The sequence below is a fragment of the Phenylobacterium sp. genome, from assembly GCF_030693405.1.
Classification (GTDB): Bacteria; Pseudomonadota; Alphaproteobacteria; order Caulobacterales; family Caulobacteraceae; genus Phenylobacterium.
Window position 1 is genome coordinate 1 of record NZ_JAUYAW010000011.1, and the last position, 56,784, is coordinate 56,784.

Consider the following 56,784-nt stretch of genomic DNA (forward strand, 5'->3'; position numbering starts at 1 on the left):
CCGGGGCGTTTTGCATTCAGTCCGACACGGTCAGGCGTCGCGCGTGGCGCCGACCCGCTGGGCCAGGGAGGCGCCCATGAATTCATCCAGATCACCATCCAGCACGCCCTGGGTGTCCGAGGTCTCCACGTTGGTCCGCAGGTCCTTGACCATCTGATAGGGCTGCAGGACGTAGGAGCGGATCTGGTGTCCCCAGCCGATGTCGGTCTTCTGGTCTTCCAGGGCCTGCTGCTCGGCTTCCCGGCGCTGAAGTTCACGCTCATAGAGCCTGGCGCGCAGCATCTTCCAGGCCTCTTCCCGGTTGGCGTGCTGCGAGCGGCCCGCCTGGCAGGCCACCACCACGCCGGTGGGAATGTGCGTCAGCCGCACGGCGGAATCGGTCTTGTTGATGTGCTGGCCGCCGGCGCCCGAGGCCCGGTAGGTGTCGGTCCGCACGTCGGCCGGATTGATCTCGATCTCGATCGTGTCGTCGACGACCGGGAACACCCAGACCGAGGCGAAGCTGGTATGGCGCTTGGCGTTCGAGTCGAAGGGTGAAATCCGCACCAGCCGGTGGACCCCGGCCTCGGTCTTCAGCCAGCCATAGGCGTTGGCGCCCTTGACCTGCAGGGTCGCCGACTTGATCCCGGCCTGCTCGCCCGACGTCTCTTCGATCAGCTCGACGCTCATGCCGTGCTGCTGGGCCCAGCGGCTGTACATGCGCAACAGCATGCCGGCCCAGTCGTTGGACTCCGTCCCGCCGGCCCCGGAATTGATTTCCACATAGGCGTCATTGCCGTCAGCCTCGCCAGACAGCAGAGCCTCCAGCTCCGCGCGGGCGGACCGGTCTTTGATCGCCTTCAGCTCATCGCGGGCCTCGTCAAGGCTGGCCTCATCGCCCTCCTCGTCGGCCATTTCGGCCAGGGCCAGGGCGTCCTCCAGGCCACGTTCAAGCGTGCGCACAGCGTCCACCTGCCCGGCCAGACGCTGGCGTTCGCGCATCAGGGCCTGGGCCTCAGCCGCATTGTCCCACAGGGTCGGATCCTCGACCCGGGCGTTCAGCTCATCGAGATGACGAAGGGCTGGTTCCCAGTCAAAGACGCCTCCTGAGCAGTCCGATGGACTGCTCGATGTCGGCCGCCATGGCCTCGACATCCGCTCTCATGGATCGCTCCTGGCAATCGGTGAACCCCCGCGACGCAAGGCTGCGGGGGCATCAGGGGGCCGCGGGGATAACGCGGCCGAGGGGCTAATACAATCCGCTCATCTCATCGGCCGGGGCCGCGGCCTCGCCAGCATTGCCAGCCCCGCTCACCCGTCCATCGGGCCAGACCTTGTTATAGGGCATGGGACCGCTCGACCCGGGGGTCACGCTCTGGGTCGGGGCCCGGGGCTCGGTCCCAGGGCGGAAGGCCTCGCGAATGCCCCGGACGGTGGCGTACTTGGCGTTCTCAGGCGCCTGGAAGTCCGTCTCCGGCACGCCCTTGACGGCCTCCTGCATGAAGGCGGTGAAGATCGGCGTCGCCGCCGTCGTTCCCGTCTCGCCAAAGCCCAGGGGCCGGTTGTCGTCGAAGCCGATGAACACGCCGGCCACGATCTGCGGCGTGAAGCCTACGAACCAGGCGCTGCGATACTCGTTGGTCGTGCCGGTCTTACCGCCCACCGGGCGCCCCAACACCGAGACCGAGGTCGCCGTACCGCGCTGGACGACGCCCTGCAGCATGGAGGTGATCTGATAGGCGGTGATCGGGTCCATCACCTGCTCGCCGGCCAGGGGCACGCGAGGGCTCTCATCGCCATTGAAACCCGCGGCGCAGCGCGGACAGTCGCGCCGGTCGGCCCGGTAGATCACCTTGCCCTCCCTGTCCTGCACCAGCTCGATCAGATGCGGCTCAATCCGGCGGCCGCCGTTCACGAATGCGGCATAGGCCGCGGTCAGCCGGAACGGGGTGGTTTCTCCGGCGCCCAGGGACATGGCCAGGACTGGGTCCATCTTGTCGACGACCCCCATTCGCACCGCCAGGTCGCTGATCTTGCGCATGCCCACGCCCTGGGCCAGGCGAACGGTCATGGCGTTGCGCGACAACTCAAGCCCGCGACGGAGGGTCAGGGCGCCATAGTACTGGCGATTGTAGTTCTCCGGGGTCCAGGTCTCTCCTTGCCGGCCTTGAAGGGTGATCATCGAATCCATGACCACGCTGGCCGGGGTGTAGTCGTCCTCAAGGGCGGCGGCGTAGACGATCGGCTTGAAGGCCGAGCCCGGCTGGCGCATGGCCTGGGTGGCTCGGTTGAAGTTCGACAGGGAGAAGGAATAGCCCCCGACCATGGCCAGGACCCGGCCAGAATGGGGTTCGATGGCCACCAACGCGCCGTTCACCTGGGGAACCTGGCGCAGCCGGAACGGTCCGCCGTCGCCCTCGGTGGGCTCAACAAAGACCAGATCGCCCACGGCGAGCCCCTTGCCGGCCCGGGCCCAGGACACGTCCTGACTGACCAGGGGCCCGGCGGCCCCGCTTTCGGCGACTTCAACCTGGATATCGCCGCCAGCCACGCGGGTGACGGCGGCGGCGCGCCAGCGGCGGCGCTCGGCCGGCGCGGCGGCATTGCGGGCGACCGCCTGCCAGCCGTCGTTCAGCTCGACCTTGCCCCACGCCCCCCGCCAGCCATGCCGGCGATCGTAGGCCTCCAGCCCGTCCATCAGCGCCACCCGGGCGGCCGTCTGCAGGGCCGGATCGAGGGTGGTGCGCATATAGTAGCCGCCCTCATTGAGGCGCGGCCCAAGGGTTTCGAGACCCCGACGGCGGACCTCCTCGACGAAATAATCGGCATCCCGGTACTTGGCCCGCGTCGGGGCGGCCTGGACCACCAGATCCTGAGCCTTCGCCTCGGCGGCCTGGGCCTCGGTGATCCATTCCAGGTCGGCCATCTCGCCAATCACCCAGTTGCGGCGCGCGATTGCGGCGGCCTTGCGACGCTGGGGATGGTAGTTCTGCGGCCCCTTGGGCAAGGCCGCCAGATAGGCCGCCTCGGCCACGGTCAGGTCGGTGATCGACTTGCCGAAATAGTTGTAGGCCGCGGCCCCCACGCCGTAGGAGCGGTAGCCGAGCCAGATCTCGTTCAGATAGAGCTCGAGAATCTGCTCCTTGCTGAGCGTCTTCTCCAGCCGCTGGGCGAGCACGGCTTCCTTGAACTTGCGACCGATGGTGGCGTCGCTGGTCAGCAGGACGTTCTTGGCCACCTGCTGGGTGATGGTCGAGCCGCCCTCGAGGCGCCGGCCCTGAACGGCGTTGAGGACGTTCTTCATCATCGCCCGGGTCAGGCCCATGGCGTCGACGCCGCCATGCTGGAAGAAGTTGCGATCCTCCGCGGCCATGAAGGCTTGCACCATGTGCGGCGGCATCTGGTCGTAGGGCACATAGATCCGGCGTTCCCGAGAGAACTCGCCGATCAGGGTGCCATCCCAGGCATAGGCGCGCGTTGAGGTGGGCGGACGATAGTCCACCAGATCCCCGGCGTCGGGCATGTCATGGAACAGCCAGGCGGCGTAGATCGCCACGGCGAAGCCCGCCACGGCGATCAGGCTCAGAACCGCAACGCCGGCGATCGCGACCCATCTCTCTGGGGGATGCAACTGTGCTGACCTCCGCAGGCGCCCTCGCCTGTCAGACCGTCATCTAACGCGCAACAGCCCGGGCGCCAACGGCCGCGACGCTGAGCGCCGTAGAGGTCCTGCCTCAGCGGGCCGCGAGCTGGCCTTGCTGTGCGAAATAGTCGTCGATGGCGTCGCCAATCGCATTCATGAAGCGGGTCCGCCGGGCGCCGTCCAGCAGATTGGCCTCGTCGTGCACATTGGTCATGAAGCCCATTTCGAGCAGGATGGCCGGGACGTCAGGCGCCAGCAGAACTACGAATCCCGCGTCCCGATGGCTGCGACGCAGCAGAGGCATGTGCGGGTCGGCCCGGGCCAGCACCAGCTCGGCGAAGGTCGCTGAGCGGTTCTTGGTCGCCCTCTGGGTGAGATCGAACAGGATGTCACGAACACCCTGATCACCGCCGCTGAGGCTGGTGTTCATGAACCAATCGTCCTTGGACACGAACTTGGCCGCCCGGCCCGAGGCCTGTTCCGACAGGGTGTAGACCGAAGTGCCGCGGGTGGTGGCGTCGGCGCCCGCGTCAGCGTGCAGAGAGATAAAAAGGTCAGCACCGGCCCGGCGCGCGATCTGCACCCGGCTTTCCAGGGGCACATAGACATCGCTACTGCGAGTCATGACGACCTTGTACTTGCCGCTGCGCACCAGTCTGTCCTGCAGGGCGAGGGCCGCGGCAAGGGTCACGTCCTTCTCGAAGCCCCGGGCGCCGCGGGCGCCAGGGTCACGTCCCCCATGGCCAGCGTCGATCACAACCACCTTCTTTAGCGGCAGCGGCTTGGCGGCCGTGGGTGTCGGGCGTCGGGCGGGGCGGGAAACGAAGGTCGCGGTGGGCGGACCGACCGCGGCGATGTCGATCACGTAGCGATAATGGCTGACGCCATCGGCGGGCGGCAGCAGGAAGCGCCGCTTGATGACACCAGCGCTTGTCAGGTCCACCTGCAGCCGGGCGGCGCCCTGCGAATTGTCGATCATCCACGCCTTGACCAAGCCCCGGCCAGAGCCCTGAAGGCTGGCCCCGGCCTCGACGCCCGGCAGGGAGAGAACCACACGACCGCCCTCGCCATCCTGGCTCACCTTGCCGGTGGCCCCGCGATCCAGGTCGATGACAAGACGGGTCTCGGCGCCGTCGCCGCCCAAGCGTACGCCCAGCACCCCAGCCCCCGGGGCCGCAGCGTGGGACACAGCGACAACCGCCAGGCCGCCCAGGGTCGCCACGGCGACACCGGCGCACAGCAGCCGCGCCTTCCGGAAGACCCTGCCCAGCCTTGCGAGCATACGCTTACACACCCACCAAACGTTTCTGCGACGTTGAACCTCTCTTAAAGCCCATCCCCGTGGAAAAAGGGTTAAGCGCCCCTGCGCCACGAGGACGGCTTTCCTTTTTTCCTTCGGTGTTGCAAAGTCGCCCCGCGCAAGGAGGGGCCTGACTCACATGCCCGCCATTCCGCGCGAACACCTGCGTCGGCCCGACCGAAGTTCGGCGACGACGCTCCACCGATCCCCGCCTTGCAGGCGTGACTAGGACACACCCATGGGCAGCGTCGCACGAGCCCCATTCCGGCGTCTGGCCGGCCTCGCGGCCGCCTCCGTCGCTGTGAACAGAGACCCTGCACGCGCCCTCATGATTAGCCGGCAGCGCCCGAACGCAAGTTTCGTGGCGCGCCGTGGAGACTCACTAAATGTCGAAGAAGATGCTTATCGATGCGGCCCACGCCGAAGAGACGCGTGTGGTTCTCATCGACGGAACGCGCGTTGAAGATTTTGATTTCGAGAGCAAGAACCGGAAACAGCTCAGAGGGAATATCTACCTCGCCAAGGTGACCCGTGTGGAGCCCAGTCTCCAGGCGGCCTTTATTGAGTACGGCGGCAACCGTCACGGGTTCCTCGCCTTCAATGAAATTCATCCGGACTACTATCAAATCCCGGTCGCCGACCGGGAAGCGCTGATGCGTGAAGAGGCCGAGGAGGACGACTCCTTCGAGCCCGCAAGCCGCAGCGCCGATCCGGATGATGAGGACGCTGAAGCCACCGTCGATGAAGACGATGTGATGGAAGAAGAGGTCGCCCGTCGTCGCCGGCGCCTCATGCGCAAGTACAAGATCCAGGAAGTGATCCGTCGCCGGCAGATCATGCTGGTTCAGGTCGTCAAGGAAGAGCGCGGCAACAAGGGCGCGGCGCTGACCACCTATCTGTCGCTGGCCGGTCGTTATGGCGTCCTGATGCCCAACACCGCCCGGGGCGGCGGCATCAGCCGCAAGATCACCACGGCCACTGACCGCAAGCGCCTGAAGAGCGTCGTCCAGGGCCTGGACGTGCCGCAGGGCATGGGCCTGATCGTCCGCACCGCTGGCGCCAAGCGCACCAAGGCCGAGATCAAGCGCGACTACGAGTACCTTCTGCGTCTGTGGGAGAATATTCGCGAGAACACTCTGCACTCCATCGCGCCCGCCCTCATCTATGAGGAAGAGGACTTGGTGAAGCGGGCGATCCGCGACCTCTATGACAAGGATATCGACGGCGTGTTCGTCGAGGGCGAGGCCGGCTTCAAGGAAGCGCGCGACTTCATGCGCATGCTGATGCCGTCCCAGGCCAAGAAGGTGCAGCTCTACCGCGACCCTGAGCCCCTCTTCGTCAAGTACAAGGTCGAGGACCACCTTTCGCAGATCTACAGCCCCGTCGTGCCCCTGCGGTCTGGCGGCTATCTGGTGATCAACCAAACCGAGGCCCTGGTGGCCGTCGATGTGAACTCCGGCAAGTCGACCCGTGAGCGCAACATTGAAGCCACCGCGCTCAAGACGAACCTGGAGGCCGCCGAAGAGACGGCACGGCAGCTCCGCCTGCGCGACCTCGCGGGCCTGATCGTCATCGACTTCATCGACATGGATGAGTCGAAGAACAATCGCGCCGTCGAGAAGAAGCTCAAGGACGCCCTGAAGGACGACCGCGCCCGCATCCAGATGGGCAAGATCAGCGGGTTCGGCCTGATGGAGATCAGCCGTCAGCGCCGCCGCACCGGCGTGCTGGAAGGCACGACCCATGTCTGCGAGCACTGCAATGGCACCGGCCGGGTCCGCTCCGTCGAGTCCAGCGCGCTGGCCACCCTCCGCGCCCTGGAGATCGAGGCCCTCAAGGGCGGCGGCGAGGCCACCCTGAAGGCGCCCCGCGCCGTGGCCCTCTACATCCTCAATGAGAAGCGCGCCCATCTGGCCCGCATCCACGAGACCTTTGGCCTGTTCGTCACCGTGGTGGTGGACGACGCCATGCCCCACGCCGATTACGAGATCGAGCGCACGGCCAGCGAGACCCGTCCCGACCACGCCATCCCGATCCCCTCGGCCAGGTCGCGCCTTGAGCCCCTTGAGGACGACGGCTTCGACGATTCCTTCGAGGATGAGGACGAAGACGAGGAAGACGAGGACGAGGACGAGGGCGAGGACGAAAGCCCGGCCCCCGCCCGCTCCGCTGTCGTCGCTGATGACGATGATGACGACGATGAGGGCGAGTCCCGCGAGGAAGCCTCCGGCGAGGATGACGCCGATGGCCGAACCCGTGGCCGGGGTCGCCGTCGCCGCCGCCGTGGCGGTCGTCGCGACGAGGAAGAACGGGCGCCCGCGCCAGAGGCCGACACCCGCCTAGAGGACGAGAATGGCGGCCGTCGCCGTCGCCGCGGTCGCCGCGGCGGCCGGCGCCTGCGCGAGGATCGTCCCGGCGAGGCTTTCGCCTGGGTCCGTCCCTGGGTCCCCTATGGCGAAGACCCCTTCGTTTGGTTCGACCTCTCGGAAGACCCCCGTATGGCGGTCCCCGAGGTCACGACCGGCGCCATCGCCGCCCAGGCCCCTGCCCCGGAGCCGTCCGCAACGGCCGAACAGTCTGAGGCGCCCATCACCCGCGCCCCGGTCCACGCCTCCGGCGAGGACGATGTCTGGGTCGAGCTCCCCGAGCCCGAGGACAAGCCCAAGCGGCGGCGCAGCCGCGGCAAGGCCAAGTCCCCGGCGGCCGAGGCCGTAGAGGCCGCGTCGCCGGAGGCCGCCATCGAGGCTCCCGAAGGTGTTGCGGAGGCTGAAGCCCCCGTCATCACCGCCGAGGAGACGCCCGCCGCCGAGCCGGCCAAGCCCAAGCGCACCCGGACTCGCCGCAAGGCCGAGCCCAAGGCCGAAGCCGATGCCGTGGCCGAAGTGATCGCCGAGGCGGCTGAGGAATCCGCCCCGGTCGCAGCGCAACCTGCACCGCAACTGGAGGCTCAACCGGAACCGCAGCCCGCGCCCGCGCCCGCACCCGTGGCTACGCCGGCCCCGCAGCCGGTGGAAACCGTCGCGGCCACCGAACCGGCCGGGCCCGATCCGGCTGAGATCACCGCTCCGCCCGCCAAGCCCCGCCGTGGCTGGTGGCGGCGCGGCTGACGGGTTAGTCTGCAGATGGGCAGGGGGGAAGCGAGCAAGAGAGTGTGCATGGCCTCCCCCCTGCCTATCCCGTTCCCAGGTGCGTTTCTTCGCCAACTGAAGCCGGTTCGGCGCCTCGCCGGACGGCTCGCCCTGGCCGCGACCCTGGCGCTCGCCCCCCTCGCCGCCCAGGCGCAGCAGGGGAAGGGCCTGTCCCTCATCCGGGACACCGAGATCGAGGCGATTCTCGAAGCCGATTCCCGCCCGATCCTAGAGGCCGCCGGCATCAATCCCGACAGCATCGAGATCCTGCTGATCGGCAGCCGCGAACTCAACGCCTTCGCCGCACCCGGCACCATGGGTTTCTTCACGGGCCTGATCCTCGAGTCGGAAAACCCCAATCAGCTTCAGGGCGTCATCGCCCACGAGGTCGGTCACCTGGCCGCGGGTCATAGCGCGCGTTCTGGAGAAATGCAGAGGGCCGGCATGCAGCCCTTCCTGCTGACCATGGGCCTCGGCGTCCTGGCCGCCTTCGCCGGCGCCGGCGACGCCGCCATCGCCCTTATGGGCAGCGCCAGCCAGTTCGGAACCCTGGCGGCCCTGGGCTACAGCCGCGAACAGGAAAGCCGCGCCGACCAGGCGGGCCTCAACATCCTCGACCGGGCCGGCCTCTCAGGCCGGGGCCTGGTCGAGTTCTTCGACAATTTCCGCTATCAGGAGGTCTTCCAGGAAGCCCGGCGCTACGCCTATTTCCGCAGCCACCCCCTGTCGTCTGAGCGGATCGACACCCTGCGCCGCAAGGCCGAAACCCTGCCCGACTGGGACAAGGTCGACAGCGATGAGGCCATGGAGCGGCACCGCATCATGCAGGCCAAGCTGCAGGGCTTCCTCAATCCGCAGCGGGCCATCGTCGACTATAGCGAAGCCGACAAGAGCTATCCGGCCCGCTACGCCCGGGCCATCGCCTACTACCAGATGAAGGAGCCGGACCAAGCCCTGCGGTTGATCGAAGCCCTGCTCACCGAGCAGCCGGAAAACGCCTATCTCTGGGAGCTGAAGGGCCAGATTCTGTTCGAGTTCGGACGCACCGCCGAGGCCGAGGCGCCTCAGCGCCGGTCAGTTGAGCTGATGCCCGAGGCCCCGCTGCTGCGGGTCAATCTCGGCCAGACCCTGATCGCCATGAACGACGACGCCAAGCTGGACGAGGGCATCAATGAACTGCGCAAGGCCCTGACCCAGGAGAACGACAACGCCGTGGCCTGGCGTCTGCTGGCCGAGGGCCATGATCGCCGGGGCGAGGACGGCGCGGCGCGACTGGCGACCGCGGAGTACAATTTCCATGTGGGCGATCGCCAGCAGGCTCGCGTCTTCGCCATGCGGGCCAGGGATCTGTTGACCCGCGACACCCCTGAATGGCGCCGCGCGACCGATATCGTCCTGACCTCGAACCCGTCCCGCGACGACCTGCGCGAGCTCGCCCAGGAAGGCGCGATCCGCTCTGGCTCCGTTCGCTAGCCGGCGACCTTGGCCAACAGGGTCGCAACCGGCGCCAAACATCCCTATCTGGTTTCCCGATGAGAAAATCCTTGCCTGTCCTCGCGGCGCTCTGCGCCTCCACCCTGGCGCTGGCCGCCTGTGACCGCACCGGCGACGACGCCTTTGGCGAAAAGGTTCGCGCCTATCTGATCGAAAACCCCGAGGTGATCGAAGAGGCGGTGCAGGCGCTCGGAAAGAAACGCGAGACCGAAGCGGCCCAGGCGGCCACCTCGGCGATCGAGACGCACCGGGCGGCGTTGGAACAGGATCCGCGGGACTTCGTGGCCAATCCCAACGGGACCATCACCGTCACCGAGTTCTTCGATTACCGCTGTGGCTACTGCAAGATCGCCGCGACCGAGATGGCCAGCATCATCGAGCAGAACCCGGACGTACGGGTGGTGTTCAAGGAGTTCCCGATCTTCGGTGAACAGTCCGACGAAACCGCCGCCATCATGCTCACTGACCTGGCCAAGCCCAAGACGCTGGAGCTGCACGAGCGGCTGATGGCTGAAAAGTCCCTGGACGATGCGGCGCTCGACCGCCACCTGCGCGCCGTCGGGATCGACCCGGCCGCCGCCCGCAAAGCCGCCCAGGCGCCGGCCATCCAGCAGCAGCTGGTGGACACCCATGAACTGGCCGCCAGCCTGGGGATCAACGGCACCCCGGCTTTCGTGATCGGGAACCGCCTGATCTCCGGCGCGGACATGGAGGCGGTCAAGGCCGCCATCACCTCCGCCCAGGCCGAGAAGATCGCGGGCTAGATCAGTCCGGCCAGGGGCGAAGACGGATCGGCGTACATCCGCTTAGGCATGCGCCCGGCCAGGTAGGCCTCGCGCCCAGCGATGACCGCATGGCGCATGGCGCTGGCCATCAGGATCGGATCGCGCGCCTCGGCGATGGCAGTGTTCATGAGCACCGCATCGCAGCCCAGCTCCATGGCCACGGCAGCGTCAGAGGCCGTGCCCACCCCGGCGTCCACCAGCACCGGCACCTTGGACTGCTCGATGATCAGGCCGAGGTTCAGCATGTTCTGGATGCCGCGGCCTGAACCGATGGGCGCGCCCAACGGCATGATGGCGGCGGCGCCTGCCTCCTCCAGCTTCAGCGCATAGACCGGATCATCGCTGCAATAGACCATCACCTCGAAGCCGTCGGCGATCAGCAGCTTCAGGGCCCGCAGGGTCTCCTCCATGTCGGGCAGCAGGTGTTTTGTGTTGGACAGCACCTCGAGCTTGACCAGGTTCCAGCCGCCGGCCTCCCGGGCCAGGCGCAGGGTGCGGACCGCATCCTCGCCGGTGAAGCAGCCGGCGGTGTTGGGCAGGAAGGTGAAGCGGTCAGGCTTCACATGGTCCACCAGCATCGGCTGGCTGGGGTCAGACAGGTTCACCCGGCGGATCGCCACCGTGACGATCTCGGCCCCGGCCGCCTCGGCGGCGGCGGCGTTGGTGGCGTAGTCCTTGTATTTGCCCGTTCCGACGATGAGCCGCGAGGTGAAGGTGCGGCCGGCGACGCTCCAGGTGTCTGCGGCGCTCAGGGTCGGGGTCCCGATGTCGTCCATGTCAGCCGCCTCCGATGAAGTGCACGATCTCGATCCGGTCGCCGTCGGCCACCGGGGTCTGCTCATAGGCCGAGCGCGGCACGATCTCCAGATTACGCTCGATCGCCACCTTTCGGGGATCAAGCCCCAGGGTCGTGACCAGCGCGGCCAGATGCGGCAGGGGCGCCATGGCGCGGGCTTCGCCGTTGATGGTCAGGTTCATGCTCAACTCTCGCCGCGCCTTGGGGCTTGCGGTGCTTGTGACCCCCGCCTGCGACCGTTACAAGACAGCGGAATCGCCGGCGGAGCCGAATGTCCAAACCGATCTATGTGCTGAGCGGCCCCAATCTCAACCTCCTGGGCGTCCGCGAGCCTCAGATTTATGGCAAAGAGACCCTGGACGACGTTCGCAAGGCCTGCGAGCGCCGGGCGCAGGCCCTTGGCCGGACGATCGAGTTCCGTCAGTCCAATCATGAGGGTGTGCTGATCGACTGGGTGCAGGAGGCGCGAACCGCCGCCAGCGCCCTGGTGATCAATCCTGCAGGCTACGGCCACACCTCCATCGCTCTGCTCGACGCACTGAAGACTCTCGAGGTCCCCATCGTCGAGTGCCACCTTTCGAACCCGGCGGCGCGCGAGACGTTCCGCCGCCATACCTATGTGTCCCTCGCTGCGACGGGAGTCGTGTCCGGCTTCGGCGTGGCGAGCTATGAACTGGCCGTCGAGGCCGCAGCGCGTCTCAGCGCCTGACGCCTCCCAGCAGCAAGGGTCCTATCCATGGCTAGCAGCCCCAAGGCTTCCGCCGATCCGCTTGACGCACGTCTGGTGCGCACACTGGCCGACATCCTCAACGAAACGGGACTGTCGGAGATCGAGGTCGAGCGCGACGGGCTGAAAGTCCGCGTCGCCCGCCAGGTGTCGGTCACCGCCACGGTCGCCGCCCCCGCCCCCGCGCCTGCCACCGCCGCCGCGGTTGAAGCCCCCGCCGCCCCTGCCGCGCCGGTGCGTGCGGCTGGTGACGCGGTGAATTCGCCGATGGTCGGCACCGTCTATCTTCAGCCCCAGCCGGGCTCCCCCAGCTTCGTCAAGGTCGGCGACACGGTCACCGCCGGCCAGACCCTGATGATCATCGAAGCCATGAAGACCATGAACCCGATCCCGGCGCCGCGCGCCGGCAAGGTGGTCGAGATCCTGGTTTCCGACGCCCAGCCCGTCGAGTTCGGCGAGCCGCTCGTCATCATCGAGTAGTTCGATGTTTGAAAAAATCCTGATCGCCAACCGGGGCGAGATCGCTCTGCGTATCCACCGGGCCTGCAAGGAGATGGGCATCTCCACGGTCGCGGTGCATTCCGAGGCCGATTCCGGCGCCATGTGGGTGCGGCTGGCCGACGAAAGCGTCTGCATCGGCCCGGCCTCGGCGGCCAAGAGCTATCTCAACATCCCGGCCATCATCGCCGCGGCCGAGATCACCGGCGCCCAGGCGATCCATCCGGGCTACGGCTTCCTGTCGGAGAACGCCCGGTTCGCCGACATCGTCGGCGCCCACGGCTTCACCTTCATCGGGCCCAAGCCCGAGCACATCCAGATGATGGGCGACAAGATCACGGCCAAGCAGGCGGTGATGCGGGCCGGCATTCCGGTCGTCCCCGGCTCGGCCGGCGCATTGACCACCGAGGAAGAGGCCATCGCCGCGGCCGACGAGATCGGCTTTCCCGTCCTGATCAAGGCCGCCGCTGGCGGCGGCGGGCGCGGCATGAAGGTGGCCCTCGACCGCGAGAGTCTGGCCGAGGCCGTGTCGACCGCCAGGTCAGAGGCCAAGGCGGCCTTTGGCGACGATGCGGTCTATATGGAGCGCTATCTCCAGAAGCCCCGCCATATCGAGATCCAGGTCATCGCCGACTCCTTCGGCAATGTCTGCCACCTGGGCGAGCGCGACTGCTCTCTGCAGCGTCGCCACCAGAAGGTGCTGGAGGAGGCCCCTTCCCCCGCCATCGACGCTGCGACCCGCAGCAAGATCGGCAAAGTGGTGGTCGATGCGATCAAGGCCATCGGCTATCTCGGCGTCGGCACCATCGAGTTCCTGTATGAGAACGGCGAGTTCTTCTTCATCGAGATGAACACCCGCCTGCAGGTGGAGCATCCGGTCACCGAGGCCATCACCGGCATCGACCTGGTGCGCGAACAGATCCGCATCGCCGCGGGTCTGCCGCTGTCCTTCACCCAGGAGCAGGTGGTCTTCGAAGGCCACGCCATCGAGTGTCGGATCAACGCGGAGAACGCGCGCACCTTCACCCCGTCGCCGGGCCGGATCACCGACTTCCACGCGCCTGGCGGCCTTGGGGTTCGCCTGGATTCGGCGGTCTATGCCGGCTACGTCATCCCGCCCTTCTATGACAGCCTGATCGGCAAGCTGATCGTGCACGGTCGCGATCGCGAGGAGTGTCTGGCCCGGGTGAACCGTTGCCTGGGCGAGATGGTCGTGGGCGGGGTCGATACGACCATTCCGCTCTTCCAGGACCTGATCCACCAGCCCGAGATCATCGCCGGGGACTACAACATCCATTGGCTGGAAAAGTGGATCAAGGCGCAGGCTGACGAAGCCTGAGGTCATGGAGACCTTCGGTCCGGCGCAACTGCTGGCCTGCTACGCCCGGGGTGTCTTTCCCATGGCTGACGCCCGGGAGGACGATCAGATCTTCCTGGTCGATCCGGATCGCCGAGGCGTTCTGCCTCTGGTCGGCTTCCACGTCCCCCGGCGGCTCGCCCGGACAGTGCGGGCCGAACCGTTCCATATCCGCTTCGACAGCGCCTTCGACCAGGTTGTGGCGCTGTGCGCCGAGGCGGCGCCCGACCGCCGCGAAACCTGGATCAACCCGATCATCCAGGACCTCTACGGCCAGTTGTTCGCCATGGGGCGCGCCCACAGCGTCGAGTGCTGGCGCGACGGTCGGCTGGTGGGCGGACTGTACGGGGTATCGCTTGGCGGGGCCTTCTTCGGGGAAAGCATGTTCTCCCGGGCCACGGACGCCTCAAAGGTCGCCCTGGTGCACCTTGTCGCCCGGCTGATCCTCGGCGGCTACCGCTTGCTGGACGCGCAGTTCATCACCGACCATCTCAGCCAGTTCGACGCTGAGGAGATACCGAGGGCCGCCTATCATCGCCGCTTGGCCGAAGCCCTGCAGACGACGGGGGACTTTGGCGATCAACCCGCCCTGGCCGGCGTCGCCGCCCTGCAGGTGATCAGCCAGGCGTCGTAGACCGGATGTTCCAACGGGTTCAGGCCAGGCGCTGCGGCATACATCCAGCCACGAAAGATCTGCCGGGCCGGCGGGGTCGGCCGCCCAGCGACCGCTCGGGGCTGTGAGTCGACGGTCATATAGGCCATGGCGTCAGGGGCGCGCTCGTCGGGCGCCGACAGTTCGCAGGCCCGCACCGTGAAAACGAGGCTCTTGTAGCGGATGGGCTGCCCCACCGGCGCCTCAAAGCGGATTGTCTCGGCGCTCACCTTGTCCAGGGCCTGAATGATCGCCACGTCATAGCGCGCGCGCTTGATCGGCGGCTTTGGCTCTGGCGGAGGTTCCGGCGCGCGTGGGGTCTTGGGTTCAGGCTCGGCGGCGATTTCCGGCGCAGGCTCCGGCGGGGGCACAGGCAACGGCGCGATCGCCTCCGGCGCCGGCGACGGAGCTGCGGGCGGGGCGGTTGCAGGAGGCTCGGGCGCGGTTTGCGCCACGACGGCGCCCGCCGCCACCAGGGCGGTCAGGCTGACGCCCAGGATCAGGGGCCGCAGGCGGCGCATGGGCCCTATTCCGGAGTCCAGGGAATATAGTCGCCCGTCGCCTTCTGACGCTCCCCGCCCCGGGCCAGGGAGCCCTGCGGACGATAGGCATGGACGGTGCCGGTCAGGTTCGGGCGATGGTCCTTCTCCCAGGCCTGCCGCAGCAGGGGCTGAACCGTCGGGGGCTCATCGAAGGTGTAGTGCAGCCAGCCGTGCCATTCGGCCGGCACCTTGGAGGCCTCGGCATAGCCGGAATAGATCACCCAGCGGCGTTTGCGGCCATCGTAGGAATCCGAGGCGTCCTTGGCCTCGTAATAGCGGCTGCCATAGTCGTCCTGCCCGACGAAAACGCCACGGCGGCCGATGTGGAAGCGGGCCCCGAGGGTCGCGCCGTTCCACCAGGTGAAGATCGCTTTGAACACGTTGGACTGACCCGGCTGGCAGGAATTTCGCGCGGACTATAGGTCTCCGCCCCCAAACCGTCCAGCACCCCGCGCAAGTCAACATCTTGGGGATGAACGCGTCTCCAGACCCAACATCTATTGCCGGGCGGGACTCACCTTCCTAGGCTCGCCGATGAGGGAGTCTGTCATGAGTCTGGAGAGCGGCAAGATGGAGCGTCGGACGCTCGAGCGCAGCAGCAATGTTGTCGAGGTCCTGGCCCCGGCCGCCTGGCCCAACGCTCAGGTCGAGGCCTGGCTCGACTGGGCCGGCGGCGAGCCGGATCTGCCCGCCGCCATCTTCCGCTTCGCCGAGGAGCTGGTTCAGGCCGGCCAGCGTCAGGGCCTGTTCGAGGGCGTCGGCGCCCGCGGCCGGTTCCGGCGGGAGCTGGGCGCAGCCCTGATGGCTGGGCGAATCGCGCTGCGTCCGGTGGCGAGTCCCGAGCCGATCGCCCTGACCGAAGACGATGACCTAGCGGAGCGACTGGGTCGACTGCGCGCCGAACACAGAGGTGCCGCCGCCGCCCGGGACGCCGTCCTGGCCATGGCCGCCTGCCGTCAGGGGGTGGTGGACGCCGTCCACCGGTGCCAGGGCGATCCCGACGCCTGCGCCGACCCGCATCGCAATCCCAGCCTCGCCCGGGCCGCTGAGGCCGCCCGCGCCACTGGCGCATCGGACGCCGCCATCCTTGACGCCATCGCCCTGGCCAGGGCCGGTGAAACCCGCCTCGCGGTCAGTCTGCCGGACCAGGCCGACACGCCCCAGGCCCTGGCCCTTGTCGGTCGGCAGGCTACGGCTCCGCTCCACCGCGCCCTGGGTCTCACCGCCTGGGAGACCGGCCGACTGACCGTGGCCTTCGACGCCTCCGTTGAAGGCGCGGCCGCGCACGGCGCCGTCACCCTCATGGCCTTCGGAACCGGTGAGGACTTCGACGACGACGCCTTCCACCGCACCATCGGCCTGCTGGCCACCGCTTTGGCGGCCATGACGGACGGCGCGCCTGCGGCCCTTGGCCTGGCAGGCCTCGCCGACTGGCTCGCGGCCCATGGCCACGCCTATGATTCGGAAGCCGGCCGGGGCGCCGCCCTGACCCTGTTCGAGGGCGCGGCCCGCACCGCGCGGCTGGCCTGTCCGCGCCTGACCGGCGGCCTGACCCTGTTCGACGACCCGGAACTCACCCTAATGCTCGGCGGGGCGAGCCCGGCCGGCGAACCCTGGGAGGGGCCGGTCACCTTCGCCGAAACCGCCGATGGCCAGGTGGTCCGCGTGATGAGCGAAGCCGCCCTTTGCGGCCTGCGGGCCGTCGGCGCTGACCTGGACGCCGCCCGCTGGCGATTGCTGGGCCATGGCACCCTGGAAGACGCGCCGGGCATCGATCACGCCGCCCTGACCGCCCGCGGCTTCACCGAGCATGAGATCGGCGCGGTCGAAGCCGCCCTGCCCTATTGCGCCACGCTCAGCGAAGCCTTCCGGCCCGAGGTGATCGGCGAGGGCTTCCTGGCCGACGTGCTGGGCGCGCCGGGCGAGGATCTGCACGATCCCCGCTTCGACGCCCTGCGGGTCATGGGCTTCACCGACGCCGATATCGATCAGGCTGAGGCCTACGCCCTGGGATCCAGCCAGCTGGATGGGCCCGAACTCGCGCCCGATCAGCGCAGCATCTTCCTCACGGCCGATGACCTGGGCCCTGCGCCCTATCTGACCATGCTGGCGCATCTGGGACCTGTGCTCGCCCGTCCGGCGCAGGCTGACTTTACCCTGCCCTGGGACGCCACGCCCCAGGATGTGGAGACCCTGCTGACCCAGGCCCGGGATGCCGGCGTTCCGCTGGTGCGGATCGCCCGGGCCGAGCCAGCCGCCTACCAGCGCCTCGACCTGCCGCCGCCCCGCGAGGCGGCCCGCAGCGAATCTGGTCCCCGCCCGCAGGCCGCCCCGGAACCTGTCGTCGAACGGGTTGTCGAGCGCGTGGTGGAGCGCGAGCGGGCGCGACGGAAGCTGCCGGACCGCCGCAAGGGGTACATCCAGAAGGCCTCGGTCGGCGGCCACAAGGTCTATCTGCATACCGGCGAATACGATGAAGGCGAGCTCGGCGAGATCTTCATCGACATGCATAAGGAAGGCGCCGCCTTCCGATCCTTGATGAACAATTTCGCCATCGCCGTCTCCATCGGCCTGCAATACGGCGTACCGCTGGACGAGTTCGTCGAGGCCTTCGTCTTCACCCGCTTCGAGCCTGCCGGACCCGTCACCGGAAACGACTCCGTGCGCTCGGCCACCTCGATCCTGGACTATGTGTTCCGCGAGCTGGGCGTCTCGTACCTGGGGCGCGACGACCTCGCCAACGCCGATCCCGATGAGCTGAACGCCGATGGTCTGGGTCGGGGCAAGGCCGATGAGAACAGCCTGTCGGCCGGCGAGCCGCAGCCGGCCTCGCGCTACATTTCCAAGGGCTTCTCCCGGGGTGCGGCGCCGGACAATCTTGTCGTCCTGTCCCTGGCCGATCACCGGGCCGCCCGGGCGGCCAGCGCTCAGGCGGCCGATGTCTGCCCCGCCTGCGGCGACATCGCCGTGGTCCGAAAAGGGGCCAGCATGATCTGCGAAACCTGCGGGGCGCGGGCTGGTCGATTCGACGACGCCACAGGTTGAGCGCTGTTTGGGCGAACACCTGGCCTTAAGCTTGCAAGGGCTAGGCCCTTAGCTCCGTATGATGCAAGGCGCCGCCATGAGACTGTCTGGACTTCCCGCCCTTCTCGTCGCCCTCGCCCTGGCTGCGCCTGCGGCGGCCCAGAACGCCGGACAGATTAGCCAGGTCCGGGCCGGCGCCAACTGCCCCAAGTGCAACCTCTTCCAGGCTGAGCTCAGCGGGCTGACCCTGAAGGGCAAGAACCTGGCCGGCGCCCGCCTGCGCCAGGCCGATCTCAGCCTGACCATCATGAACCGCACCAATTTCGCCGGCGCCGACCTGCGTGACGTAGAGGCCTATGGCGGCGTCTTCTCCAGCGCCAGTTTCGCCGGCGCCGACCTGACCAACGCCAGCTATGTAGGCACGCACCTGGACGGCGCCAATTTCCGCGGCGCGCGGCTGACCGGCGCCAACTTCTCTGGAGCGGAGATGGCCCGGGCCGTGGGACTTTCCCAGGCGCAGCTGAACCAGGCCTGCGGCGACGCCGCCACCCGCCTGCCGGGCGGGCTGCGCATCCCGCCGTGCTAAGGTCGCAAAATTACTAGGAATTAAGTGGTCTTTCCGGCCGCCCCGTCCCAGATGAAGCCTTGGACCAGGAGCACTCCGCCGCAATGACTCGGCTTTCTTGCCTGCTGACATTCCTCGCCGTGCTCACCGGCCTCGCGCCAGGCATGGCGAGCGCCATGACCAGCGACAGGTCCGTGGCCAAGATGGTGGCCTTCGGCGGCTCCTGCGCCAAATGCGAACTGTCGGGCCGCAAGCTGGCCGGCGCGCGATTCATGGGCGCCGATTTCACAGCTGCGGCCCTGGTGGGCTCGGACCTGCGCGGCGCCCTCTTCCAGGGCTCGGTGTTCGACAAGGCCGACCTGACCCGCGCCGACCTGTCCGAGAGCCAGATGATGGGGGCGAGCTTTGCAGCCGCCACCCTCACCGACGCAGACCTTCGCAACGCCGAACTGAACGGGGCCAATTTCAGCCGCGCCGATCTCAGCCGGGCAGACCTGCGGGATATTGAGGGGATGGGCGCGACGTTCGCCGCAGCCAATCTGCGAGGCGCCCGACTGGACAAGTCCGAGCTCAATGGGGCGGACTTCAACCGCGTCAACGCCCAGGGCGCCAACTTCGACGATGCTGAACTGACGGCGGCCAACCTTAGCGGCGGTCGGTTCGACGGCGCCTCGTTCCGGGAGGCAGACCTGGACATGGCCAACCTGCGGGGGGCGGTGTTCGCCGGCGCAGACCTGCGCAGGGCGAGCCTAGACCGCACCAACATCGGCGGGGTCGATCTCTCCAAGGCCCGCGGCCTGACCCAGTCGCAATTGAATGACGCCTGCGGCGACAGCGCCACCAAGCCGCCGCCGGGCCTTTTCGTCCGGGCCTGCGGCGGTCGGCGGATCACCGTCCAGATCGCCGCGCCCCCGGCGCCCCCGGCGCCGCCTGCGCCGCCTGCGCCGCGCCGGCTCGTGTCGGTGGACTGAACGCGGGCCCAGAGCATTTTCCGATAAGTGTGACGCCGTTATCGGATCAAAAACGCTCTAACTTTGTGATTTAGAGCCCCCTTTATCCGATCTGATTGAAGCCATCAGATCGGAAAGGGCTCTAGGCGGGCTTCAGCGGCAGGGCCAGGCGCAGGCTGAGTTCCTTCAACTGCTTCTCCTCGACCTCAGACGGCGCGCTCATCAGCAGATCCTGCCCCTGCTGGTTCAGCGGGAAGGCGATCACCTCGCGGATGGCGGTCTGGCCGGCAAGCAGCATGACGATACGGTCAATGCCCGGCGCCAGGCCCCCGTGCGGCGGCGCGCCATAGCGGAAGGCGTTCAGCATGCCGCCGAACTGGTCCTCGACCACCTGCTGGCTATAGCCGGCGATCTCGAAAGCCTTGAGCATCACATCGGCCCGGTGGTTCCGCACCGCGCCGGAGCACAGCTCATAGCCGTTGCAGACGATGTCATACTGGTAGGCCAGGATGTCGAGCGGGTCCTGGGTCTCCAGGGCCTCCATCTCGCCCTGGGGCATGGAGAAGGGGTTGTGCGAGAAGTCGACGTGGTTCGACTCTTCGTTCATCTCGAACATTGGGAAGTCGACGATCCAGACGAATTCGAAGCGGTCCTCGTCCACCAGTTTCAGGTCGGTCCCGACCTTCGTCCGCGCAGCGCCGGCGAACTTGTAGAAGACCTTCGGATCGCCCGCGACGAAGAAGGCCGCATCGCCCTGGCCAAGGCCCAGCGCGCCCATCAGAGCGTCGGTCTTCTCGGCCCCCAGGTTCTTGGCGATGGGGCCGCCCCAGCCGCCCTGGTCCTCGCTCCAGAAGATATAGCCCAGGCCCGGCTGCCCCTCGCCCTGCGCCCAGGAGTTCATCCGGTCGCAGAAGGCGCGGCTGCCGCCCTTGGGGGCGGGAATCGCCCACACGGCGTTCTTGGGGTCTTCCAGGATGCGGGCGAACAGACCAAAGCCGCCGCCGCGGAAGTGGTCCGAGACCGCCTGCATCTGGATGGGGTTACGCAGGTCGGGCTTGTCCGAGCCGTACTTGGCGATCGCCTCCCGGTAGGGGATGCGCGGGAACGGATAGGGCGTCACCGGCTTGTCGTTCGAAAACTCCTCGAACACCCCGTGCATCACCGGCTCGATGGCCGCGAAGATGTCTTCCTGGGTGACGAAGCTCATCTCGACGTCGAGCTGGTAGAATTCCAGGCTGCGGTCGGCCCGCAGGTCTTCGTCGCGGAAACAGGGCGCGATCTGGAAATAGCGGTCGAAGCCCGCCACCATCAGCAGCTGCTTGAACTGCTGCGGCGCCTGGGGCAGCGCGTAGAACTTGCCCGCATGCAGGCGCGAGGGCACCAGGAAGTCCCGGGCGCCTTCCGGCGACGACGCCGTCAGGATCGGGGTCTGGAACTCGTTGAAGCCCTGGTCGGTCATCCGCCGCCGGATCGAGGCGATCACCTGGCTGCGCAGCAGGATGTTGCGATGCAGGGTCTCGCGCCGCAGATCAAGATAGCGGTGCTTGAGGCGGATCTCCTCCGGATAGTCCGGCTCGCCAAACACCGGCAGGGGCAGCTCGGCGGCTTCCGACAGCACCTGGACGCCCTTGACCTGCACCTCGATCTCGCCCGTGGGCAGGTTGGGGTTCACGGTCTCCGGCGTGCGCGCGACCACCGCGCCATCAATGCAGATGACGCTCTCAGCCCGCAGGCGCTCCACGGCCGCAAAGCCCGGCGTCTCCGGCGCCAGCACCAGCTGGGTCAGGCCGTAATTGTCCCGCAGGTCCACGAAGACGAGACCGCCATGGTCGCGCTTGCGATGAATCCACCCCGAGAGGCGGACGGACTGCCCTGTGTCGCCAGCGCGAAGCTGACCGCAGGTGTGGGAGCGATATGGGTGCATGAGGAGTCGCAGAAAAAGCAGGGAAATCGAGGCGCGGAAGGGCGCATGCGGGGCCTGCCTTGTCAAGGCGAAGGACCGGCGCAGGGCCGGCCCTCCGGCCCTTGAACCTACTTCGCTGGATCGACCAGGGCCTGGTAGACCAGGGTGCGCGTCGCCGTGCCCAGGTCCGAGCCTCCCGTGCCGCCAAACCGCTGGATCATGCCGACGAAGACCACATCATTGGTCGGATCGACCCAGAACCAGGTGCCGGCCGCCCCGCCCCAGCTCATGGTCCCCTCGCCCTCAAGACCGCCGGCCTTGCGCGGGTCCTTGATGACCATGAAGTCGAGGCCAAAGCCCACCGCCTCATTGAAGCGCAGGCCCACCGAACCGTTGGACGAGACCAGGGCCTTGGCGGGAATCATGTCGGTCCCCATCAGCTCCACGGTCGCGGGCGCGAGGATACGGGCCCCGTCCAGCACCCCGCCATTGGCGATCATCTGGGCGAAGCGGGCATAGTCGGTGGCGGTGGAAACGAGGCCGCCGCCGCCGGATTCGATGGCCGGGGGCCTGGTGAAGTCCTGGGCCGGCGCGCCGGCCAGCTCAAGGGCCTCGACCAGCTGGCCGCTCCTGGGGTCGCCCACATAGACCGCCGCCAGGCGGCTGGCCGTACCGGCCGGAACCTGGAAACCGGTGTCGGCCATCTTCAGCGGCGTGAAAATCCGCTCGGACATGAACTGGCCCAGGGTCTGGCCGCTGAGCTTCTCGACGATGCGGCCCTGGAGGTCGACGGCGATGGAATAGCTCCAGTCGGTTCCCGGCTGGAATTTCAGCGGGATGGCCGCGGTCTTCTCCACCATCTCCTGAAGTGAACTCGATCCCAGGACGCGGGCCTGCTGGAACATGCGGTCGAACGCGTGCTCGTCCGACAGGCCATAGCCGAAGCCGGCGGTATGGCTCATCAGCTCGCGCATGGTCGGTTCGCGGGTCACAGGCTCAAGAATCGGCGCCCCGTCGGCATCGACCCCGGTCATCACCTTGAGATCCTTCAGTTCCGGCAGGTAGCGGCTGACCGGATCGTCCAGGCGCCAGCGGCCCTCCTCGAACAGGATCATCAGGGCGACGCCCGTGATCGGCTTGGTCATGGAGTAGATGCGGAAGATCGCGTCCTTCTCCATGGGCCGCCCGTCGGCCAGGCTGGCCTGGCCATAGGTGTTGAAGGCCACCACCCTGCCGTGGCGAGCCAGCAGGGTTGTCATGCCGGCCACCCGGCCATCGCTCACCGCCTTGGCCATGGCCGCATCCAGCCGTTTCAGCCGCTCTGACGAGAAGCCGACCGACTCAGGGCTGGATGCGGGTGAAAGGGCCGCGGGCGCCCGCTGGGCCAGGACTGGCGCAGGCGCGAGTGCAAGGGCCACGGCGGCGGCCGCCGTGGCCAGATGATGACGTCCAAGCATGTGATGGCTCTCCCCAAGCGTTCGGCGCAGAACCTAGCGGAGAACGCTCCTCCGGCAATGGCCAAGCTGGCCAGGGCCGCAGCCTATTTGGGTTTGAACCGCTTGCTGGTCGGGAAGCCCTTGGGCGCCAGCTTGCCCGCCCCGGCGCGGCGGCCCAGCCAGTCGCGCCACTCGCCCCAGACCCGCGTGCGGCCGGCCGGATCGATCCAGGTGGCGCCGGTTTCGGCTGTGAACACCGCGGCGTCGCGCAGTCCCCCCTCGCGGTAGGCCTGCAGCTTGACCCCCTTGCCCCGGGGCATCTCCGGCAGTTCGGCCACGGGGAAGATCAGGATCTTTCCGTTGTCGCCAATGACGGCCATATGGTCGCCGTTCACGGCCAGGGTGGGAACCGCGCCGCGCTTGTCCACGGTCAGCACCTGCTTGCCGGCCCGGCGGGCCGAGACCGCATCGTCCTCATTAAGGATGAAGCCGTAGCCGGCCTTGGAGGCCAGCACCCGGCGCACGCCGGGCTTATGCGCAAACACATCGATGATATCGACCTGGTCTTCCAGGTCGATCATCAGGCGCAAGGGCTCCCCATGGCCCCGGGCCGAGGGCAGCTTGTCACAGCCGATGGTGAAGAACCGTCCGTCCGAGGCCAGGATCAGCAGCTTGTCGGTGGTCTCGGCCGGGACAATGAAGCCCAGCTTGTCGCCCTCCTTGAATTTCAGTTCGGAGGGGTCGTCCACCTTGCCCTTGGCCGCCCGGATCCAGCCGCGCTCCGACAGGATGACGGTGATCGGCTCGCGGGGAATCATCGCCTCCATGGCCGCCTCGGCGTCCACATCAGGGGCGTCTGCGAAGATGGAGCGGCGGGCGCCCAGCTTGGTCTCCTGACCGAGCACCTTTTTGACCTCCTTGAGGCCCACCCCCACCAGCTTCCACTGGCGCGGTTCGGATTCCAGCAGCTTCAGCAGGCCGTCACGTTCTTCCGACAGCTCGCCATGCTCACGGCGGATCTCCATCTCCTCCAGCCGGGCCAGTTGCCGCAGGCGGGTATTGAGGATGGCGTCGGCCTGCAGCTCGGAGAGCGTGAAGGTCTCGATCAGCTTGGCCTTGGGCTCGTTCTCGTGCCGAACGATGCGGATCACCTCGTCCAGATTGAGGTAGGCGATCAGCAGGCCATCAAGAATGTGCAGCCGGGCCTCGATCTTGCCCAGACGGTGCCGTGCCCGACGCACCAGGACCTCGCGCCGATGATCGAGGAAGGCGCGCAGGGCCTCTTTCAGGCTCATCACCCGCGGCGTGCCCCGGGCGTCCAGCACGTTGAGGTTCACTGGAAACCGGGTCTCGAGGTCAGAGAGCTTGAACAGGCTCTCCATCAGGACCTCGGGCTCGATATTGCGGCTCTTGGGCTCCAGGATGAGGCGGACGTCCTCGGCCGATTCATCGCGCACATCGCCGAGCAGGGGCGCGCGCTTGTTCTCGATCAGATTGGCCAGTTGCTCGACCAGATCGGCCTTCTTCACCTGATAGGGGATCTCGGTGATGACGATCTGATAGGTCCCGCGGCCGGTGTCCTCCCGCGTCCAGGTGGCCCGCGTGCGGATGCCGCCCCGGCCGGTCTCATAGGTCTCGACCATCGAGGCGTGGGGCTCGACGATGACCCCGCCGGTGGGGAAGTCCGGCCCCTTCACATGGACCATCAGGTCGGCGGTGCTCACGTCTGGGGCGTCCAGCATCAGCAGACAGGCGTCGATCAGCTCGCCGGCGTTGTGCGGCGGGATCGAGGTGGCCATGCCCACGGCGATGCCGCTGGAACCATTGGCCAGGAGGTTGGGGAAGCCGGCCGGCAGGACCACCGGCTCTTCGTCCTCGCCGTCATAGGTCGACCGGAAATCGACGGCGTCCTCATCGATCCCGTCCAGCAGGAGTTGGGCGGCCTCGGTGAGCTTGCACTCGGTGTAGCGCATGGCCGCGGCGTTATCGCCGTCGATATTGCCGAAGTTTCCCTGGCCATTGATCAGCGGGTAGCGCTGGGAGAAGTCCTGGGCCAGTCGGACCAGGGCCTCATAGACCGCCGAGTCCCCGTGCGGGTGGTACTTACCGATCACGTCGCCAACCACCCGGGCCGACTTCTTGGCCGAGGAGTTCGGATCCAGGCGCAGCTGGCGCATGGCGAACAGCAGGCGCCGATGAACGGGCTTCAGGCCATCGCGCACATCGGGCAGGGCGCGGCCGGTGATGGTCGACAGCGCATAGGCCAGGTAGCGCCGCGACAGGGCCTCGGTCAGCGGCTCATTGATGATGCGGTCGCCGTCGTCGTCGGACGGCGGAGGAACGTGCTTGCTCATTGATTCTCCGTCGGCGCGATTCTAGCGCGCCGCGCCCTCGCCGTCACAGTCGGTTCGCATCCGACAGCCGGTCGATCATCCAGACCCGGGCCGGCGGCAGCGGCCGGTTCAGGGGATTGAAGACGAAGGCCTCCAGAAAGTGGCCGGTCAGATCAAGGCCTGAGCCGATATCGCCGGCCTCCAGCCCCCATTGCGCTGACAGCATGAAAGGCGGCAGACGCAGCAGCTTGTCCTTATAGGGCTCCCCAGCCTGAGCGCTCACCGCTCGCCCCGTGCGGGGGCTGACATAGATCAGGTCGTCCATGGAGCCGGTGGCGGCGCATTTGGACAGGTCGAGGCCAAAGCCCAGATCCTGAAGCAGACCCGCCTCGAACCGCACGAACACCGCCGGCCAGATGTCGGGAGCGGCCAGGGCCGAAATCAACGCCTCCAGGGCCAGGTAGGCGCCGTGATGGGGCTCGCGCTCAGGCAGGGCGCCTGCGGCCACGGCGGCGGCGGCCGAGAGGCCGTGCAAGGCCAGCGGATCGTCGAACAGGGCGCCAGGCCCCTCCCCCATGGGCTCCAAGGTCACAGCGCCCAGTTGCTCGGCCACCCGCGCCCGGAACCTCACCCGCACCTGGGCACCAGGCTGCAGGAAGGGCTTCAGGCGTCGCGAGGCCCCGCCCGCCACATGGGCGGCGTAGCGGCCGTGCTCAGAGGTCAGCAGATCGACAATGGCCCCGGTCTCCCCATGAGACCGGGCCGAGAGCACGAAGGCGTCGTCTTCGAACTCCATCAGACGTCGAAATCGAGGCCCACGTCGCCGTAGAACTCGCGCTTGTCGGCCCAGGTCTCATCGACCTTTACGTGCAGGAAGAGGTGCACCTGACGATCGAACAGCTCGGTCAGCTCCTCCCGCGACTTCTGGCCGATCCACTTCAGGGTCTGACCGTTCTTGCCCAGGACGATCGGCCGCTGGCTGTCGCGCTGCACATAGATGGTCTGCTCGATCCGCACCGAGCCGTCGCGGCGTTCTTCGAAGGCCGTGGTGTCCACCGCCGCCGCATAGGGCAGTTCCTCATGGACCCGCAGATAGAGCTTCTCCCGGGTGATCTCGGCGGCCAGCAGGCGGGCCGGCAGATCAGCCGTCTGCTCGGCCGGATAGAGCCAGGGCCCCTCCGGGACCAGCTCGGCCATCCGACGCTTGAGGTCGTCCACGCCTGAGCCGTCGGCGGCCGAGATCATGAACACCTCGGAATAGACGCCGGTGTCGAACAGGCGCTGGGACAGGGCCAGCAGACGCTCGCGCTTGACCCCGTCGATCTTGTTCAGAGCCAGGATCGCCTTGCGGCCAGAAATCTTCAGGCCCTCGATGATGGTCTGGACGTCGATCACCGCCCGCTTGTCCGCAGGACTGCCTTCGGCCACGCCAACGGCGAGCTCGGCCTGGACATCGATCAGATGGACGACCGCGTCAGCCTCCTCGGCCCCACCCCAGGCCGACCGGATCATGGCCCGGTCGAGGCGGCGGCGCGGCGCGAAGATGCCGGGCGTATCGACGAGGACGATCTGGCTCTCGCCCTCGATGGCGACCCCGCGCACGGGGAAGCGGGTGGTCTGGACCTTCTGGGTGACGATGGAGACCTTGGCCCCCACCAGACGGTTGGTGAGGGTGGACTTGCCCGCATTGGGCGCTCCGATGATGGCGACGAAGCCGGCGCGGGTCATTGTGGTCCTTCGTGTTTCAACAGCATGGCCAGGGCGGCGGCCTTCTCGGCCTCCTGTTTGGAACGCCCCTGGGCGGCTTCGGGATCATAGCCCTGGACCCGCACCTCGACGGTGAAGGCGGGCGCGTGGTCGGGGCCCTCACGGGCGACCATGCCATAGGTCGGCAGAGGCAGGCCCTGGCCCTGGGCCCATTCCTGGAGCTGGGTCTTCGGATCCTTGCCCCGGGGCGCGTTGAGACCCGCAAAGGCCTCGGCCCAAAACCGCAGAAAAAAGGTCCGGGCGGTCTCAAAACCTCCGTCGACATAGAGCGCGCCGATCAGCGCCTCGCAGGCGTCCCCCAGCACGGTGTCTGAGTCCCGCGCCCCGATCTTGGTGGCGCTGGCCGAGAGCCGCAGGGCGTCCCCCAGACCGATGTCCCGGGCCACCGTGGCGCAGGCCTGGTAGTTTACCAGATTGGCCAGCCGCCGGCTCAGCTCCCCCTCCCGGGCCTCGGCGTCGAGCCCCATCAGGCGCTCGGCGGCCAGCAGGTTCAGCACCCGATCGCCCAGGAACTCAAGACGCTCATAGTGGCGCACCTTGGTCGCGCCCTCGCCAACGCTGGCGTGGGTGAGCGCCCGCTCCAGAAGGTCGCGATCCGAAAACTGGTGTCCGATCCTCGCCTCGAGCTGAGCGACCGCCGCAGCACGCCGGTTCATGGGCGAAGGATCACTGGAGGATGTTGAAGAACCGACCGGGCCGGGCTTCGGTGACCCAGGTCCAGGGCTTGAACAGGGACGCCCCGCGCTCCCACGACAGCAGGATCACCTGCGCCTTGCCCACCAGATGGTCGGCCGGCACATAGCCTACGCCGATCTCCATCGGCGCGCGGCTGTCGAGGGAGTTGTCCCGGTGATCGCCCATGAAGAAGTAATGCCCCTCGGGCACCAGGAATGGGCCCTTGTTGTCCATCTCGCCGTCGGGGCCGAGGTCGTAGGTCACATAGGTGCGGCCGTCGGGCAGGGTCTCGCGATAACGCATGACCTCGCGGGTGAAGCCGTATCCCGTGTCGATAATCCCCGGCGACATGGCTTCGCGCGGAACCGGCTCACCGTTGAGGATGATCTGGCCGCCGCGGATCTCGATCCGGTCGCCGGGCATGCCGATCAGCCGCTTGATGTAGTCTGTGCGACCATCACGGGGCAGTTTGAACACCACGATATCCCCGCGCGACGGGTCACGCGCCATCAGCCGTCCCTCGAACAGCGGCGGGCTGAACGGGATGGAGTGGCGGGAATAGCCGTAGGAGTACTTGGAGACGATGATGTAGTCGCCTTCCAGCAGGTTCGGTTCCATCGAGGCCGACGGAATGGTGAAGGGCTGGAAGAACAGCACCCGCAGGACCAGGGCGATCAGAAGGGCGTAGACGACCGTTTTCACGATCTCGACGATCTCCTGGATGGCGTCAGGCTTCTCCGAAGCCGGCGCGCTCTGCACGTTCTCGCTCATGCGGTGTCCTTGGGGCGCGAAAAGAGCGCGCGGAATGGGATTAGCTATCGCCTGGACCGTCCCGTAGCAAGCCAAGCCCCCCAGAAGCGGCCCGAATGGCCCATTCCCCCGCGTCCTGATGCTATTCGGGCACGGCCTCGATGATCACAAAGGCCTGAGCGTAGGGGTGGTCGTCGGTGAGCGTCACATGCACGACGGCCCGATGACCGGCCGGCGTGATCTCCTGCAGCCGCTTCAGGGCGCCATTGGTGAGCGCCATGGTGGGGGCGCCTGACGGCATGTTGGCCACCCCCATATCGCGCCAGAAGACGCCGCGGCGGAAACCGGTGCCTAGGGCCTTGGAGCAGGCCTCCTTGGCGGCGAACCGCTTGGCGTAGCTGGCGGCCTTGTCGGGCTTGCGTTCTGAGCGACGACGCTCGGTCTCTGTGAAGATGCGGTTCGTGAACCGCTCGCCGAACCGCTCCAGGGTCTTTTCGACGCGCCGGATGTCGGCGAGGTCGGAGCCAAGGCCGATGATCACGCCGCCTTCTCCCCGCGAACCTGATCCATCAGGGCCCGCATCTGGCCGATCGCCGCCGGCAGGCCGATGAAGATGGCCTCGCCGATCAGGAAGTGGCCGATATTCAGCTCCACCACCTGCGGAATGGCCGCGATCGGCTTGACGGTCTCGAAGTCGATACCGTGGCCGGCGTGAACCTCAAGCCCGATGCGCCCAGCCTCAGCGGCGGCGGCGCTCAGTCGCGCGAGATGTTCGGCGGCGCGGGGGTCGCCGTCGCGCACGGCGTCGCAATAGGCGCCGGTATGCAGTTCCACCACCTGGGCGCCCATGGCCTTGGCTGCAGCCACCTGGTCCAGGTCTGAGTCAATGAAGCAGGAGACGCGGATGCCGGCCGCCGCCAGCCGGCCGGCGACGGGTGCGACATTGTTGTGGCCCTTGATCAGGTCCAGACCGCCCTCGGTGGTCACCTCTTCCCGGCGCTCAGGCACCAGGCAGGCCGCATGCGGCAGGTGACGCAGGGCGATGGCCTCCATCTCGGCCGTCACCGCCATCTCGAAGTTCAGGGGCCGACCCCGGCGCTTGAGGATGACGGCCAGCGCGTCGATGTCGGCGTCGGAAATGTGCCGGCGGTCCTCGCGCAGGTGGGCGGTGATGCCGTCGGCGCCGGCCATGAGAGCGAGTTCGGCAGCCCGCACCGGGTCCGGATAGGCCGCGCCCCGGGCGTTCCGGATGGTCGCCACATGGTCGATATTGACCCCCAGACGCAGGAAACTCATCGGTTCAGCCTCTTGGAGCCGGGTTCTTCAGCCGGCAGGGCGGCCAGTTCCGGGGGAATTTCGTCAGGCGCGTAGGAGGGGAAGTCCACCGTGGCCAGCGCCACCAGCGGCCAGCCGACATTGGCCCGGCCGCCGGAGCGGTCGACGATACAGGCGCAGCACAGGACCTGGCCGCCCGCCGCCTCGATCGGCTCAACGGCCTCGCGGAACGAGCCGCCTGTGGTGATCACGTCCTCGACCACCACCACCTTGGCGCCTGGCGCGATCTTGAAGGCCCGGCGCAGCTGGAAGCGGCCGTCCTCACGTTCCACATAGATGGAGGGAACGCCCAGGGCGCGAGCGACCTCATACCCAGGGATGATGGCGCCTACCGCAGGGGCGACAATCACGTCGGGTTTGCCGAATTGCGCGACAATCTGATCAGCCAGGGCGCGGCACAGGCGTTCTGTGCGATCGGCGTACTGGAATACGAGGTTCTTCTGGAGGAAGATGGGGCTGTGGCGGCCTGAGGCCAGGACGAAGTGGCCCTCTCGCAGGGCGCCAGCGCCGCGGAATTCCTCAAGGACGTCGTCAGTGGTCATTTGGCCGCCTCCTTGGGGCGAATTATCTGAGGCCGAACTGGATGTCACCTCCGCCCGCCAATATGGGATTGGAGATTCGCAGGAGCCGAGCGCCCCATGCCTGGGATTATCACGACCGAGCGCCTGACGCTGCGCCCCGCCCAGGCCAGCGACCTTGAGGCCATGCACGAGATCCTGTCCTCGGCCCACGCCATGGCCTTCTGGTCCACCCTGCCCCACGAGACCCTGGCCGAGACCCGCCTCTGGCTGGACGGCATGATGGCCACCCGCAACGACGACTTCATTGTGGTGACCAAGGCCGGCGAGGTGGTGGGCAAGGTGGGCTTCTGGGCCGATCCGGAGATCGGCTACATCCTGCACCCCAAGGCCCAGGGCCAGGGCTACGCCCATGAGGCGGTCTCCGCCGTGATCGACCGGGCCTTCAAAGACAGGGGCCTCAACGAGGCCACCGCCGACGTCGATCCCAACAACACCAGTTCCCGGCGGCTACTGGAGCGGCTGGGCTTCGTGGTGGTGGGCAGCGCCAAGAAGACCTACCTGCTCGGCCACACCTGGGCCGACAGCCTCTATCTGCGCTGTACGCTGGAGACCTTCCCGGGGGCCAAGACCCCCTGGACCTGGAAGGCGCCTCAGCTGGCCTGAGACGGGCCAGGCCACATCCCCAGACAAGTTGCGACCAGTTTGCAACTAACGGCCCGCCAAGGCTAAGGTTGGGTCAGAGGCGTGATCGACGCCCGGTTCGACACTCGAGGAAACGGCCCATGACTCCCCCATCCCTCTCACCCCCGCCGACCGGCGGGGCGCGGCTTCTGCGCGCAGCCATGGCGCCTCTGGCCGCCATCATCCTGGCAGGGACAGCCCAGGCGCAGACGGCCGAGCGCCCGCCGGGACAGGGTGAAGTGGAGATCCGACGCACCGCTCATGGCGTTCCGCATATCCGCGCCCTGGATCGGGAGGGGCTGGGCTTCGGGGCGGGCTATGCCTACGCCCAGGACAACATCTGTCTGATGGCCGACCAGATCGTGACCCTCAGCGGCGAGCGGGCGCTGACCTTCGGCGCCGATGGACAGACCACAGTGTCCTTCCGCCCGATCCCCAACATCGAGGCCGACGTCTTCTTCCGGACGATCTTCGACATGGACGCCCTACGGCAGGCCTTTGCAGAGGTCGATCCCCGCTATGCCGACATGGTCCGGGGCTATGTGGCGGGCTATAATCGCTATCTCAGCGACACGGGCCGCGCGGCCCTGCCGGCGCCTTGCCGCGACGCCGACTGGGTCCGGCCCATCACCCTCGACGACCTGCTGCGCCTGAACGATGAAAAGATGGTCCAGGCCAGCGCCGGAGCCTGGCTGTCGTCGATCGTCGCGGCCAAACCGCCGGGCGGCTCGCCCCAGACCGCGCTGCGGGCCCCAGAGCCGGCGCAATATGCCGGTCTGGGCAGCAATGGCTGGGCCTTCGGCAAGGCGGCGACCGCACAGGGCCGAGGCCTTGTCCTGGCCAATCCCCACTTCCCCTGGGCGACCACCAACCGGTTCTATCAGGTTCACCTGACCCTCCCGGGCGAGCTGGACGTCATGGGCGTGACCATGGCCGGCCTGCCTGGCGTCTCCATCGGCTTCAACAAGGACGTGGCCTGGACTCACACCGTCTCCACCGACCGTCACTTCTCGCTCTTCCAGCTGGACCTGAAGCCGGGCGATCCCCTGACCTATATGGTGGATGGCGCACCCCATCCGATCGAGGCCGTCCAGGTCGAGGTTCCCGTCAAGGGGGAGGCCGAGCCGCGCCGCAGGACGGTCTATCGGACGGCCTACGGACCCGTCGTCGCGGCTCCGTCCAGCGGCTTTGCCTGGGACACAGCCCACGCCTACGCCCTGCGCGACGCCAACCGCGGCAATCTGCGCGCCTCGGAGGTCTGGCTGCGGTTCGGCGTGGCGAGCTCCGTCGAGGACATCCACCAGGCCCTGGTGGAGAGCGTCGGCATGCCCTGGGTGAACACCATCGCCGCCGACCGTCATGGCCGCGCCCTCTATGCCGACATCACCGCAACGCCCAATCTGAGCGACGCCCATATGCAGACCTGCGCGGCGGATGCGCCGGCCGCGGCCAACTGGCGGGCCGCCCGGCTCTTCGTGCTGGACGGCGCCCGGGGCGCCTGTGACTGGCCCGTGTCAGCCGAGACGCCCGACGGGGGCCTGATGCCCGGGAGCGCCATGCCCGCCCTGTTCCGCGACGACTTCGTGGCCAACAGCAATGACAGCTACTGGCTGACCAATCCGGCCGCGCCCCTCACCGGCTATCCGCGGGTCATCGGCGAGGAAGGCGTGCCGCAGAACCTGCGCACCCGCTCGGGCCTGCTGGAGATCACCGCATGGCGCGAGGGAAGCGATGGACAACCCGGCCGCCTGTTTGACCGCAAGGGTGTGGAGACCATCCTCTACCGCAACAAGGTCCTGGCCGCCGACCTCGTCCTGGATGACCTGCTCGCCGCCTGCGGCCAGACCCCGCGCCAGACCCTGGAGACCGGGGTCCTCGACCTCACCCAGGCCTGCGCCGTCCTGGCCCGCTGGGATCGTCGGGCCGATGCCGACAGCGTCGGAACCCACCTCTTCCTGGAGTTCTGGACCACCGCCCACAAGATCCCTGACCTCTATGCGATCCCCTTCGATCCTAGGCAGCCGGTGACCACCCCCCACGGCCTGAGCCCCTCGCCGGAGGTTCGGGCCGCCGCCCTGCGCGCCCTGGCCGAGGCCGTACGGCTGACCCAGTCCCGCGGCCTGGCGCTGGACGCACCCTGGGGTCAGGTCCAGGTCCGCCCGGTGGGCGCTGAGCGGCTGGCCGTCCACGGCGCGGACGGCGATATCGGGGTGCTGAACGCCCAGCGTTCGGTCTGGAGCGATGAGGCCAAGGCCTATCTGCCGGTCCATGGCTCAAGCTATGTGCAGGTGGTGGAGTTCGAGGCGGACGGCCCCAAGGCCGAGGCGGTGCTCAGCTATGGCCAGAGCGCCCATCCGGCCTCGCCCCACTATGGGGATCAGACCCGTCTCTATGCCGCCGAAGCCTGGTGGCCCTTGCCCTTCACCGAGGCCGAGATCGCTGCTGATCCGGCCCTGACCGTGACTCGACTGACCCGTTGACCATAGCGACCGGGCGGCGGGTTCAGCCCTTCGCCCGGTCCACCGTCTCGACGCTGGGATTGGCGCGCAGGGCTGCGGCGATGTGGGTCAGGTGCTTGGCGTCCTTGACCTCGAGGTCGAAGTCCACGTCGAAGAAGTCCCGCTGCCGGTGGTGCATGCGCAGGTTGACGATGTTGCCGCCCGCCTCGCCGATCACCGTACAGACCTGGCCCAGCATGCCCGGCGCGTTCTTGATCGTCGCCACCAGGCTCGACCGGGAGATGGTGTTGCGCTCGGCCTCCGGCGTCCATTGCAGGTCGCGCCAGACCTCCTCGCGGTCTTCATACTCGGCGAGGGTCGCGCAATCGATGGTGTGGACCGCCAGGCCGCCGCCTTCCGGATCGAGGATGCCGACGATCCGGTCCCCGGGCACCGGGCTGCAGCAGGGGGCGAAGTGCAGGGTCATGCCTTGGGTCAGGCCGCTGCCGCGCACATAGAGCCGGGCGCCGGCCCCGCCCTCGATCCGGCGCTGGGCGGTGGCCGCCTCACGGTCCTGGGCGTTCAGGCCGGGGAAGACCACGTCCAGCACCTGGGTCGGCGTGACCCGGCCCCGGCCGACAGCCTCATAGAGATCATCCTCAGTGGCGGTGGCGAACCGGTCGAGCGCCGGCCGCAGGGAGACGTCGGCCAGTCGCTTGCCGGCCCGCTCGAAGGTCTGCTCCACCGTGGCGCGACCGAGCCTTGTGAACTCGTCCTTCTCGCTCTGGCGGATATGCCGTCGGATGGCCGAGCGGGCCCGACCCGTCACGGTCAGCGAGCGCCAGTCCGGCGGCACCACGGGCTTGGCGCCGCGGATAACCTCCACCACGTCGCCATTCTGCAGCAGGGTGCGTAGGGGGCGCAGCTCGCCATTGACCTTCACCCCGATGCAGGTGTCGCCCACATCGGTGTGGACCGCATAGGCGAAGTCCAGCGGCATGGCGCCCCGGGGCAGACTGACCAGCCGGCCCTTTGGCGTGAAGACGAACACCTGGTCGAGGAACATTTCGAGCTTGGCGTGCTCCACCAGCTCGTCGACGTCGCCGCCATGCTCCAGCAGCTGCACCAGGTGGCGCAGATTGACCAGCGGGTCGCGCCCGCCGGCCGCGGCCTGGGCCTCGGCGTCGAAGCCATAGCTCTCGTTCTTGTAGCGCCAGTGGGCGGCGACCCCGTCCTCGGCCACCCGGTCCATGGCCTCGGTGCGGATCTGCATCTCGATGCGCATGCCGCGCGGCCCCACCACCGTGGTGTGGATCGAGCGGTAATTGTTCCGCTTCGGGGTCGAGATGTAGTCCTTGAACCGCTCGGGCACGCTGGACCAGGCCCGGTGGATGACCCCCAGCGCCCGGTAGCAGTCCTCCTCGGAGTCGACGATCACCCGGAAGGCGTAGATGTCCGACAGCTGGGAGAAGCCGATCGATTTGCGCTGCAGCTTGCGCCAAATGGAGAAGGGATGCTTCTCGCGGCCGAACACCCGGGCCGGAACCCCGCCCTCGGCCAGCTTGCCCAGCACCTCGTCGGAGACCACCGAGACCGCCCCGCCCTGCTCCTGACGCAGCGCCGACAGCCGCCGACCGATGGCGTCCCGGGCCACCGGGTTCAGGTGGATGAAGGCCAGCTCCTCCAGCTCGGTGCAGATGCGGTGACAGCCGATGGACCTCGCCAGCGGCGCATAGATGTCCAGGGTCTCCCGGGCGATCCGCTCGCGCTTGGCGGGGTTCTTGATGAACTCCAGCGTGCGCATGTTGTGCAGCCGGTCGGCCAGCTTGACCATCAGGACGCGCACGTCCTTGGAGATGGCCAAGATGAACTTGCGCAGGTTCTCCGCCTGGCGGGTATGTTCGGAATTGCCCTCCAGCTGCGAGAGCTTGGTGACGCCCTCGACCAGCTCGCCGATCTCTTCGCCGAACAGCTGGTCGATATCGGCCCGGCTGACCGGACAGTCCTCGATCACATCATGCAGCAGGGCCGTGACGATGGTCGCGGTGTCTAGCCGGTAATCGGTGAGGATGCCCGCCACCTCGATGGGGTGGGCGAAATAGGGGTCGCCGGACGCGCGCTTCTGCGAGCCATGCATACGCATGGCGTAGACATAGGCGCGGTTCAGCAGCGCCTCGTCGGCGGTGGGGTCGTAGGAGCGGACCTTCTCGATCAGCTCATATTGGCGAAGCAGCTTGGGCGGACGCGCCGGAACAGGCGCGTCCTTGAGCTCGGCGACGGGTTGGGCCGCCTGGACGGTTAGAGGGTCTGCGCCTTCGGGGCTCAGTACCGCTCCTCCTGACCGCCATCCCGGTCGCTCTGCAGGGCCCGGATCAGTTCCAGCTCGCTCATCTGGGCGTGGGTCGGGTCGGCCAGCAGGGCCAGGGTTTCGGCCTCTTCCTCAGCCTCGGTGTGCTCGTCCACACGCTGCAGGCTGGAGATCAGGTTCTCGCGCAGCTCCTCGGCGTCGACCACGTCATCGGCGATCTCGCGCAGGGCGACCACGGGGTTCTTGTCGTTGTCCCGGTCCACCAGCAGCTGGGCGCCGGCCGAGATGCCCCGCGCACGATGGGCCGCCAGAAGAACCAGGTTGAAGCGGTTCGGAACCTTCTGGATGCAATCTTCGACGGTGACGCGGGCCATGAAATCCTCAGATCTGATCTAGAACCCGCCAAAATAGGCGGTTTGCACCGATTGTGCAACGCCGCAGAGAAGGAGCGCCGCATTCGAGCGCGCGTTTCCGGCGGCGCTAGCCATTGGCCCGGTCGCCCTACGGCACGCAAGCCTGATCCGCGCAGGTCCGCTTCGAGCGTTGGCGCATTTCCCCAGCTACGAGCACAAAGACGACAATCGCGAGTCTCCGGGCAAGCCCCGCACTCCACTCTTCCGGATTGCTGACGCCCCCTCCATTGGGCCGCGATGAGTGCTAGACGTTATTATTGAAATCCGGGATGAATACTGCGTCTATTATCGCCCTAGCAGTCAACAGACAAATCATGGAGTACGAACGAAATTGCGCAACAATAGACCCCCATCTGATCGCGATCAGGATGCGAATCTTGAGGAGTACGAAATCATCATATCTCGGGCAGATATCGATGAAACCGAAAGAATGACCCTCATGTCGCGGCTTGCAGATAATGGGTCAATATTAGCAATGAATTTTATGGGAGATCGATTTTATCTTCAGCGAGGCCATCAGCTGGATCTGGATACAGCAAAGGGGTGGTACGAGCGTGCTGCGTCAAACGGGTCTCTTTTAGCTTTAACAAACCTGGCGATTATATCGACAATGCGCGGAGATACGAAGCAGGCAGTTGAAATGTTTGATCAGGCCTCTCGCATGAACTATGCACCGGCAATGTATTCGCTTGGTATAGCGTATGCGTATGGTGAATTAATTGAGGCCGATTTGAGTAGGTCCGGAGAGTTGCTTGAGGGCGCCGCCGGAATGGGATTTCTCTCAGCGGAGAGGGAGTTGAGGGTGCTTGAGCTGAGAGGAAGATTCGGGGTTGTAATGTGGTTTAGAGCGCTGCTGGCGATTTTTCCGCTGATGAGTAAACTTGCGGATGCTAAAAAGCGGGGCGCCTGGCCGGAGAAGGTTGGAGACTGGTAGGAAAGTCGGGCCACGCACCGCTATCAGGTCTGTTGACGCCCAACGCATTGCGGGAACGTTGGGCCTGCAGGGTTTTACCGAGGGGACCGGTCACGGCGCGACAGGCGCGTGTCGTCTTTCCCGGTGCCCCGCAGCACACTACCCGAGGTAACCGGCGGCAGCAGACCCTTTTCAGCGACGCCGATCATCGAACGAAAGTTCAGCCTAGCCTCGAATTCTAAATGTAGTGCGCTTCCCACCTCCAGGATCTGTCTTACCCTGCCCGCGCGTCGCACCCCACGCTCGCCCCCACCGCCAACGCCTGCGCCGTCTGCCCCGACACCGGATGGCGCCAGTCCGGTGCGATTTCGGCCAGGGGTCCCATGACGAACAGGCGGGTGTGGGCGCGGGGATGGGGCAGGATCAGGTCTGCGGCCTCGATCACCGCCCGCCCATGGGCGATCAGATCGAGATCCAGTGTCCTGGGGGCGTTCCTTTCGCCCCGATTGCGGTTGAATTCCGCCTCGATTGAAAACAGGGTACGCAGAACCGAACTCGGTTCATTCGGCGTCTCGACAATGGCGACGCCGTTGCGATACTCCGGGGCTGAGGGGTCCGGCCAGGCGGCCGAGCGCCACCAGCGGGACCGATGAAGAACAGGCAATCCCGCCTGATCCAGACGCGCCAGGGCGGCTTCCAGAAGGGCTTCCGAGGACGAGAAATCTCCGGCGAGATTACTGCCCAGGGCGATCACTACCGCTCCGTCCCAGCCCGACCCCGCGCCGCTTTCAAGGAATTCCACGCTTATGACCTTCTACCCCACCGATCGGCTCGCCCTCTTTATCGACGGCGCGAACCTGTACTCGGCGGCCAAGGGACTCGGCTTCGACATCGACTACCGCAAGCTGCTGGAAGAGTTTCGCAAGCGCGGCGTGCTGGTGCGGGCCTACTACTACACCGCGCTTGTCGAGGACCAGGAGTACTCCCCCATCCGCCCGCTGGTGGACTGGCTGGACTACAACGGCTTCCGCCTGGTGACCAAACCCGCCCGGGAATATACCGACGCCCAGGGGCGCAAGCGCTGGCGCGGCGACATGGACGTGGAGATCGCCGTCGACATGATGGAGATGGCCGAGCACGCCGACCATCTGCTTCTGTTCTCCGGGGACGGGGACTTCCGCTGCCTGGTCGAAGCGGTGCAGCGCAAAGGCGCGCGGGTGACCGTGGTCTCCACCGTCAAGTCGCAGCCGCCGATGGCGTCCGACGACCTGCGCCGCCAGGCCGACGCCTTCATCGATCTGGCCGACCTGTCGGAGATCATCGGCCGGCCCTCGCGCCTGCCTAGGTTCATCCAGGAAAGCCGGATGACCAGCTCCAGCGAGACCGAGGCGGATGCCGAGGCCTGAGCCGGCCGTGAGCTCCGCCGAACCGCCCCGCGACTGTCCGCTTTGCCCAAGGCTGGTGGCCTACCGACAGGTCAACCGTGACGCCCATCCCGACTGGTGGAACGGCCCTGCGCCCTCCTTCGGCGACGCGGGCGCCCGCCTGGCCGTGGTGGGGCTGGCGCCCGGACGCATGGGCGCCAACCGAACGGGGCGGCCCTTCACCGGCGACTTCGCCGGGGTGCTGCTGTTTGAGACCCTCATCAAGCAGGGCTTTGCGCAGGGGTCCTATGAGGCGCGACCCGACGACGGGCTCAAGCTGGTGGACTGCCTGATCACCAACGCCGTGCGCTGCGCCCCGCCGGGCAACAAGCCCGAGACCAGCGAAGAGAACACCTGCCGGCCGTTCCTGACCGCGCGGCTCGACCAGTTGCCGAACCTCAAGGTGATCGTCACCCTGGGCGATGTCTCACGTCGCAATGTGCTGAAGGCCCTGGGGCTGAAGGCCAGCGCCGGCGTCGGCGGCCACGGGTCAGAGTTCCAGGCCGGCGCCTACCGGGTGATCAATTCCTACCACTGCTCCCGGCTGAACACGAACACCGGCCGGCTGACGCCGCAGATGTTCGAGGACATCTTCATCCGCGCCCGCGAACTGCTCACGGACTAGAGGCTGGTCCGCCCCCACTGCAGACGAAGGTCACCTCGCCTCTTCCGTCAGAGTCGGACTTGATCCGACCATCCATGAACACTGAGGCCAGCCCGGTGTTCATGGACCCTCGCGTCAGGCGCGAGGGGGACGGGAAAAATGAAGGTCTAGGCGAGCCGCCAATAGTGATAGCGCCAGAGCGGCGTAAAGCCCGCCCGGGCGTAGAGGGCGAGCGCCGGCGCGTTGCCCGTCTCCACCTGCAGGAAGGCCTTGGTCGCCCCCCGCTCCAGGGCCGCGTGCGCCAGACGCGCCATCACCTGGCCCGCCAAGCCCTGCCCGCGGCGATCGCGGCGGGTGCGCATGCCATGCAGGCTGGCCCAGCCCTCCGCCAGGCTGAGCACACCCACCGCATGGGTCCCCTCCCCGTCGCGCACGGCGGCGAACACCGCGCCCGGCGAATTGGACAGCACCGCCACGCGCTGGGCGCCGTCCTCGGGATCAAATCCCTCGCCCAGGAACACAGATGCCCAGGCCTCGTCCGGGCGGTCCAGCAGGACGACCTCGTCCGGGTCCGCGACTGCAGCCACCCTGGCCAGGTCGGCGCGCATCACCTGGGTCGGCTGGGTCGGGACATAACCCCGTTCGGTCAGGGCCTCGGCATGGCTCGACAGCCCCTCAACCTCGGGCAGGCGAAAGACCGGCGACATGGACCGGACGCGATAGGCCGCCTCGATCCGGGCGATCAGGCCCTCATCGCGCACCAGGGTGTGGGTCAGGGGCGCAGCCGAATGGGCCCGGCCGATGGAGCCAGGGCGCAGGCCAAGAATCCAGGGTCCGATCACCTCATGGACCTCATGGGCCACCGCGGCGATCGTCGCCCGCTCGATGGCCTCGATCTCGGCCGGGCCTGGCGAGGTCGCGCTCACCCCTTGTCGCGGAGCAGGCGGGCCTTGTCGCGGGCCCAGTCCCGCTCGGCGGAGGTCTCGCGCTTGTCGTGCAGCTTCTTGCCCTTGGCCAGCGCGATCTCCAGCTTGGCCAGGCCCTTGTCGTTCCAATAGAGCTTGGTGGGGACGATGGTGCGCCCCTCCCGCTGCACCGCCCCGATCAGCCGGTCGATCTGCTTGCGATGCAGCAGCAGTTTCCGCGGCCGGCGCGGCTCGTGGTTGAAGTGGCTGGCCTTGGCGTAGGGCGGGATGTCGGCGTTGATCAGCACGATGTCGCGCCCCTCAACGGCGGCATAGGACTCGGCGATATTGGCCTTGCCCGCGCGCAGGGACTTCACCTCGCTGCCGGTCAGGGCCAGGCCCGCCTCCATGGCGTCGTCGAGGAAATAGTCGAACCTTGCGCGCCGGTTCTCGGCGATGGGTTTTCCCGCCATGAGGTCCTCAGATCAGTCCGGCGTCATGCATGGCCGCCAGGACTTCCTTGCGCGAGGCCTCGGACGCTGGGGTGATCGGCAGGCGCGCCTCCTCCGAACACAGACCCAGATGGGCCATGGCGAACTTGGTGGGGCCAGGGGATGCGTCTGTGAACAGGGCCCGATGCAGGCGATAGAGCCGGTCTTGCCAATAGAGGGCGGTCTTCCAGTCGCCGCTGAGGGCGGCGTTGTAGAAGGTGGCGCAGAGATCGGGCGCCACATTGACGCTGACCGAGATCGAGCCATGGCCGCCGTGGGCCATGTAACCCAGCGCGCTGGGATCATCGCCCGACAGCATCACCCAATCCGATCCGCACAGCAGCCGCTGCATGGTCGGCCGCGTCATGTCGCCGGTGGCGTCCTTGACGCCCACGATGTTCGGCAGCTTGGACAGCCGGCCAAGCGTCTCGTTGGAGATGTCCACCCCGGTGCGCGAGGGCACATTGTAGACGATCACCGGCAGCTGCACGGCCTCGTTGATCGCCGCATAGTGGGCGTACATGCCCTCCTGGCTCGGGCGGTTGTAATAGGGCGTCACCACCATGGCCGCATCGGCGCCCACGGCCTTGGCGTGCTTGACCAGCTCGATGGCCTCGCGGGTCGAGTTTGACCCGGCGCCGGCGATCACCGGCACCCGGCCAGCCGCCGTCTTGATGCACAGATCGACCACCCGGCGGTGTTCGTCATGGGAAAGCGTCGAGGTCTCGCCGGTGGTGCCGACGGGCACCAGACCGTGGACGCCGCCGGCGATCTGGCGCTCGATCAGGGCCACATAGGTGTCCTCGTCCACCGCGCCATCGCGGAAGGGGGTCACCAGGGCCGGCATGACGCCCCTGAATAATGGTTCGGACATTGTCTGCAAAAAGCCGTGAAAGCGCCGCATGTTGTTGCGGCCTATGATGTTGCGCGGACAATATGTCCGGCGCGGCCCTGGCCGCAACCGCCCGTATCGTCCCTGATGGGCGAGAGCCTGGAGTTCCTGTTTGCACGTCCTTGCGCCGAAGACCCTTCTGACCGCCGCCGCCCTGTTCCTGGTGGTGGGCGTTCCCCATGCGCAGACGCCGCGGGCCACGACGAACGACCCGTTTCCCCGCCCCATTGAACTGCAGCCGGTCAACCGCGCGCCGCTGGCGCCGCTGTCGGTCAGCGAGAACCAGCTGCTGCGCCAGGCCCTGACCGCCGCACGCCGCGGTGACGTGGCCGGAACCCGCAGCCTGATCGACGCCATGTCGGACGACATCGCCAAGAAGATCGCTGTCTGGACGCTGGTCGATGCGGCCGGCGAATCGATCGGCTTCTTCGAGGCCGACCAGGCCAGGCGTGATCTGGCCGCCTGGCCCCGCAGCGCTAAGCGGCAGGAAACCGCCGAGAAACTCCTGGTCACCTCCGGGCTGTCGCCCCAACAGACCATCGCCTGGTTCGGCGGCGAGGCCCCAGTCACCGCCCGCGGCGCCATGGCGCTCGCCAGCGCCCTGAACGCCACCGGCCAGCAGGCCGAAGCCACCGCCCTGATCCGCCGGTTCTGGCGTGACGAAACCTTCGAGGCCGGGGATCAGGCCTCCATGCTCGCCCAGTTCGGCGGCTATCTGCGGCCCGAGGACCATATGGAGCGGGCCGACCACCTGCTCTATGGGCAACAGGGCCCCGCCGCCCAGGCCATGCTCGGTCTTCTGCCCCCCAGTGAGCGGGCGATCGCCGAGGCCCGTATCGCCCTGCGCAACCGTTCGGCCGGGGCCGAGGCGATGATCGCGCGCCTGACGCCTGATCAGGCCGCCCATCCGGGCATCGCCTTCGAACGCGCCGCCTTTTATCGGGCTCGCGGGGACGAGGCCCGCGCCTATGACACGCTGGCGCCCCTGCCCCCCGGCCAGGGGCAGGTGACCGCCGCCGCAGCGCGCGTCTGGCGCGAGCGCTATCCGATGACCCTGGCGGCCCTGCGGGCTGGAAACTACCGCAACGCCTATCGCGCCTCGGCCAATACGGGCCTGACCGTGGGCGCCTCGGCCGCTGAGGCGGAATTCTACGCCGGCTGGATCGCCCTGCGTCGGCTCAACAACGCCGAGCTGGCCGACCGCCACTTCGCCGCCATCGCCGAGATCGGCTCCTCGCCCATCACCCGGGGCCGCGCCCTCTACTGGCGGGGCCGGGCGCATGAAGCCATGGGCGACGCCGCCGGCGCCCAGCGCTTCTACGCCGCCGCCGCCGAGCACAGCACGACCTTCTACGGCCAGCTGGCCGGCGAGAAGGTGGGCGACGGGACCATGACCCTGCCGCCCGAGCCGGAGATCACCGAGTTCGACCGCGCCCGCTTCGAGGGCCGCGACGTGGTCCGCGCCGCCCGCCGGCTGAACGAGATCGGCGAATCGGGCCTCTTCCGGACCTTCGCCCTGCACCTGAAGGACACTGTGCCCAACAGCGCCGAGCAGGCCCTGATCGTCGACATGGCCCGCGGCTACGGGGATCAGACAGGCTCCATGCTGGTAGTCCGCGGGGCGGCCACCCTGGGCCATGTCCTGCCCCTGCGCGGCTATCCGAATCGAACCCCGCCGCAGGTGCCCAATGCGCCGGAGCTGGCGCTGACCCTGTCGATCACCCGGCAGGAAAGCGGCTTTGATCCGCTGATCCGCTCGCCGGTCGGCGCCCGGGGCATGATGCAGGTGATGCCGGCCACCGCCCAGATCGTCGCGCGCCAGATCGGCGTCTCCTACTCCCCGGGCATGCTGGATGACCCGGACTACAATATGCGCCTGGGCCAGACCTATATTTCCCAGATGCTGAACCAGTTCAGCGGCTCCTACCCCCTGGCCATCGCGGCCTACAATGCGGGCCCCGGACGTCCCAGCCAGTGGATCAGCTTCTGCGGCGATCCCCGTGGGGCCGGGACCGATCCGATCGACTTCGTGGAGTGCATCCCGTTCTCGGAAACCCGCAACTACGTGATGCGGGTCATGGAAGGCGCGCAGGTCTACCGCGCCCGTCTCAACAACGGCACGGCCAAGATCACGATCTCACAGGACCTCGCCAAGGGCGGCTACGCCTATCCCCGACCGGCTGCCGCGCAATAGCCGCGATCAGTCGATAGTGATGCCGCTGAGCAGGCCCTCGATGGTCACCTGGATCAGCTCGTCCTCAGGCTGCCAGGGGAAGTTCGGGCGTGACAGCCGCAGGGCCACAACCCCATGGCAGGCGGCCCATAGCGCCTGGGCTGCGCTGTCGCCGTCGCCGAGCCGTAGCCGGCCCTCGGCGGCGATCTCGCGCACCACGCCGCTGAACTTGTCGTAGCAGGCGGCGGCCAGTTCGGCCGTGGCGTCCGTCCCGTCGGCGCCCTGCGGGAAGGGATGGGTCCCGGAAAACACCAGCTGGTAGGCGTTGGGGTGCTCAAAACCCCAGCGCATATAGGCGTCAAGCATCATGCGGGTGCGGTTGACCGCGTCCAGGGGGCGCTCGGCGATCTGGCTGTTGCGGTCGAGCAGCTCCTGCATCACCCCCTGACAGATCTCCAGCAGAATGCAGGCCTTGTCGGGAAAGTGCATGTAGAGGGCGGTGGAAGAGACTCCCACCTCCTCGGCGATCCGCCGGATGGTGGCGCCCTCGTAGCCGTCAGCCACGAAGATGCGCTCGGCCGCCTGCAGGATCTCGGCCCGCCTCAGATGTCCGTCGCCCTTGGCCTTGCGGGCCGACCGGCGCCGTGTGGTGCTGACGCTCACCAACTCAAACTCCCCCTCGTACACAGCAGGTCAACGGAAACCAATTTCCGTCCTGTGACAACCCCGCGCCCGATTGCCGAGGCTTTTCAGCCGCCATGGACCATACCGCACCCTATAGAGTTTCATCCTCTGGCGCGCCGGGCGGGTTTTTCGTAATCGAGACCCCATGACAACCCGACGCCCCACCGTCGCCGAGACCCCCGGCGTGATGCGCACCACCGGATGGGCGGACTACGCCCTGCTGGATTCCGGCGACGGCAGGAAGCTGGAGCGCTACGGCCCCTACACCGTCGTGCGCCCCGAGCCGCAGTGCCTGTGGGCGCCGCGCCTGGACACCGAAACCTGGGCGGCCGCTGACGCCATCTTCGATCCCAGCGACGAGGAGGACGCCGGCCGCTGGCGCTTTCAGGACAAACCCCTTGAGGCCTGGGCCATGTCCTGGCGCCAGGCGCGGTTCAACGCCCGCTTCACGGCCTTCCGTCATCTCGCCTTCTTCCCCGAACAGGCGGCCAACTGGGAGTGGCTGGAGTCGCGCATCCGCAGCGAGGTTCAGGCCAAAGCCGAGCCGCCTCGGGTCCTGAACCTGTTCGGATACACCGGCGTCGCCAGCCTGGTCTGCGCCGCGGCCGGCGCGGCGGTGACCCATGTGGACGCCTCCAAGAAGGCCATCGCCATGGCCCGGGAGAACGCCGAGTTGTCCAACCTCGCCGACCATCCCGTCCGCTGGATCTGCGAGGACGCCCGCCGCTACGTGCAACGGGAAGTCCGCCGGGGTTCGCGCTATGAGGGGATCATCCTTGATCCGCCCAAATACGGTCGCGGCCCCACGGGCGAGGTGTGGCGTCTGTTTGAGGATCTGCCTGAGCTTTCGGGCCTATGCGCTGAACTTCTTTCGGAAAAGGCGTCCTTCCTGATCCTGAATGCCTATGCCGCACGCATCTCCGGCGCGGCCCTGGCCGGACTGCTGTCCGATCGGCTCGCCGACCGTGGCGGCACCATCGAATGGGGCGAACTGGCCCTGGCCGAGGAGGCTGGCGAGCGACAGATCGGCCTGTCATTCTATGCCCGGTGGGCCTCGTGAGCGGTCGCACCGTCACCTCCCTGACCAATCCCACGGTCAAGGCCGTGCGCGCCCTGCACCAGCGCAAGACTCGGGACGAGACCGGCCTGTTCGTCGCCGAGGGGCTGAAGAACGTCACCGAGGGCGTCGAGACCGGCCATGCGCCGGAGATCCTGCTCTATGGCCGCGACGCCGCCGACCACCCCCTTTTGCAAGCCGCGGCCGAAGCGACGGAGGACGCCGGCGGCGAGGTGATCGAGGTCACGGCCGAAATCCTCGCCAAGGTCTCCCGCCGGGACAATCCCCAGGCCGTGGTTGGCGTCTTCCCGCAGGTCTTCACCCCCCTCACCGCCCTGCAACCTCGCCTGGCCAAGGCCTGGGTCGCCCTGCACAGGGTGCGTGATCCCGGCAATCTGGGGACCATTATCCGCACCGCGGATGCGGCTGGCTGCGGCGGCGTGGTGCTGGTGGGGGAATGTTGCGACCCCTATTCGGTGGAGGCGGTGCGGGCCACCATGGGCTCGATCTTCGCCGTCCCTATCGCCAAGGCCACCGAAGCGGAATTCGCCGCCTGGCGCCGCGACTGGCCAGGTTCAGTGGTCGGCACGCTCTTGAGCGCAGAGGTCGACCATCGCAACGCCGACTATGTGCATCCGGCCCTGATCCTGATGGGCAATGAGCAACAGGGCCTGCCGCCGGAGATGGCCAGCCTTTGCGACGTCAACGTCAAGATCCCCATGCGCGGTCGGGCCGACAGCCTGAACCTTTCGGTGGCCACCGGCGTCATGATCTACGCCGCCAGCTAGCTTCGCGGCTTGGTCCGGGTGGTCGGGTCGGCCACCGATGGGTCTTCGGGCCACGGGTGACGGGGATAGCGGCCGCGCATGTCGGCGCGCACGTCCCGCCAGGAGCCCCGCCAGAACCCCGGCAGGTCCTGGGTCAGCTGGATCGGCCGCCTCGCCGGCGACAGCAGGGCGAGGGTCAGGGGTCGACCTGCCACCGTCGGGTGCTCGTTCAGACCGAACACCTCCTGAACCCGGATCTCCACCCGCGGACCGCCCTCGGCCTCATAATCGATCTGCGCCCGGTTGCCGGTCGGCGCGGTCCAGTGGGTGGGCAGCTCCGCCTCCACGCGCCGCTGGAGATCCCAGGGAATGAGGCTGCGCAGGGCGCCGTCCAGCAGGTCGGGCGTCAGGTCGGCGAGCCCGCGAACGCCCGACAACAGGGGCGTCAGCCAGTCGTCGAGGACCGCCACAAGCGCCTGGTCCGACAGGTCCGGCCAGGACTGTGGGTCCTGCTCACGCAGGAAGCCGATGCGTTTGCGCAGAGCCGTCGCCGCCGCCCCCCAGCGCAGGGCGCCTAGCCCCTCCCGCCGCAGGCGCGCGGCCACGGCCTGGGCGACAACCTCTGCCTGCGGATTGTCATCGACACTCTCATGCAAGGCGAGCCGGCCAAGCCTTGTCAGGCGGCGCACGCGGATTCGGCCGCCGGGGCTCTCCTCGATCCGGTCCTCGGTCTCCAGGATGGGCGCAAAGGCGTCGAGGATCTCGTCCTGGGTCAGGGGTGCGGCAAGCAGGATGCGGTCGCGGCGATCCCCGCCGCCGAGCTCGGCCACCGCCAGCCAGGGCTCGCGAGCCAGGACGTCGCCCGGCTCGATGAAGGCGCCGCGCCCCGTGGCCAGCTGAAACTCCCCTTGCGGCCCGCGGGCCTTGGCCACCCGCTCAGGGTATGCGAGCGCCAGGATCTGGCCGTCGCTGAGGGGCGCTCCACGGCCTTCCCGCACGCCCCGGCCCCAGCGTTCGGCCAGGGCGCGGGCGTCCCGGGCGCGGGGCGAGCGATCGCGATCAAAGGCCTCCAGCCTGTGGGTCAGGTGCGCCTCCCGCCCGCCAATCCCCCGCTCGGTGACGAGGGCCGCGATCCTGGCGGCCCGACCGGCCTGTCCATGCTCGGCCGCCCGCAGCACCATATGGGCCAGCCGCGGCGGTAAGGGCATGTCGGCCAGGGCCTCGCCGTGCGGGGTCAGAACGCCGGCGGCGTCCACCGCCTCAAGTCGGCGCAGCAGGGCCTGGGCCTCGGCCAGGGCGGCCTTCGGCGGCGGATCGAGGAAGGCGAGATCGTCGGCCGACTTCGCCCCCCACCTAGCCATGTCGAGCGCCAGACCCGACAGGTCGGCGTCCAGGATTTCAGGGTCGGCGAAGGCCGGCAGGGCGCGGGTCTCGGCCTCGTCCCACAGGCGGTAGCAGACGCCGGGCGCGGTCCGGCCCGCCCGCCCCCGTCGCTGGTCGGCGGCCGCCCGGCTGACCCGCACGGTGGCCAGTCTCGTCAGACCGCTGGCGGGATCAAAGCGGGGGACACGGGCCTGGCCTGAGTCGATCACCACCCGCACGTCTTCCAGGGTCAGGCTGGTCTCGGCGATGGAGGTGGCCAGCACCACCTTTCGGATTCCAGGCGGCGGCGCGGCCACGGCCAGGTCCTGCGCCTTGGGATCGAGCGCGCCGTAGAGCGGCGCCACCCGCACATCGTCCCGGCGCAGGCGTTCGCGCAGGCGCTCGGCCGTCCGCAGGATCTCCCCCTGCCCCGGCAGGAAGACCAGCACGCCACCGGACTCCTCAGCCAGGGCCCGCTCGATGGCCCGGACCACGGCGTCTTCCAGGCGCAGGGCGTCGCTCCGCCCGAGGTAGCGGGTCTCCACGGGAAAGGCGCGGCCCAGGCTCTCGATCACCGGGGCGTCGCCCATCAGCCGGGCCACAGCGGCCCCGTCCAGAGTGGCCGACATGACCAGCAGGCGCAGGTCCTCCCGCAGAAGGCTCTGGGCGTCCAGCGCCAGGGCCAGACCGAGATCGGCGTCCAGGCTGCGCTCATGGAACTCGTCGAAGATCACGCAAGCCACGCCGGCCAGGCCCGGATCGCCTAGGACCATGCGGGTGAAGACCCCCTCGGTGACCACCTCGATCCGCGTGCGGGCTGAGACCTTGGACTGCATCCGCACGCGAAAGCCGACGGTCTCGCCCACCGCCTCCCCCAGGGTGGCGGCCATCCGCTCAGCCGCGGCCCGGGCGGCCAGGCGGCGGGGCTCCAGCATGATGATGCGCCCGCCAACGAGCCAGGAGGCGTCCAGCAGGGCGAGCGGGGTGACCGTGGTCTTGCCGGCGCCCGGCGGGGCGACCAGCACCGCGCGCGGTCCCGCGATCAGGGCGTCCTGCAACACCCCCAGCACATCGTGGATCGGCAGCAATGGGGTCGCAGGCGGTGGGACGGCGGCCGCTCCCTAGCTGATCAGCTGCGGGAACAGGCCAAACAGCAGGATCAGGAAGACCGCAATAGGGCAGAGCCAGGCCACCAGGAAGCGCCACAGCGGCAGCAGCGGCCCGCCCTTCAGGCCCGTCTCCTCATCCACCAGCTTGCGGTCAGCGATCCAGCCGATGAACACCGCCGTGATCAGCCCCGAGAGGGGCAGAAGGATGCGCCCGGTCACCCCGTCAAACACATCGAACCAGTTGGCGTTGGTGAAGCCCGGGACGAAGGCCAGCGGTCGATGGTCAGACCAGACATTGAAGGACAGCACCGAGACCATGCCGATCAGGAAGAAGCTCCCGCCCAGCAGGCTGGCGGCCAAGGCGCGACCCATCTTGAACCGCTCCACCAGATAGGCGGTCGAGATCTCCAGCAGGGAGACCGACGAGGTCAGGGCGGCAAACAGGGCGAGGACGAAGAAGGCGAAAGCCACCATCGCGCCGCCCGGCATGCTGTGGAAGGCCGCCGGCAGGGTCTGGAACATCAGGGTCGGGCCAGCGTCCGGCGTGAGGCCCACACTGAAGACGATGGGGAAGATGGCCAGGCCTGCGATGATCGCCACCGAGGTGTCGGCCGCCGAGATCATGCCCGAGGTCTGTCCAAGGTTCGTGTCCCGGGACGCATAGGCGCCATAGGCGACCATGGCCCCGCCCCCCAGGCTCAGGGAGAAGAAGGCCTGGCCAAGCGCTGAGTTCAGCACCTGGGGCTGCAGGGCGCGCTCGAAGTCCGGGGTGAACAGAAAGGCGACGGCGGCGGCGAAGTCGCCGCTGATCCCCGCATAGACCGTGATGCCCAGGAGCAGCACGAAGAAGGCCGGCATCAGCCAGGTGGCCGCCACCTCGATGCCGCCCTTGACCCCGCGCGCCACCACGAAGGTGGTCGCCGCGGCGAAGATGAAGTGGGTGATGCTCATCTTCACCGGATCGGCGAACAGGGCGGGCATCTGCTGGCGGACCTGTTCGACCGAGAGGTTCGAATAGGCGCCCGCAAAGGGCTGGCCCGCCGCCACAGTGCGCACGACATCCGCGCCCGAGGTCCAGATGAAGTAGAGCACCCAACCGGCGACGACGCTGTAGAAGGTCAGGATCAGGTAGTTGGCGATCATGCCGATCACCGCCAGAGCCGCCCAGCCGCTGCTGGCGTTGGACTGTTTGGCCAGCAGCGTGGTGCTCGTCACCGTGGAGCGCTGGCCATGCCGGCCGATCAGGGTTTCGGCGAGCAGCAGCGGCGCCCCGATCAGGGCGACACAGAGGATGTAGATGAGCACGAAGGCGCCGCCGCCATTGGCGCCGGCCTCCGACGGGAACCGCCACAGGTTCCCCAGGCCGACGGCCGAGCCCACGGCCGCGAGTACAAAGGCGGCCTTGGAGGACCAGTGAGCCTGACCCGGAACAGCGATACTGGCGACCATGACGTTTCTGCCCCAGGGACGGCGTCACCCCGACGCCAAAACCCTATCCTTGGCCAGCGTCGCCGGAACAATCAAGCGTCCGCCATGAGCCCCGCGCCCTTGCGGGAAACCGTCGCCCCGATAAGCTCCCGCCATGTCTGAGACCCACGACCCGCCCATCCGCGCCCTGATCGCGCCCGTCACACCCCTGGCGCAGAACTGCACCATCGTCTGGTGCGTGAAGACGAAGAAGGCGGCGATCATCGATCCGGGCGGCGAGGTCCCGCGCCTGCTCCAGGCGCTCAAGGACAACGGCCTGACTCTGGAGAAGATCTGGATCACCCACGGCCACCTGGACCATGCTGGCGGAACCGCGGCGCTCAAGGCCGCAACCGGTGTCCCCATCGAAGGCCCCCATCGCGACGACGCCTTCTGGATTGAGCAGATGGACGGCGACGGCGCTCGCTGGGGCATGCCTGAGGCCAGGTCCTTCACCCCCGACCGCTGGCTTGAGAATGGGGATGTGGTGACGCTGGGGGAGACCGAGTTCGAGGTCTATCACTGCCCCGGACATACGCCGGGCCATGTGGTCTTCTTCCACCGTCAGGCCAGGTTCGCCCAGGTGGGGGATGTGCTGTTCCAGGGGTCGATCGGCCGCACCGACTTTCCGCGGGGCAACCATCAGGACCTGATCGACGCCATCACTGGCAAGCTCTGGCCCCTGGGCGACGACGTGCGCTTCGTCTGCGGCCATGGCCCCATGTCCAGTTTCGGCGCCGAGCGGCGGACCAATCCCTTCGTGGCCGACCAGGTGCTGGCGCGCTGATCGGTCCCAGACGCCTTTGCAGGCGTGAAATCTGACCGTTACCCGGGAGGCCGAAGATAGCCCGCATGCAGACCTCTCCCACCGAAGTCCTCGGCCCCACCGCCAGGATCCTCATGGTCGACGACGATCCGGGCATCCGCGACGTGGTCTCCGACTTCCTCGGCCGGCACGGCTATGCGGTGACCACCGCGGGCGACGCCCGGGAGATGGAGCAGGCGCTGGAGCGGGACCCGGTCGATCTGATCGTTCTGGACGTCATGCTGCCTGGCGAGGACGGCCTGGCCATCTGCCGCCGCCTGGCCATCGGCGACGCCCCGCCGATCATCATGCTCTCGGCCATGGGCGAGGACACTGACCGGATTGTCGGTCTTGAACTGGGCGCCGACGACTACCTGTCCAAGCCTTGCAATCCCCGGGAGCTACTGGCCCGCATCCGGGCTGTGTTGCGTCGGGCCGAACAGACCCGCCACGGGGGCGGCGAGGATCTGGGCGCGGCCTGCGAATTCGCCGGCTGGCGGCTCGACCTTGTGCGCCGCGAACTGCGTTCGCCCCAGGGTGTGGTGGTCAACCTCTCCAGCGGGGAGTTCTCCCTGCTGCGCGCCTTTGTCGAGCGGCCTCAGCGGGTGCTGACCCGCGACCAGCTCCTGGACTTCGCCCGTGGCCCCGACTCCGACGCCTTCGACCGGGCGATCGACGTGCAGATCAGCCGCCTGCGCCGCAAGCTGGATGACGGCGGCGGCCACGACCTGATCCGCACCATCCGCAACGAAGGCTATATGTTCACCCCCAAGGTGAAGCGGCCTTGAGCCCCGCCCGCGACCGGCGCGCTACCGCCTCCCTGTTTGTGCAGGTGTTGATGCTGGTCGGCGTCAGCCTGATCACCGCCCAGGCGATCAGCGTCTTCCTGCTCTTCAACCTGCCGCCGCCAGTCCCGGACTTCTATCGCTTCTCCGAGATCGCCCAGGCCCTGCAAGGCCGGCCCGGCGACCTGATCGAGCGGCGGGACCTGCAGTACGAGCTGACCCGCAGCCCGCCGGAGGGCCAGTCCACCGCCGACAGCATGATCTGGGCCCGGGACCAGCTTGCGGAGGACCTGGGGGTGGCCCAGAGCGATCTGGTGATCGCCAAGACTTATCGCCTGCCGATTTCAGACCGCCGGGTGTTCCGCATCGTCCGCGACCGCATGGAGCGCGCCGGCGGCGAGGGACAGGAGGACCGGTTCCTGGTGGCGCCCTTTGAGATCGCCATGAAGCGCCCAGACGGCCAGTGGGCTGTGGTGCGCCCTGAACGGGGCCTTGGCCTGAACGTCTGGCAGCAGCGGGTCCTGCTGTGGTTTCTGCTCTCGGCCCTGGTCATGGCGCCGATCGCCTGGATGTTCGCCCGGCGCCTGTCTAAGCCCTTCCGCCTGTTCGCCGAGGCCGCCGAGCGGTTGGGACGCGACCCGGAGGCCCCGCCCCTGGCGATCCACGGCTCTGCGGAGATCTCGGTGGCGGTGCGGGCCTTCAACCAGATGCAGCAGCGGCTGCGTCTCTATGTCCAGGACCGGACCGCCATGGTCGGGGCCATCGCCCACGACCTGCGCACGCCCCTGACCCGCCTGCGGTTCCGGATCGAGAACGCGCCTGAAGACCAGCGGGCCAAGATGGCGTCGGACATCGACCAGATGGAGGCCATGGTCGCCGCAACCCTGGGCTTTGTCCGGGACGCCACCAAGCCGGGCCAGCGGACCCGCCTGGAGCTGGCCTCCCTGGTGGAGAGCGTCTGCGACGAGATGGCCGAAACCGGGGCCGCCATCGAGGTGGAGCGCGCCGAGAAGGTGGTGATCGAAGGCGATCCCATCGCCCTGCGCCGTCTGGTCACCAACCTGGTGGAGAACGCCGTCAAGTTCGGCGACCGCGCTCGGGCCAGAGTGATTATCGAGAACCGTGGCGTCGTCATCGAAATCGAGGATGAAGGACCCGGCATCCCAGAAGAGGAGATGGAGCGGATCTTTGAGCCCTTCTATCGCCGCGAGCCTTCTCGCAGCCGCGGCACGGGCGGCATCGGCCTGGGCCTGGCCGTCGTCCGCTCCATCGCCCGCAGCCATGGCGGCGACGTCACCATGATCAACCGCGCCGGTGGCGGCCTCACCGCCCGGGTGCTCCTGCCGGCCTAACCGCCCGCGAAAATTCAGAGATTCGGGGACGCAACTCCTGGTGAGGCTCGCGGGTTGCTAGAGCGGAGCCTTATGGAGCCGTCCGGATTCGGAAGGTCACCCGGGGCGCCAACGCCGCCTATTAGGAGTGACCCCCATGAGCATTGCCGATCAAGATCCCCCCCGCGCCCGTCGAGGCTTCGCCGCCATGAATCCCGAGCGGCGCCGTGAAATCGCGCGCAAGGGCGGCGCGAGCGTTCCGGGGGAAAAGCGCAGCTTCGCCAAGGACCGTGATCTGGCCGCATCGGCCGGTCGCAAAGGCGGCGAAGCCTCCCGTGGCGGCGGCCGCCGCGAGGGCGAAGACACCCCCGAGTCCTGACGCCATGTCCCAAGCGAAATCTGATCCGCCCGGATCGGATTTCGCTTCGGACGCCCCTGCGCGCCTGGCGCGACCGCCCCCGGCCTTCCGCCATCGCCTCAGTTCACGAGCAGGAATAGCCCAAAGGCCGGCTCACCACTCACCCACTGACGCTCAAGCGCCCACCCCGCCTGGCCCGCCAGACGAGCGATCTGGTCTGGGGTGAACTTGTGGGAGTTCTCGGTGTGGATGGTCTCCCCCGCCGTGAAGTCAAACCTCCGCCCCGCTACCCGGACGGACTGATCGCGCAAAGCCTCCAGATGCATCTCTATCCGTGACATCGGGCCATTCCACACCGCCCGATGGGCGAAGGCCTCCACATCGAAGTCGGCGCCCAGTTCGCGGTTCATCCGGGCCAGTAGGTTCAGGTTGAAGGCCGCCGTGACTCCTTGGACATCGTCATAGGCCGCCACCAGCACCGATTCCGCCTTCACGAGATCGGCGCCGATCAGGAAGCGGGCGCCCTTTCCGAGCAGATGCCGGGCGTTGGCCAGAAACTCCACAGCCTCCTCCGGCAACAGGTTGCCGATGGTGGACCCCGGAAAGAAGCCGAACGCCGCGCGTCCCTCGGCCACGTCAGGCAGGTCAAGCGCGATGGTGAAGTCCTCCAGCAGGGGGGCGAGCATCAGGTCCGGATAGTCGCTGCTGAGGCTCTCGACCGCGGCCTCCAGAGCGCTGGGGCTGATGTCGATAGGGGTGTAGACCGCGATCTGCGGCGCATGATCCAGCAATTGCCGGGTCTTCAGGCTGGCGCCGCTGCCGAACTCCACCAGGGCCGCACCTTGGGGGACATAGGCCGAAAGCTCGGGCGCCACCTCCGCCAATAGGGCCAGCTCGGTGCGGGTCGGATAGTATTCCGGGAGGTCACAAATATCCTCGAACAGGCGCGAGCCCGGCGCGTCATAGAAGTACTTGGGCGGCACAGACTTCTGCCCCCGGGACAGGCCCGCCAGGACATCGGCCTCGAATGCGCTGCGGCGCGCGGGCGGCGCGACGCCGTCCCGCGCCAGTCTGAGGCCCGAGAACATCCAGCGCTGATGGGGATGGAAGAAGTTGCGATAGGTCGTCCGTACATGGCCGGGCGGCGTCACGCAGGCGCCGCCGCGCAGCACCATCTGCCCGCTCATGAACTTGCCATTGTACTCGCCCACGGCGCCCGGGGCCGAGACGAAGCCGGGATAGGGGCTGTAGGCGCTGCGGGTCCATTCCCACAGATCGCCGAACATCTGCCGCAGCGTACGGGCGTCGCCCTCCGCCGGTGAGGGCGCAGGCGTGCCGCGGCCGAGAAAGACGCCCTGGACAGGCCCCTGTGCGGCGGCGTGCTCCCATTCCGCCTCAGTCGGCAGGCGCGCCCCGGCCCAGGTGGCGTAGGCCTCGGCCTCATAGTAGCTGATGTGGCTGACCGGCGCGGCCGGATCGACCGGGCGAAGGCCATGCAGGTCCATGGCGAGCCAGCCCTTCGGCCCTGGCTCCCAGTAGAGCGGCGCACGCCAGGCTTCCGCCTGGACCCTGGCCCAGCCGTCGGAGAGCCAGAATTCAGCGCGCTCATAGCCGCCATCGGCCATGAAGTTCAGCCACTCCCCATTGGTGACCAGCCGGTCGGCCAGGCTGAACGGCGCCAGATAGACCTGATGGCGGGGGCCCTCATTGTCGAAGGCGAAACGCTCACCGGCGTGACCGATCTCCACCAGGCCGCCCTCAAATCCCACGAATCCCGCAGGCGAAGGCGCGGGCGCTGGCGCCGGCGCGGGTCCCCGGCCATAGGCAGGCTTCAGCGGCGACTGGGCGAACAGGTGCAGCACATCCATCAGGATCAGCTCCTGATGCTGCTCCTCATGGGCGATCCCCAGATCCAGCAGCCCGGCGAACGAGTCGTCCGGCGACGCCAGAAGGCGGCCCATCGCCTCGTCCACATGGGCGCGATAGGCCATCACCTCCTGAAGGGACGGCCGGGTCAGCAGGCCACGCTCCGGACGAGGCTGCCGGGGTCCCAAGGTCTCGTAATAGGAGTTGAACAGGAAGCCGAACCGCGGATCGAACGCCTGATAGCCGGGAAGATGCGGCGTCAGCAGGAAGGTCTCGAAGAACCAGGTGGTATGGGCCAGATGCCATTTGGTCGGACTGGCGTCGGGCATCGACTGAGCCAGCTGATCCTCGGCTGACAGGTCGCGCACCAGATGTTGCGAGCGAGCGCGAAGGGTCAGGTACCGGTCGAGCCGGTCGTCGGCGACCTCGGCGCGCGGCCGATGGGTCATGGTTGCGTCGTCCGAAGGCGCCATTCCACCCCTCCCCTGTAGATTGGGCCCTGTCCATGGAGGACCCGACCGACACTGCCCGCCTGCGAAAGCGCGGGCCGAGGTTCAACGCCAAGCTGGCGCCTCGTGTTCCTAAGGTCGGGGCCGGCGCCCCTCGGCGCAACCCGGAACGGAAAAAGCGCGGCCACGTTGGACGTCGGACCGGGGCCGAGGCGCCCCGTCGGAGGGTCACGAGGGCGCGATGACTGGGTTGGACAGCTGGCGAGACTCGGTCATTTCCATGATCCCTGCCCTGCGCGCCTTTGCGTGGTCACTCTGCCATAACGGCGCCGACGCCGATGATCTGGTGCAGGACACGCTGATCAAGGCCTGGAGCAACCGCGACCGGTTCGAACCCGGCACCAACCTGCGGGCGTGGCTCTTCACTATCCTGCGGAACACCTACTACACCCAGCTCAATCGCCGCCGCCGGGAGGTGCGGGACGAGGACGGCGAGTATGCCAAGCTGCTGCCCAGTCCGCCGAGCCAGGACTGGAGCCTGGCCATGCAGGACCTTCAATCGGCCCTGGCGCGGCTGCCGGACGAGCATCGTGAAGCGCTGATCCTCGTGGGCGCAGCAGGCCTGAGCTACGAGGAGGCGGCGGACATCTGCGGCTGCGCCGTGGGCACCATCAAGAGCCGCGTCAACCGCGCTCGGATCAAGCTTCAGCGACTCTTGGAGCCGGATGACACCCCGGCGACCAACACCCCGGGAGCCGCCTCGATCTAGGCCTCGGGGCCGCGAGCCTGGGAACGACTTTCCCGCCCTGAGGGTTCAAGCGGTCCCGCCACAAGCGCTGGAGCTTTCATGTCCGACCATCCCAAGCCCCCCGCCTCATCCACCGATCGACTGGCGGACGAATCTGGCCAGACCAAGCCGGGCGCCCAGGCGTATGGGCTGGGCGCCGAAGAGTCGCATTCCGAGCCCAGCGCCCTGGTGAGTGAGCACAAGGCCTATGTGAAAAAGCTCGGCCACAATACCGCGCCGGAGACGGATCTCGGCGAGCCGGCGGAGGCGACCCCCGACCCCACTGAACGCCCCTAGGCCCCCGTGGGCGGCCTCGCCGAGCGGCTTGCCGCCCTATTGCAGAGCCATCCAGAGCAGGCCGGCCTGATCGTAGGTCTCCTGGTCTTCGCCGAAAGCCTGGCCTTTGTCGGGTTCTTTGTGCCGTCGACCCCCCTGCTGCTGGCCATCGGCGCCCTGGTCGGCGCCGGGGTCGTGACGCCTGGCCCCATCCTGGTCTTCGCCATCGCTGGCGCGGTGGCCGGGGACGCCATCTCCTATGAGCTCGGCCGCTGGATG

General features: G+C 67.8%; 52 protein-coding genes (1 of these 52 only partly in view). 25 read left to right on the plus strand and 27 right to left on the minus strand.

What is annotated here, in order from left to right:
- Nucleotides 1-30: 30 nt before the first annotated feature.
- The 3 genes from prfB to Q8N19_RS02570 form a co-directional block, all read right to left on the minus strand.
- Nucleotides 31-1,144, minus strand: a protein-coding gene (gene prfB / locus Q8N19_RS02560) for a peptide chain release factor 2 (RefSeq protein ID WP_305588076.1) whose coding sequence is annotated in 2 segments (ribosomal slippage) — nt 31-1,074 and nt 1,076-1,144 — 1,113 coding nt in all. Because the reading frame shifts where the segments join, the coding sequence is not laid out codon by codon here.
- 84 nt (nt 1,145-1,228) lie between these two features.
- Nucleotides 1,229-3,610, minus strand: coding sequence for a penicillin-binding protein 1A (locus Q8N19_RS02565; RefSeq protein WP_305588077.1), 2,382 nt, complete (start codon nt 3,608-3,610; stop codon nt 1,229-1,231).
- 103 nt (nt 3,611-3,713) lie between these two features.
- On the minus strand, nt 3,714-4,904 hold the full coding sequence (locus Q8N19_RS02570) for an N-acetylmuramoyl-L-alanine amidase (RefSeq protein ID WP_305588078.1): 1,191 nt from the start codon (nt 4,902-4,904) through the stop codon (nt 3,714-3,716).
- Between the two features lie 404 nt (nt 4,905-5,308).
- Here Q8N19_RS02570 and Q8N19_RS02575 point away from each other — a divergent pair, with 404 nt between their 5' ends.
- The 3 genes from Q8N19_RS02575 (at nt 5,309) to Q8N19_RS02585 (ending at nt 10,308) form a co-directional block, all read left to right on the plus strand.
- Complete coding sequence (locus Q8N19_RS02575; protein ID WP_305588079.1) at nt 5,309-8,029, plus strand: ribonuclease E/G; 2,721 nt, start codon at nt 5,309-5,311, stop codon at nt 8,027-8,029.
- A 48-nt stretch (nt 8,030-8,077) separates the two neighbouring features.
- On the plus strand, nt 8,078-9,523 hold the full coding sequence (locus tag Q8N19_RS02580; protein ID WP_305588080.1) for a M48 family metalloprotease: 1,446 nt from the start codon (nt 8,078-8,080) through the stop codon (nt 9,521-9,523).
- 71 nt (nt 9,524-9,594) lie between these two features.
- Nucleotides 9,595-10,308, plus strand: coding sequence for a DsbA family protein (locus tag Q8N19_RS02585; protein WP_305588081.1), 714 nt, complete (start codon nt 9,595-9,597; stop codon nt 10,306-10,308).
- Here the strand turns inward: Q8N19_RS02585 and Q8N19_RS02590 are convergent.
- On the minus strand, nt 10,305-11,105 hold the full coding sequence (locus Q8N19_RS02590) for a thiazole synthase (RefSeq protein ID WP_305588082.1): 801 nt from the start codon (nt 11,103-11,105) through the stop codon (nt 10,305-10,307). The genes Q8N19_RS02585 and Q8N19_RS02590 overlap by 4 nt on opposite strands.
- Before the next feature lies 1 nt (nt 11,106).
- The gene (thiS, locus tag Q8N19_RS02595; RefSeq protein WP_305588083.1) at nt 11,107-11,307 is read right to left on the minus strand and encodes a sulfur carrier protein ThiS; all 201 of its coding nucleotides are present in this window, start codon (nt 11,305-11,307) and stop codon (nt 11,107-11,109) included.
- 89 nt (nt 11,308-11,396) lie between these two features.
- Between thiS and aroQ the strand changes: the two genes are divergently transcribed.
- From aroQ to aat, 4 genes are read left to right on the plus strand one after another with little or no spacing between them, the layout of a single operon-like run.
- On the plus strand, nt 11,397-11,834 hold the full coding sequence (aroQ, locus tag Q8N19_RS02600) for a type II 3-dehydroquinate dehydratase (RefSeq protein WP_305588084.1): 438 nt from the start codon (nt 11,397-11,399) through the stop codon (nt 11,832-11,834).
- Nucleotides 11,835-11,861: 27 nt separating this feature from the next.
- Nucleotides 11,862-12,332, plus strand: coding sequence for an acetyl-CoA carboxylase biotin carboxyl carrier protein (gene accB / locus Q8N19_RS02605; RefSeq protein ID WP_305588085.1), 471 nt, complete (start codon nt 11,862-11,864; stop codon nt 12,330-12,332).
- A 4-nt stretch (nt 12,333-12,336) separates the two neighbouring features.
- On the plus strand, nt 12,337-13,689 hold the full coding sequence (gene accC, locus Q8N19_RS02610) for an acetyl-CoA carboxylase biotin carboxylase subunit (protein ID WP_305588086.1): 1,353 nt from the start codon (nt 12,337-12,339) through the stop codon (nt 13,687-13,689).
- A gap of 4 nt (nt 13,690-13,693) precedes the next feature.
- Complete coding sequence (gene aat / locus Q8N19_RS02615; RefSeq protein ID WP_305588087.1) at nt 13,694-14,341, plus strand: leucyl/phenylalanyl-tRNA--protein transferase; 648 nt, start codon at nt 13,694-13,696, stop codon at nt 14,339-14,341.
- On the opposite strand, the gene Q8N19_RS02620 is transcribed toward aat, so the two are convergent.
- Both Q8N19_RS02620 and Q8N19_RS02625 read right to left on the minus strand, forming a co-directional pair.
- On the minus strand, nt 14,287-14,880 hold the full coding sequence (locus Q8N19_RS02620) for a DUF2155 domain-containing protein (RefSeq protein WP_305588088.1): 594 nt from the start codon (nt 14,878-14,880) through the stop codon (nt 14,287-14,289). The genes aat and Q8N19_RS02620 overlap by 55 nt on opposite strands.
- A 5-nt stretch (nt 14,881-14,885) precedes the next feature.
- Complete coding sequence (locus Q8N19_RS02625) at nt 14,886-15,281, minus strand: NADH:ubiquinone oxidoreductase subunit NDUFA12 (protein WP_305588089.1); 396 nt, start codon at nt 15,279-15,281, stop codon at nt 14,886-14,888.
- Between the two features lie 169 nt (nt 15,282-15,450).
- Here Q8N19_RS02625 and Q8N19_RS02630 point away from each other — a divergent pair, with 169 nt between their 5' ends.
- The 3 genes from Q8N19_RS02630 to Q8N19_RS02640 all read left to right on the plus strand — a co-directional run bounded on the left by Q8N19_RS02630 (nt 15,451) and on the right by Q8N19_RS02640 (nt 19,461).
- Nucleotides 15,451-17,946 carry a ribonucleotide reductase gene (locus Q8N19_RS02630; protein WP_305588090.1) on the plus strand — a complete coding sequence of 832 codons (2,496 nt, stop codon included), beginning with the start codon at nt 15,451-15,453 and terminating at the stop codon, nt 17,944-17,946.
- A 76-nt stretch (nt 17,947-18,022) separates the two neighbouring features.
- Nucleotides 18,023-18,511 (plus strand): pentapeptide repeat-containing protein, encoded by a 489-nt coding sequence (locus Q8N19_RS02635; protein ID WP_305588091.1) that lies wholly within the window; start codon nt 18,023-18,025, stop codon nt 18,509-18,511.
- A gap of 83 nt (nt 18,512-18,594) precedes the next feature.
- Entirely contained in the window at nt 18,595-19,461 is an 867-nt protein-coding gene (locus Q8N19_RS02640) for a pentapeptide repeat-containing protein (protein WP_305588092.1), read from the plus strand.
- A 121-nt stretch (nt 19,462-19,582) separates the two neighbouring features.
- Here Q8N19_RS02640 and aspS read toward each other — a convergent pair whose 3' ends face one another.
- From aspS to pyrE, 10 genes are all read right to left on the minus strand, one after another.
- Nucleotides 19,583-21,364, minus strand: a complete 1,782-nt coding sequence (gene aspS, locus Q8N19_RS02645) for an aspartate--tRNA ligase (RefSeq protein WP_305588093.1) — start codon at nt 21,362-21,364, stop codon at nt 19,583-19,585.
- Between the two features lie 107 nt (nt 21,365-21,471).
- Entirely contained in the window at nt 21,472-22,800 is a 1,329-nt protein-coding gene (locus Q8N19_RS02650) for a serine hydrolase (protein ID WP_305588094.1), read from the minus strand.
- An 83-nt stretch (nt 22,801-22,883) separates the two neighbouring features.
- Nucleotides 22,884-25,133, minus strand: a complete 2,250-nt coding sequence (gene parC, locus Q8N19_RS02655; RefSeq protein ID WP_305588095.1) for a DNA topoisomerase IV subunit A — start codon at nt 25,131-25,133, stop codon at nt 22,884-22,886.
- Nucleotides 25,134-25,176: 43 nt separating this feature from the next.
- Nucleotides 25,177-25,908: a DNA repair protein RecO gene (gene recO / locus Q8N19_RS02660; protein ID WP_305588096.1), complete on the minus strand. Its 732-nt coding sequence runs from the start codon at nt 25,906-25,908 to the stop codon at nt 25,177-25,179.
- A complete protein-coding gene (era, locus tag Q8N19_RS02665) occupies nt 25,908-26,840 on the minus strand; it encodes a GTPase Era (RefSeq protein ID WP_293316889.1) in 933 nt (310 codons plus the stop codon). Before era ends, recO begins: the two co-directional genes overlap by 1 nt.
- Nucleotides 26,837-27,535: a ribonuclease III gene (gene rnc, locus Q8N19_RS02670; protein ID WP_305588097.1), complete on the minus strand. Its 699-nt coding sequence runs from the start codon at nt 27,533-27,535 to the stop codon at nt 26,837-26,839. Before rnc ends, era begins: the two co-directional genes overlap by 4 nt.
- A 10-nt stretch (nt 27,536-27,545) precedes the next feature.
- Nucleotides 27,546-28,325, minus strand: coding sequence for a signal peptidase I (gene lepB, locus Q8N19_RS02675; protein WP_305588098.1), 780 nt, complete (start codon nt 28,323-28,325; stop codon nt 27,546-27,548).
- A gap of 121 nt (nt 28,326-28,446) precedes the next feature.
- A complete protein-coding gene (gene acpS / locus Q8N19_RS02680; protein WP_305588099.1) occupies nt 28,447-28,845 on the minus strand; it encodes a holo-ACP synthase in 399 nt (132 codons plus the stop codon).
- A complete protein-coding gene (locus Q8N19_RS02685) occupies nt 28,842-29,600 on the minus strand; it encodes a pyridoxine 5'-phosphate synthase (RefSeq protein WP_305588100.1) in 759 nt (252 codons plus the stop codon). Before Q8N19_RS02685 ends, acpS begins: the two co-directional genes overlap by 4 nt.
- Complete coding sequence (gene pyrE, locus Q8N19_RS02690; RefSeq protein ID WP_305588101.1) at nt 29,597-30,181, minus strand: orotate phosphoribosyltransferase; 585 nt, start codon at nt 30,179-30,181, stop codon at nt 29,597-29,599. The genes Q8N19_RS02685 and pyrE overlap by 4 nt, the downstream gene beginning before the upstream one ends.
- 96 nt (nt 30,182-30,277) lie before the next feature.
- Between pyrE and Q8N19_RS02695 the strand changes: the two genes are divergently transcribed.
- On the plus strand, nt 30,278-30,823 hold the full coding sequence (locus Q8N19_RS02695; RefSeq protein ID WP_305588102.1) for a GNAT family N-acetyltransferase: 546 nt from the start codon (nt 30,278-30,280) through the stop codon (nt 30,821-30,823).
- Between the two features lie 119 nt (nt 30,824-30,942).
- On the plus strand, nt 30,943-33,321 hold the full coding sequence (locus Q8N19_RS02700) for an acylase (RefSeq protein ID WP_305588103.1): 2,379 nt from the start codon (nt 30,943-30,945) through the stop codon (nt 33,319-33,321).
- Between the two features lie 22 nt (nt 33,322-33,343).
- Here Q8N19_RS02700 and Q8N19_RS02705 read toward each other — a convergent pair whose 3' ends face one another.
- Both Q8N19_RS02705 and rpoZ read right to left on the minus strand, forming a co-directional pair.
- The gene (locus Q8N19_RS02705) at nt 33,344-35,422 is read right to left on the minus strand and encodes a bifunctional (p)ppGpp synthetase/guanosine-3',5'-bis(diphosphate) 3'-pyrophosphohydrolase (protein ID WP_371133775.1); all 2,079 of its coding nucleotides are present in this window, start codon (nt 35,420-35,422) and stop codon (nt 33,344-33,346) included.
- A gap of 179 nt (nt 35,423-35,601) precedes the next feature.
- Complete coding sequence (gene rpoZ, locus Q8N19_RS02710; RefSeq protein ID WP_293316865.1) at nt 35,602-35,961, minus strand: DNA-directed RNA polymerase subunit omega; 360 nt, start codon at nt 35,959-35,961, stop codon at nt 35,602-35,604.
- Nucleotides 35,962-36,241: 280 nt separating this feature from the next.
- Between rpoZ and Q8N19_RS02715 the strand changes: the two genes are divergently transcribed.
- On the plus strand, nt 36,242-36,934 hold the full coding sequence (locus Q8N19_RS02715) for a tetratricopeptide repeat protein (protein ID WP_305588104.1): 693 nt from the start codon (nt 36,242-36,244) through the stop codon (nt 36,932-36,934).
- Between the two features lie 253 nt (nt 36,935-37,187).
- On the opposite strand, the gene folK is transcribed toward Q8N19_RS02715, so the two are convergent.
- Complete coding sequence (gene folK, locus Q8N19_RS02720; RefSeq protein WP_305588105.1) at nt 37,188-37,715, minus strand: 2-amino-4-hydroxy-6-hydroxymethyldihydropteridine diphosphokinase; 528 nt, start codon at nt 37,713-37,715, stop codon at nt 37,188-37,190.
- Nucleotides 37,716-37,719: 4 nt separating this feature from the next.
- Between folK and Q8N19_RS02725 the strand changes: the two genes are divergently transcribed.
- Complete coding sequence (locus Q8N19_RS02725) at nt 37,720-38,319, plus strand: NYN domain-containing protein (protein WP_305588106.1); 600 nt, start codon at nt 37,720-37,722, stop codon at nt 38,317-38,319.
- On the plus strand, nt 38,306-38,962 hold the full coding sequence (locus Q8N19_RS02730) for a uracil-DNA glycosylase (RefSeq protein ID WP_305588107.1): 657 nt from the start codon (nt 38,306-38,308) through the stop codon (nt 38,960-38,962). Before Q8N19_RS02725 ends, Q8N19_RS02730 begins: the two co-directional genes overlap by 14 nt.
- 146 nt (nt 38,963-39,108) lie before the next feature.
- Here the strand turns inward: Q8N19_RS02730 and Q8N19_RS02735 are convergent, their stop codons facing one another.
- The 3 genes from Q8N19_RS02735 to dapA are packed head-to-tail and all read right to left on the minus strand — an operon-like array spanning nt 39,109 to nt 41,211.
- Entirely contained in the window at nt 39,109-39,867 is a 759-nt protein-coding gene (locus Q8N19_RS02735; protein WP_305588108.1) for a GNAT family N-acetyltransferase, read from the minus strand.
- Nucleotides 39,864-40,319, minus strand: coding sequence for an SsrA-binding protein SmpB (gene smpB / locus Q8N19_RS02740; RefSeq protein WP_293316850.1), 456 nt, complete (start codon nt 40,317-40,319; stop codon nt 39,864-39,866). The genes Q8N19_RS02735 and smpB overlap by 4 nt, the downstream gene beginning before the upstream one ends.
- A gap of 7 nt (nt 40,320-40,326) precedes the next feature.
- Nucleotides 40,327-41,211, minus strand: a complete 885-nt coding sequence (gene dapA / locus Q8N19_RS02745; protein WP_305588109.1) for a 4-hydroxy-tetrahydrodipicolinate synthase — start codon at nt 41,209-41,211, stop codon at nt 40,327-40,329.
- Nucleotides 41,212-41,341: 130 nt separating this feature from the next.
- Between dapA and Q8N19_RS02750 the strand changes: the two genes are divergently transcribed.
- Nucleotides 41,342-43,423: a transglycosylase SLT domain-containing protein gene (locus Q8N19_RS02750; RefSeq protein ID WP_305588110.1), complete on the plus strand. Its 2,082-nt coding sequence runs from the start codon at nt 41,342-41,344 to the stop codon at nt 43,421-43,423.
- Nucleotides 43,424-43,429: 6 nt separating this feature from the next.
- Here Q8N19_RS02750 and Q8N19_RS02755 read toward each other — a convergent pair whose 3' ends face one another.
- The gene (locus Q8N19_RS02755; RefSeq protein ID WP_305588111.1) at nt 43,430-44,065 is read right to left on the minus strand and encodes a TetR/AcrR family transcriptional regulator; all 636 of its coding nucleotides are present in this window, start codon (nt 44,063-44,065) and stop codon (nt 43,430-43,432) included.
- Between the two features lie 166 nt (nt 44,066-44,231).
- Here Q8N19_RS02755 and Q8N19_RS02760 point away from each other — a divergent pair, with 166 nt between their 5' ends.
- Complete coding sequence (locus tag Q8N19_RS02760) at nt 44,232-45,146, plus strand: class I SAM-dependent methyltransferase (RefSeq protein WP_305588112.1); 915 nt, start codon at nt 44,232-44,234, stop codon at nt 45,144-45,146.
- Complete coding sequence (locus tag Q8N19_RS02765; RefSeq protein WP_305588113.1) at nt 45,143-45,931, plus strand: RNA methyltransferase; 789 nt, start codon at nt 45,143-45,145, stop codon at nt 45,929-45,931. Before Q8N19_RS02760 ends, Q8N19_RS02765 begins: the two co-directional genes overlap by 4 nt.
- Here Q8N19_RS02765 and hrpB read toward each other — a convergent pair.
- Complete coding sequence (gene hrpB / locus Q8N19_RS02770; protein ID WP_305588114.1) at nt 45,928-48,360, minus strand: ATP-dependent helicase HrpB; 2,433 nt, start codon at nt 48,358-48,360, stop codon at nt 45,928-45,930. The two genes, Q8N19_RS02765 and hrpB, sit on opposite strands and share 4 nt — an antisense overlap.
- Nucleotides 48,361-48,393: 33 nt before the next feature.
- Entirely contained in the window at nt 48,394-49,830 is a 1,437-nt protein-coding gene (locus tag Q8N19_RS02775; protein WP_305588115.1) for a sodium-dependent transporter, read from the minus strand.
- A gap of 133 nt (nt 49,831-49,963) precedes the next feature.
- Between Q8N19_RS02775 and Q8N19_RS02780 the strand changes: the two genes are divergently transcribed.
- The 4 genes from Q8N19_RS02780 to Q8N19_RS02795 all read left to right on the plus strand — a co-directional run bounded on the left by Q8N19_RS02780 (nt 49,964) and on the right by Q8N19_RS02795 (nt 53,148).
- A complete protein-coding gene (locus Q8N19_RS02780; protein WP_305588116.1) occupies nt 49,964-50,635 on the plus strand; it encodes an MBL fold metallo-hydrolase in 672 nt (223 codons plus the stop codon).
- Nucleotides 50,636-50,700: 65 nt separating this feature from the next.
- Entirely contained in the window at nt 50,701-51,441 is a 741-nt protein-coding gene (locus Q8N19_RS02785) for a response regulator (protein ID WP_305588117.1), read from the plus strand.
- Nucleotides 51,438-52,790, plus strand: coding sequence for an ATP-binding protein (locus tag Q8N19_RS02790; protein ID WP_305588118.1), 1,353 nt, complete (start codon nt 51,438-51,440; stop codon nt 52,788-52,790). The genes Q8N19_RS02785 and Q8N19_RS02790 overlap by 4 nt, the downstream gene beginning before the upstream one ends.
- 136 nt (nt 52,791-52,926) lie before the next feature.
- Nucleotides 52,927-53,148, plus strand: coding sequence for a general stress protein (locus Q8N19_RS02795; protein ID WP_305588119.1), 222 nt, complete (start codon nt 52,927-52,929; stop codon nt 53,146-53,148).
- Nucleotides 53,149-53,246: 98 nt separating this feature from the next.
- Here Q8N19_RS02795 and egtB read toward each other — a convergent pair whose 3' ends face one another.
- Nucleotides 53,247-55,442 (minus strand): ergothioneine biosynthesis protein EgtB, encoded by a 2,196-nt coding sequence (gene egtB / locus Q8N19_RS02800; RefSeq protein ID WP_305588120.1) that lies wholly within the window; start codon nt 55,440-55,442, stop codon nt 53,247-53,249.
- Nucleotides 55,443-55,683: 241 nt separating this feature from the next.
- Here egtB and Q8N19_RS02805 point away from each other — a divergent pair, with 241 nt between their 5' ends.
- The 3 genes from Q8N19_RS02805 to Q8N19_RS02815 all read left to right on the plus strand — a co-directional run.
- The gene (locus tag Q8N19_RS02805) at nt 55,684-56,211 is read left to right on the plus strand and encodes a sigma-70 family RNA polymerase sigma factor (protein ID WP_305588121.1); all 528 of its coding nucleotides are present in this window, start codon (nt 55,684-55,686) and stop codon (nt 56,209-56,211) included.
- Nucleotides 56,212-56,289: 78 nt separating this feature from the next.
- Nucleotides 56,290-56,526: a hypothetical protein gene (locus tag Q8N19_RS02810; protein ID WP_305588122.1), complete on the plus strand. Its 237-nt coding sequence runs from the start codon at nt 56,290-56,292 to the stop codon at nt 56,524-56,526.
- 6 nt (nt 56,527-56,532) lie between these two features.
- A protein-coding gene (locus tag Q8N19_RS02815) for a DedA family protein (RefSeq protein ID WP_305588123.1) crosses the window boundary here: on the plus strand, nt 56,533-56,784 show its beginning. It continues 354 nt past the right edge of the window; only the first 252 of its 606 coding nucleotides appear in the window; the start codon lies at nt 56,533-56,535; the stop codon falls past the right edge of the window.

Bases quoted from the DNA above. Each gene is read 5' to 3' on its own strand.
- Q8N19_RS02570 (WP_305588078.1), bottom strand. From the start codon at position 4,904: ATGCTCGCAAGGCTGGGCAGGGTCTTCCGGAAGGCGCGGCTGCTGTGC.
- Q8N19_RS02575 (WP_305588079.1), top strand. From the start codon at position 5,309: ATGTCGAAGAAGATGCTTATCGATGCGGCCCACGCCGAAGAGACGCGT.
- Q8N19_RS02580 (WP_305588080.1), top strand. From the start codon at position 8,078: ATGGCCTCCCCCCTGCCTATCCCGTTCCCAGGTGCGTTTCTTCGCCAA.
- Q8N19_RS02590 (WP_305588082.1), bottom strand. From the start codon at position 11,105: ATGGACGACATCGGGACCCCGACCCTGAGCGCCGCAGACACCTGGAGC.
- thiS (WP_305588083.1), bottom strand. From the start codon at position 11,307: ATGAACCTGACCATCAACGGCGAAGCCCGCGCCATGGCGCCCCTGCCG.
- aroQ (WP_305588084.1), top strand. From the start codon at position 11,397: ATGTCCAAACCGATCTATGTGCTGAGCGGCCCCAATCTCAACCTCCTG.
- accB (WP_305588085.1), top strand. From the start codon at position 11,862: ATGGCTAGCAGCCCCAAGGCTTCCGCCGATCCGCTTGACGCACGTCTG.
- accC (WP_305588086.1), top strand. From the start codon at position 12,337: ATGTTTGAAAAAATCCTGATCGCCAACCGGGGCGAGATCGCTCTGCGT.
- aat (WP_305588087.1), top strand. From the start codon at position 13,694: ATGGAGACCTTCGGTCCGGCGCAACTGCTGGCCTGCTACGCCCGGGGT.
- Q8N19_RS02620 (WP_305588088.1), bottom strand. From the start codon at position 14,880: ATGCGCCGCCTGCGGCCCCTGATCCTGGGCGTCAGCCTGACCGCCCTG.
- Q8N19_RS02630 (WP_305588090.1), top strand. From the start codon at position 15,451: ATGAGTCTGGAGAGCGGCAAGATGGAGCGTCGGACGCTCGAGCGCAGC.
- Q8N19_RS02635 (WP_305588091.1), top strand. From the start codon at position 18,023: ATGAGACTGTCTGGACTTCCCGCCCTTCTCGTCGCCCTCGCCCTGGCT.
- Q8N19_RS02640 (WP_305588092.1), top strand. From the start codon at position 18,595: ATGACTCGGCTTTCTTGCCTGCTGACATTCCTCGCCGTGCTCACCGGC.
- aspS (WP_305588093.1), bottom strand. From the start codon at position 21,364: ATGCACCCATATCGCTCCCACACCTGCGGTCAGCTTCGCGCTGGCGAC.
- Q8N19_RS02650 (WP_305588094.1), bottom strand. From the start codon at position 22,800: ATGCTTGGACGTCATCATCTGGCCACGGCGGCCGCCGCCGTGGCCCTT.
- parC (WP_305588095.1), bottom strand. From the start codon at position 25,133: ATGAGCAAGCACGTTCCTCCGCCGTCCGACGACGACGGCGACCGCATC.
- recO (WP_305588096.1), bottom strand. From the start codon at position 25,908: ATGGAGTTCGAAGACGACGCCTTCGTGCTCTCGGCCCGGTCTCATGGG.
- era (WP_293316889.1), bottom strand. From the start codon at position 26,840: ATGACCCGCGCCGGCTTCGTCGCCATCATCGGAGCGCCCAATGCGGGC.
- rnc (WP_305588097.1), bottom strand. From the start codon at position 27,535: ATGAACCGGCGTGCTGCGGCGGTCGCTCAGCTCGAGGCGAGGATCGGA.
- lepB (WP_305588098.1), bottom strand. From the start codon at position 28,325: ATGAGCGAGAACGTGCAGAGCGCGCCGGCTTCGGAGAAGCCTGACGCC.
- Q8N19_RS02685 (WP_305588100.1), bottom strand. From the start codon at position 29,600: ATGAGTTTCCTGCGTCTGGGGGTCAATATCGACCATGTGGCGACCATC.
- pyrE (WP_305588101.1), bottom strand. From the start codon at position 30,181: ATGACCACTGACGACGTCCTTGAGGAATTCCGCGGCGCTGGCGCCCTG.
- Q8N19_RS02695 (WP_305588102.1), top strand. From the start codon at position 30,278: ATGCCTGGGATTATCACGACCGAGCGCCTGACGCTGCGCCCCGCCCAG.
- Q8N19_RS02700 (WP_305588103.1), top strand. From the start codon at position 30,943: ATGACTCCCCCATCCCTCTCACCCCCGCCGACCGGCGGGGCGCGGCTT.
- Q8N19_RS02705 (WP_371133775.1), bottom strand. From the start codon at position 35,422: ATGCGTATGCATGGCTCGCAGAAGCGCGCGTCCGGCGACCCCTATTTC.
- rpoZ (WP_293316865.1), bottom strand. From the start codon at position 35,961: ATGGCCCGCGTCACCGTCGAAGATTGCATCCAGAAGGTTCCGAACCGC.
- Q8N19_RS02725 (WP_305588106.1), top strand. From the start codon at position 37,720: ATGACCTTCTACCCCACCGATCGGCTCGCCCTCTTTATCGACGGCGCG.
- Q8N19_RS02730 (WP_305588107.1), top strand. From the start codon at position 38,306: ATGCCGAGGCCTGAGCCGGCCGTGAGCTCCGCCGAACCGCCCCGCGAC.
- smpB (WP_293316850.1), bottom strand. From the start codon at position 40,319: ATGGCGGGAAAACCCATCGCCGAGAACCGGCGCGCAAGGTTCGACTAT.
- dapA (WP_305588109.1), bottom strand. From the start codon at position 41,211: ATGTCCGAACCATTATTCAGGGGCGTCATGCCGGCCCTGGTGACCCCC.
- Q8N19_RS02760 (WP_305588112.1), top strand. From the start codon at position 44,232: ATGACAACCCGACGCCCCACCGTCGCCGAGACCCCCGGCGTGATGCGC.
- Q8N19_RS02775 (WP_305588115.1), bottom strand. From the start codon at position 49,830: ATGGTCGCCAGTATCGCTGTTCCGGGTCAGGCTCACTGGTCCTCCAAG.
- Q8N19_RS02780 (WP_305588116.1), top strand. From the start codon at position 49,964: ATGTCTGAGACCCACGACCCGCCCATCCGCGCCCTGATCGCGCCCGTC.
- Q8N19_RS02785 (WP_305588117.1), top strand. From the start codon at position 50,701: ATGCAGACCTCTCCCACCGAAGTCCTCGGCCCCACCGCCAGGATCCTC.
- Q8N19_RS02795 (WP_305588119.1), top strand. From the start codon at position 52,927: ATGAGCATTGCCGATCAAGATCCCCCCCGCGCCCGTCGAGGCTTCGCC.
- egtB (WP_305588120.1), bottom strand. From the start codon at position 55,442: ATGACCCATCGGCCGCGCGCCGAGGTCGCCGACGACCGGCTCGACCGG.
- Q8N19_RS02805 (WP_305588121.1), top strand. From the start codon at position 55,684: ATGACTGGGTTGGACAGCTGGCGAGACTCGGTCATTTCCATGATCCCT.
- Q8N19_RS02810 (WP_305588122.1), top strand. From the start codon at position 56,290: ATGTCCGACCATCCCAAGCCCCCCGCCTCATCCACCGATCGACTGGCG.